The sequence below is a fragment of the Pseudomonas sp. CBZ-4 genome, from assembly GCF_000346755.1.
GTDB lineage: Bacteria > Pseudomonadota > Gammaproteobacteria > Pseudomonadales > Pseudomonadaceae > Aquipseudomonas.
Genome location: NZ_ANNV01000033.1, coordinates 1 through 46,274, shown reverse-complemented (window position 1 = coordinate 46,274; position 46,274 = coordinate 1). Strand labels below are relative to the sequence as shown.

Below are 46,274 nucleotides of genomic sequence, written 5' to 3'. Positions count from 1 at the left end.
TGCATCGCAGGCAAGCCAGCTCCCACACAAGCCAGCTCCCACATAAAGCGGCTCCCACTAGGTTGTAGAGTTGAAGAATCAGCGCACGCCTTCAGCCCTCAATGCCGCCGGGGTGTAGTCCGCCGCCTTGGCATTGAAGCCAAACACGAAGCTGCTCTTCTCCTCGTTCTTCATGCCCAGCGCGATGTAGCGCCCGGCGATGATGTCGTACAGGGTTTCCACGGTGTACGCCGGGGTCTGGTGGTTGTAGTAGAACTGCGCATGCCCTTCCGCCACCCGCCACAGTTGGCCACGGCCGTCGTAGTGATCCACCAGCGCCACTTGCCAGCTGTCTTCGTCGATGTACATGTGGCGCTTGGCGTAGATGTGCCGCTCGCTCGGCTTGACCGTGCCGACCACTTCCCACACGCGGTGCAGTTCGTAGCGGGTCAGGTCCTGGTTGATGTGGCCGGCCTTGATGATGTCGTCGTACTTGAGGGTCGGCTGGTCCAGCTTGTAGCTGTTGTAGGGGATGTACATCTCCTTCTTGCCCACCAGTTTCCAGTCGTAGCGGTCGGGGGCGCCGGAGAACATGTCGAAGTTGTCGGACGTACGCAGGCCGTCGGACGCAGTGCCCGGCCCGTCATACGCCACTTGCGGCGCACGGCGTACGCGGCGTTGGCCAGCGTTGTAGATCCACGCCAGGCGCGGTTCCTTCACCTGGTCGAGGGTTTCGTGCACCAGCAGCACGTTGCCCGCCAGCCGCGCCGGCGCGGTCACCGATTGCTTGAAGAAGGTCAGCACGTTGGCCGCCTTGGCCGGGTCCATGTCGGGGATCAGTTGCGGCACCGCCACTTCTTCTTCGAAGCGGATCGGCGTGTAGCTGCCGTTGGTCTGCGGCGTGGCCTGGGTAATGATGCGGCGCAGGTTACCGCCGTGGTAACGGGTGATGTGGTTCCACAGCACTTCCACGCCATTTTTTGGAATCGGGAAGGCGTAGTAGCGGTTGCCGGTGAAGTTTTCCAGGCCGTTGCCGTCGTTGATCGGCTTGACGTTCAGCGCACTGCGCTTGATCGACTCATAGATATCCGCCGGCAAGTTGACCGTGCGATGGGTGGTGTACACCGGGATCTTGTAGGTCTCGGGGTAGCGCTTGAACATCGCCACCTGGCCTTCGGACAGCTTGTCCTTGTACTTGTCGACGGTAGCAGCGGTGATCACGAACAGCGGTTTTTCATTGGCGAACGGGTCGGCGAGGAAGCCTTTGCTGTCCACCGCGCCGGCATTTGCAGGAATGCCGCCAGTCCAGGCCGGGATCGACCCGTCGGCATTGCCGGCTTTTTCGGCGCCCACCGGGGTCAAGCTGGTGCCGAGCTTGGCGGCTTCTTCGGGCGATACGGCGGCCATGACATGGGCCGCCAGCAAACTCAGAGCCAATACAGCAAGTGTCTTACGCATGGAGTCTTGTCCTTCTTTTAGCCAGATCAGAAGTTCACGCCGAAGCTGAGGGCGAGGAAGTCACGGTCGGTGAGGGTGTTGTAGTCGCCGCCGAAAAAGTCGGTGTAGCTCAGGCTGGCGGTGTAGGTGCTGCGGTAGTCCGCATCCACGCCGACGCTGATGGCCTTGGCGCCCTTGTTGAACAGGCCGTTGGGGCCGTAGCCGGCGACGTCGTGGGACCACGACAGGTTGGGCTTGAGGTTCACCCCGAAAATCGCGTTGTTGTAGTCAAGGATCGCCCGGGCGCGGTAGCCCCAGGAGTTGGCCGTGACAAAACCGTCGGTGTCGCCCTGGAACCCGTAGGCGCCGTAGACCGAGTCGCGGCCGTAACGCAGCTTGGATTTGTCTTCCAGCCCGGCGACGTGGACGAAGGCCGCTTCACCCACCAACGTCAGGCGTTCGGCGCCCAGCACCTGGTCGAAGAATTGGGTCATGGTGCTTTGGATCTGGGTGATTTCCTTGCGGCGGTAGCCTTTGTTGTCGTCGCCGAAGTTACTGCGGATCGGTGAAGCCAGTTGGCCGGCAACCGGGTTGATCAGGGCCAGGGTCAGGTCGGTGGTGTTGAGCTGCACCGGCGCATTCGGGCGGTAGCTGATTTCGCCGGTCCACGCGGTGCCGGTGGGCAGGGTGGTGGAGAAACTGGCACCGAACAGGCGGATGTTTTCCGGGTAGTCGAGGTAGTACTGGCCACGGCCGAGCATCAGGCTCTGGACCAGCCCTGAGCCGGTGCCGGGCGCGATGCCGTTGGCTGCGCCGGAGATGGCGCCGAGCCTGGCCAGCGTGGTGGTGTTGGTGATGGTGCCCACGGTCGGCGTGCGGCTGTGGTAGTTCATGAAGTACAGGCCGTACTCGGTGTCATCCCCCAGCCAGCGCAAGGCCGCGCCGAACTGGCCGCCGTCACGGGCTTCACGGTCCCGGGCGCGCTGCACGATCACCCCTTCACGCGTCACTTGAAAACCCTGCCCGAACGCGGCGGCCACCGGTTGCAACGGCGCAATTGCCGGGTTGCCCACGGTGTAGTTGCCGTTGCAATCATGGGCCGCGACATCGCCACCAAAGAAGGTGCCGCAGTTATCCAGCACGGTGTTCTGCCAGTTCAACTGGTAGAAGCCTTCCACCGTCAGTTGGTTGGTCAGGCTCTGGGAGCCGAACAGCATGTTCACCGGGATCAGCCCTTCCTTGATCTCCGCGCCGGGGCGGCGGAAAGCCGACACGTCGATGGGGTTGATGCTGTTGATGGAGTTGCCGATAAAGGTGCTCTCGCCCCAACTGACCACCTGCTTGCCCAGGCGCACGTTGCCCGGTTGGTCGCCAATGGAATAGTTGTGATAGACGAAGGCATCCAGCAGTTGATAGCCGGACGAGCGCGCGCCTTCGTCGCGGTGGTGGTTGCTGATCTGCTTGAATTCGCGGTCTTCGTCTTGCAGCTCGAAGTCGTACCAGTATTTGCCGCGCACAAACAGGCCGCTGTCGCCGTACTTGAGCTCCAGGTCGTGCAGGCCCTTGAAGATCTTGGAGAAGGTTTCGCCCCTCTTGAAGTTCAGCCGCCCGTCATCCCCGGTAGACGCTTGCCCGGTGCCGCCATTGACGGTGCCCACCAGCTTTTTATCGGCATCGCGCATGCCCCAACTCGCGCCGACCGACAGCGAGGAGTCGAATTGCCCTTCGATCTCATCGCCAATGTTGAACGAAACAGCCTGCGCCTGCGCACAGCAACCCAGTGCAACCGCAGCGGCCAGCGCCTGAGGCGTGAAGATGGCGCGCATTGTTGTTTTTGTCATGCGTCTTCCCCGGTGAGTGACAGAAGGCCTCACCCTACTGCCGCGCATCAGGAGCGATAAGCGCACCAAGGAGGGATTCGTGTTGTCGCTCGAAAGGATGAGCGGCCGTGCGGGCAGCGGGTTTGGGCGGGGGTATGGATCGAATGGATGGTGGCTTATCAGGCCAATGGATGGCGCACCTGGCGACTGTTGCCGTATCGGTAACAGTCCTTGTCCTGAAGCGCTATTACTCATTTTGTTACAACCGACTATTCTTAGCGCGCTTTCAGGGCAAACAGCCCGCTTCCGCAACCGGAAGAACAGCCAGACTCAGCTGGATTGATGCCTGTTTTCAATCTGTTACCCGTGTTCACTGACGTGGATTTGTTGCTCCTTGATCCAACGTCTTACTTCGGCCGCTGCCTATGCAGCGGCCTTTTTTATGCCCGCAATAAAACGGGGCGCCGTCAGCGCCCCGCAGTATTCAATGTTTTTACAGCAACGATCAGAGGCTGTACTTCTGCAAGTTGGCCATCATTTCCTTCAGGGCCTCGATGTTGTCCTTGGGGTGAGCAGCGCCTTCGAAGTCGCAGATCTGTTGCCAGTGCGCGGCCACGTCGTCGGGCGAGAAGCCCGCTTCCGGGTCGAACCCCACACCCAGGCTGCGCTCCCAGCGGGTCTTGCCGATCCAGCCGCCGCCCACTTCGAACAGGCCGGCGGTTTCCTCGCACGCCTCGCTGCCCAGGTACACCACCAGCGGGCTGACCAGCTCCGGCTTGAGGCGCTCGAACACCTGCGGCGGGATCAGGCCTTCGGTCATGCGCGTGCCGCCAGTCGGGGCGATGGCGTTGACCAGGATATTGTTCTTGCGCCCTTCCAGCGCCAGGGTGCGGGTCAGGCCATACAGGCCGAGCTTGGCCATGCCGTAGTTGGACTGGCCGAAGTTGCCGTAGATGCCCGAGGTGGAGGCGGTGAAGATCACCCGGCCATAACCTTGCTCGCGCATGTGCGGCCAGGCGGCGCGGGTGACTTTGTAGGCGCCTTCGACATGCACCCGGTAAACCAGGTCCCAGTCGCTGTCGTCCATTTTGTGGAAGGTCTTGTCGCGCAGGATGCCGGCGTTGTTGACCACCACGTCGATACGGCCGAACACGTCCAGCGCGTGCTGCACGATCTTGTCACCGTCGGTGACAGAGTCATGGTTGGCTTCGGCAATACCGCCAGCGGCGCGGATTTCCGCGACCACGCGGTCGGCCGCCGAGGCATTGGCGCCTTCGCCCTGGGTCGAGCCGCCCAGGTCATTGACCAACACCTTGGCGCCGTGCCGGGCGAACAGCAGCGCATGGGCCCGGCCCAACCCGCCGCCGGCACCGGTGACGATCACGACCTTATCCTGGAACTGCACTGACTCACTCATACCGAACTCCGCTGGCGACAATGGGAATGGGTTGAGTGTCAGGCACGGGGCGTTTGGTCACAATAAAGTCAGCCAGGGCTGAATGGTGCGCGATAAGGCTGGGGGATGATGGCTAATGAGTCGAAGCGCTCACTGTGGCGCGGGCTTGTGTGGGAGCCAGCTCCCACACACGCCCGCTCCCACAGTTGAGCTGTGTGCGCTCAGGAATAGGCCATGTAGGGCATCGGCCCGGCGATCCGCTCGCGAAACGCCAGGTAGTGCTTGAGCACCTGCACCGGCGCTTCGATCTGCGGGTAGTGGCCAATGTTCGCCAGCAACACCGTATCGGCCTCGGGCACCAGTTGCTGGTAACGCTCCACCATATGCGCACCGGAAATCGGATCAGCCTCCCCGTCGATCACCCGCAACGGCACATCCCCGCGCTGCATCGCCTCCACCCAACGGTCACGCAAGCGGCGACGCTGGGGGATATAGGCGATCAGCTTGTGCAGGATCCGCGTGCCATCGTTGCAGTTGAGCAGGCTCCAGAAATCATCCAGGGCGCTTTCGCTGGGGCGCGTCGCCGGGCCGAATATCTGGCGGAAGCTGTCGGACAAGGCATTGCGCCCAAAGGCGCGGCCGATCATCCAACCCAACGGGCTGAGCAGGAGTTTCTGCACCAGCGCCGGCCGATGGGTTTCGGGGAACAGGCCGCCGTTGAGAAACACGCAACTGGCCATCTGGAAGCGGCCTTCGTAATGCCGCGCGAGCAATTCCTGGGCGACGCTGTCGCCGTAGTCATGGGCCAGCACATGCACCGGCTGATCCACACTCAAGTGCTCCAGCAACGCCTGTTGCACATCGGCCTGCTCCAGCAGGCAATAGTCGTGGTCGACGGGTTTGTCCGAGTCGCCAAACCCGAGCATGTCGCAGGCAATCACCAGATTGCGCTGGGCCAGGGGCTGCCACAGGTAATGCCAGTCCCAGCTGGCCGTGGGGAAGCCATGGATCAGCAGTAGCGGCTCGCCCTGCCCCGCCACCCAATAACGGAGGGTACGGCCACGGAAGACAAAACTCTGGCTGCGCTTGCGCCAGGCGCTGAGCGGGATCTCGGCGAGTGGCATCAGGTTTTATACCCAGGATCGATGCTGTCCAACTTGCGCAGCAACGCCGGCCAAGCCAGCGCGCCCCCCATCCCTTGTGCACTCTTGGTGACGGCCGCCACCATCGCCTTGGCCCCGGCCAGGATCTGCGGGCCGATCGGGATCAACTCGGCGCCGCCGTTTTGCGCCAGCACCTGGATGTCACAGGCACGCTGGAAGGTGAACATCATCAAGAAGGTGTCGGCGATGGTGCTGCCGCAGGTCAGCAGGCCGTGGTTGTGCAGCATCAGGAAATTGTTGTCACCCAGGTCGGCCTGCAAACGCGCCTTTTCTTCGTGGTTCAGCGCCACGCCTTCGTAGGCGTGATAGGCCAGGCTCGCCAGCACGAAGATCGATTGCTGGCTGATCGGCAGCACGCCCTGTTTCTGCGCCGCTACCGCGACACCGGCGGCGGTGTGGGTATGCAGCACACAGCTTACGTCATGGCGCACTTCATGGATCGCGCTGTGGATGGTGTAGCCCGCCGGGTTGATCTCGTAGGGGCTGTCCATCAGCTTGTTGCCGGCCTGATCGACCTTGACCAGGCTCGACGCGGTGATCTCGTGAAACATCAGCCCGTACGGATTGATCAGGAAATCATCGGTGCCCGGCACCTTGGCCGAGATGTGGGTGAAGATCAGGTCATCCCAGCCATGCAACGCCACCAGGCGATAGCAGGCTGCCAGGTCGACACGGGCTTGCCATTCGGCAGCGCTGACCTGGTCTTGGACATTTTGCGGCGATAGAACGGGGGCTAGGCTCACGGCAACGACCTCCTTGGCGCACTTTCTTATTGTTTTTTTGAGTGAAGGGCCAGTCTAGCCAGACCTCATGACGGAAGGAGTCGCCTTCGCAGCCAGCTTGGTGACCGAACGAGTCAGCCAAGAGAATAGTTCAAATCCGTGCACGCAGCGTCAGAGAAGCGCCGCCAATAAAGGCGCGGCGCCTCGACAGGCGGGGGGCTGCGCGAGTCTCCGATCAGCCGCGCAGTGCAGTGACCAGTTCAGCCAGCCACGGCTCGGCGTCGGCTTCCGGGGTGACGCTTTCGCTGGCGTCCAGGCGCAGCATCGGCAGGACTTCGCGCACGCCCAACTCGCCGAACAGTTCACGCAGTTGCTCGCCACCGCCGCAGAAGGTGTCGCCGTAGCTGGCGTCGCCCAGGCCGATCACCGCGCCTGGCAGGCCGCGCCAGGCGGCGGGCAATTGATCGCGGATGCTCGAATACAGCGGTTGCAGGTTGTCGGGCAACTCACCCATGCCGGTGGTCGATGTCACCGCCAGGAACGCGTCGGGAGCGAAGCCCTGCACGTCTGCCAGGGTGGCGCGCGGGTTGTGCCAGGCTTCAAAACCGGCGGCGTTGAGGATACCGGCGGCATGGCGGGCGACTTCTTCAGCGGTGCCGTAGACCGAGCCGGAAAGGATGGCGACTTTCATCAATCTGATCCTGTAGTTGAGTGAAAGCGTGGGATATTAGCAGCTGACACAAATTTTTCAGTGAGCCACGTGCAACATTCAAGCGTTGCCATACACTCCAATCGCCAAAAACAAGCCATGGACCGCTCAATGATTAACGCCAAACTGATGCAACTGGTCGTCAACGCCTCCAACGACGGCATCGTCGTCGCCGAACGGGAAGGCAAGGACAAGCCGCTGATCTACGTCAACCCGGCATTCGAACGGCTGACCGGCTACACCCTGGACGACATCCTGTATCAGGACTGCCGATTCCTGCAGTCGGGTGACCGCGATCAACCGGGGCTGATGGCCATTCGTGAGGCGCTGGACAGCGGCGGTGCGTGCCGTGAGATCCTGCGCAACTACCGCAAGGATGGCACACACTTCTTTAACGAACTGTCGCTTTCGACGGTGTACAACGCGGCCGACAAGCAGACCTACTTTGTCGGTGTGCAAAAAGACGTCACCCTCCAGGTCCAGGCCCAGCAACGCGTGGCCCAGTTGGAACGGGAATTGGCCGAGGTCAAGGCCGAGCTGGCCGCCCTCAAAGCGACGAGCGGATCTAACAAAATTTAGAAAACGGGGTCAGTAGAGAGGATAATGGCATTTTAACACCCTCCCCATTGAGCAAGATCAATGCACCGCGACGCGCTTCTGACCCAGGATGAGCTGGACTTCATTCAGAACATGCAGCACAACCCCCAGCTCAACCTGCGGGATGCTTCGTCGAGCCTGACGGTCAACGGCGGTGCGCAGATCCGCGATTTGCTGACCCGACTGGCCGCCCACGACCATGTCACCATCCAGGCGCAGTTCGATAACCAGCAACTCACCTTCCCCCTGCATCTAGTGGAAGATGAGTTTCATGCAGTGCATCTGCGTCTGGGGGTGCCGAGCATTTTCGAAGACGGCCCGATGATCCGCCCATGGCGCCTGGCGCTCGAAACGCCAGTAGCACTGGAGAACATCAAGGGCACACCCGGTGCTTTGTGGGTACACGAAGTGTCGTTCAAGGGGGTGTTGGTGGAGATCCGTGGCCGGGTCAAGGCGCCCAAGACCTTTGCCCTGTGGTTCAGCCCTTCCGGCTACGAACGCATTGCGCTACGCGGCACGCTGGAGCGGGAAACGGCGCGCGGCCTGTTCGCCTATCGCCTGAACCAGAGTGATGCGGATGAAATCGAGCGCCTGCGCCAATTCATCCTGCACCAGCACCGCCTGGTCCACCCGCACGTGCACGCCTGATCTCAGGTATCCAGCCGACCACTGAGAAAATGTTGCAGGCGGCGCTGCATCAAGCGTCCTTCATTGCCCAGGCAACCGACGGAAGAACCGGCCAGATCGTCCTCGGCCAGGTCAGACGCCGCCCCCGCCAGGAACAATGGGCAATCCAGGGTCAGCGCCAAGCGGTTGAGGCGACCGGCCAAATCCTGGCCATGGGAATGGTTGGAATACACGATCAGCGCCTGGGGCCGGGTCTTTTCACACACCAGCATCAACTCATCCACAGGCTGGCCCATGGCGATCACCTTCACCGCCAGGTCATCGCGACCGATCAACAGCGCCGCCACCAGCAGTTCCAATTTACGGCACTCGCCGGGCATGGCCGCCAGCAACACGCGCGGGGCCGATGACGCACAGCCGACATTCAGGCGCTGCCAGGCCTGCACCCGCAAAAAGGCATCGAAGAACAACCATTCGCTGGCCTGGCCAAAGCGGCCCTGATGACGAAGCAGATCGTGCCAGAGGGGCATCAGGATGTCCTGGAATGCCACGCTGAGGGGGTAGGTCGCAAAGATCTGCCCGTACAGGTGCTCCAGACGCCGGTCGTCAAAGGCACTCACGGCCTGCCTCAACCTTGCTTGCCATTGCGGCCACTCGGTCTCCTCGACCATGTCGCGCTCGCCACGAACGGCGTGCGCCTGCTGGTCGTCGCGGGCCAGGATCTTGCCGACCTTGCTGACGGCAACGCCCCGTTCGATCCAGTCGAGGATGCGATTGACCGTCTCGATATCGGCCTTGGAATAGAGGCGATGCCCGCTTTCGGTGCGAGTGGGCTGGATCAGGCCGTAGCGCCGCTCCCAGGCACGCAAGGTGACCGGGTTTATGCCTGTCAATCTCGACACTTCACGAATCGGAAACAGCTCATCGGGATCAGTCGCATCCAGATGCAAAATGCTATCAAGCGGAGCAGTAATCACGGGCATTTGAGACCAAAAAACCAATGGCAATTGGGGTCGCCATTTAACGCCTTAAGACCTGTCTTTTTCAAGTTCCCCAAGCTTCGGACCAATGCCACTGGCGTATTTTTGCAAAACAGGAATAATCCTTGCCTGTTTTTACATAGCGGCACTACCCCGCCGCCATGTTCGTGCGCCGCCTACCCGGCCCAGCGCACCCGTATATTTGGAGATACACAATGTCTACCTCACCCGTCACCCTGATGGTTGCGCGCCGCGTGGCCAAAGGTCGCTACGAAGAGTTGATGGCCTGGCTGCGCGAAGGCGAGCAATTGGCCACGGACTTTCCCGGTTACCTGGGTTCAGGCGTGCTTGCGCCGCCGCCCAATGATGACGAATTCCAGATTATCTTCCGCTTTGCCGACGAAAAAACCCTGCATGCCTGGGAGTTTTCCGCGTCCCGCAGTGCCTGGCTGGGCCGTGGCAGCGAGCTGTTCGCCGACCCGTCCGAGCATCGTGTGAGTGGCATTGATGGCTGGTTTGGCGCCATCGGCGCACGACCGCCGCGCTGGAAGCAGGCCGTGGCGATCTGGCTGGCATTTTTCCCGGTGTCGTTGATCTTCAACTTTGCGCTGGGCCCATTGCTCGCCGAGTTGGAGTTGGTCCCGCGTGTGCTGGTCAGCACCCTGGCCCTGACGCCGCTGATGGTTTACCTGTTCATTCCGCTGTCGACCCACCTGCTGGCCAACTGGCTGCATCCCGTGCCCGCACCGCGCAAGGCCAGCGAAGCCGCCGCGTGAGTACAGGGGGCCGCAGCGCTGGTATGATTTGAGCCTGCCAGCGAATCGAGCCCCCCAATGACTGCAACACACGCCCCGATCCTGATCACCGGCGCCGGCCAGCGTGTCGGCCTGCATTGCGCCCAGCGTCTGCTGGACGACGGCCACGCGGTGATTTTCAGCTACCGCAGCGAACGCCCTGGCGTGCAGGCCCTGCGCGAGCGCGGGGCGATCGGTGTGTTTGCCGATTTCTCCAGCGAAGCCGGCGTCATGGCATTTATCGCCGAACTGAACAGCCATACCCAAAGCCTGCGCGCGATCATCCACAACGCCTCGGCCTGGGTCGCGGAAACACCCGGCGACGAAAGCCGCGCCTTTACCGACATGTTCAGCGTGCACATGCTTGCGCCCTACCTGATCAACCTGCATTGTTCACCCTTGCTGCAACGCTCCACGCCAGCCGACATCGTGCATATCAGCGATGACGTGGTGCGCAAGGGCAGCCGCCAGCACATTGCCTATTGCGCCACCAAGGCCGGGCTCGACAGCCTCACGCTGTCGTTCGCCGCGCAGTTCGCGCCGCTGATCAAGGTCAACGGCATCGCCCCGGCGATGGTGATGTTCAACGACGGCGACGACGCGGCCTACCGTGCCAAGGTGCTGGCCAAGTCCGCACTGGGCACCGAACCCGGGCCCGAGGTGATCTACCAGAGCGTGCGTTACCTGCTGGACAACCCCTATGTCACCGGTACCACCCTGACCGTCAACGGCGGGCGGCATATCAAGTAAGCCGTTTGTGAGGATGTTGTATGACCTTGTCCCTGCCCCAACACTACCGCGAGATCCTCAAGAGCCTGGGCGAAGACCCGGAGCGTGAAGGTTTGCTCGACACCCCCAAGCGCGCGGCCAAGGCGATGCAGTACCTGTGCCACGGCTACGAACAGAACCTGGATGACATCGTCAACGGCGCACTGTTCACCTCCGACAATGACGAGATGGTGATCCTCAAGGACATCGAGTTGTACTCGCTGTGCGAGCACCACCTGCTGCCCTTTATCGGCAAGGCCCATGTGGCCTATATTCCGACCGGCAAGGTGCTCGGCCTGTCGAAGCTGGCGCGCATCGTCGATATGTATGCGCGGCGCCTGCAGATCCAGGAAAACCTCACGCGGCAAATCGCCGACGCCATCCAGCAAGTGACCCAGGCCGCCGGCGTGGCGGTGGTGATCGAAGCCAGGCACATGTGCATGATGATGCGCGGCGTGGAGAAACAGAATTCAACCATGAACACCTCGGTGATGCTCGGCGCGTTCCGCGAGTCGAACACCACGCGCATGGAGTTCCTGCAACTGATCGGACGGAGCAAGTAGCAATGCCACAACTTCAACCAGGCATGGCGCGCATCCGGGTCAAGGACCTGTGCCTGCGCACCTACATCGGCATCAACGAGGACGAGATCCTCAACAAGCAGGATGTGCTGATCAACCTGACCATCCTGTATGCCGCCCAGGAAGCCGTGCGCGACAATGACATCGACCACGCGCTGAACTACCGCACCATCACCAAGGCCATCATTGCCCACGTCGAAGGCAACCGCTTTGCCTTGCTGGAGCGTCTGACCCAGGAGCTGCTGGACCTGGTGATGAGCAATGAATCGGTGCTGTACGCCGAAGTCGAAGTGGACAAGCCCCATGCGCTGCGCTTTGCCGAATCGGTGTCGATTACCCTGGCGGCCAGCCGCTAACCCCTGAGATTTGCGTGAGCCCTATGAACGACCAACAACGCCTCGAACTCGAAGCCGCCGCTTTCCGCCGGCTGGTGGCCCACCTGGACAGCCGCAAGGATGTGCAGAACATCGACCTGATGAACCTCTCCGGTTTCTGCCGCAACTGCTTGTCCAAGTGGTACAAGGCCGAGGCCGATGAGCGCCAGATCGAGCTGAGCCTCGATGACGCCCGTGAAGTGGTGTACGGCATGCCGTACGCCGAGTGGAAAGCCCAATACCAGAAAGAAGCCAGCGCCGACCAACAGGCGGCGTTCGCCAAAGGAAAAACCCATGACTGATTTGAATACCCTGCGCGCCAGCCTTAACAGTGGCGAACATGTTTTTGCCGATACCTTGGCTTTTGTTGCCGCAGGTTATGACTACCAACCACAAGCCTTTACCAATGGCGAGGTGGAAAACGCCGCCGGGCAGAACGAGGGCTCGTGCAAGACCCTGGGCCTGGCTGTGCTGGAAGGCTTGAGCGATCAGGAAGCGCTGCTGGCATTTGGTGAGCATTACCGTTCGGTGGTGGCCACGCCTGAGGGCAGCGACCACGGCAACATTCGGGCGTTGATCGCCCATGGCCTGGCCGGCGTGAAGTTCACCGCACAACCCCTGACTCGCCGCTGATCCAACAGCGGAACACGATCAATGTGGGAGCCGGGCTTGCCCGCGATGGCGGTGGTGGCGGATACACCGCTATCGCAGGCAAGCCAGCTCCCACAGGGATTGGGTCAACACCTGAAGAACTGGGTGTTGCTTGAATCGCGAACATAAAAAAACCGGCCTCTCAGCCGGTTTTTTTATGTTGCAGCGCGCCTCAGTCGTCGAGGTAACGCTCGGCATCCAATGCCGCCATGCAACCAGCGCCGGCCGAGGTGATGGCCTGACGGTACACGTGGTCAGCCACGTCACCGGCGGCAAAGATACCTTCAATGCTGGTGGCAGTGGCGTTGCCTTCACGGCCGCCCTGCACGATCAGATAACCGTCTTTCAATTCCAGCTGGCCTTCGAACAGCGAGGTATTCGGCGTGTGGCCGATGGCGATGAATACGCCGTCGACTGTCAGCTCGTCGAAGCTGCCGTCGTTGTTTTTCAGGCGGGCACCGGTCACGCCCATGTTGTCGCCCAGGACTTCGTCCAGGGTGGCGTTGAGCTTGAGGATGATCTTGCCTTCAGCCACACGGGCGTGCAGCTTGTCGATCAGGATCTTCTCGGCGCGGAAGGTCTCGCGGCGGTGAACCAGGGTCACGGTGCTGGCGATGTTGGCCAGGTACAGCGCTTCTTCCACGGCGGTGTTGCCGCCACCGACCACGGCGACCGGTTTGTTGCGGTAGAAGAAACCGTCGCAGGTCGCGCAGGCGGAAACGCCTTTGCCCATGAACGCTTCTTCCGACGGCAGGCCCAGGTAACGGGCGCTGGCGCCGGTGGCGATAATCAGCGCGTCACAGGTGTAGACGCCGCTGTCGCCGGTCAGGCTGTAAGGCTTTTTCGAGAAATCGACTTTATTGATATGGTCGAAGACGATCTCGGTTTCAAAGCGCTCGGCGTGTTCTTTCATGCGCTCCATCAGCACCGGGCCGGTCAGGCCGTGCACGTCGCCGGGCCAGTTGTCGACTTCGGTGGTGGTGGTCAACTGGCCGCCCGCCTGCATGCCGGTGATCAGCAGCGGCTTGAGGTTGGCCCGGGCAGCGTAGACGGCAGCGCTGTAACCGGCAGGGCCGGAACCGAGAATAATCACTCGCGAATGACGGGTATCAGACATGACTCACTCCTATCGACCACCCGGACAACAAGGTGGCTGGAATAAAAAAGGACCGCGAAGCACTTGGGGAAGGCTTGAACTCGCACGTCCTGAAAAATAATGGGTGCAGCGTATAGAGGGGGGCAAGATTAAGGAAATACGGAATAACAATCCAGCTCATAGGCGGTCTCTATGCAGTTGGCGTGGTTGATCGACGCCTTTGTTACCGCTGATGTCGCCGCTTTCGCCCAGGTTACAAAGCCGGTAAGGTCGGCGCGTTCGTCCCTTTGCTCGGAGTTGTCCATGCCTGCCCCCGCTCTTTCCGGCCCGCAATACCTGCGTGAAGGCCTCAAACTGGTGCTCAGCCCTGGCCTGCGCCTGTTTGTCTTGCTGCCGCTGGCGATCAACCTGGTGCTGTTCGTCGGCCTGATCTATTTCGCCGGCCATCAGTTCAGCCTGTGGGTCGATCACTTGATGCCGACGCTGCCAAGCTGGCTGAGTTTTCTGAATTACCTGCTGTGGCCGTTGTTTGTGGTGCTGGTGGTACTGATGGTGTTTTTCACCTTCACCATGCTGGCCAATATCATCGCCGCGCCGTTCAACGGTTTTCTCTCGGAGAAAGTCGAAGTGGTGGTGCGCGGCACCGATGACTTCCCGGCGTTCAGCTGGGGCGAACTGATCGCCATGGTGCCACGCACCTTGGCCCGGGAAATGCGCAAGCTGGGTTACTTCCTGCCGCGGGCCATCGGCCTGTTTATCCTGTCGTTCATTCCAGTGGTCAACCTGATCGCCGCGCCGCTGTGGCTGCTGTTCGGGGTATGGATGATGGCGATCCAATACATTGACTATCCGGCGGACAACCACAAGCTGGGCTGGAACGAAATGCTCGCCTGGCTGCGCCAGAAACGCTGGCAGAGCATGAGCTTCGGCGGGATTGTCTACCTGGTGCTGCTGGTGCCGGTGGTCAACCTGCTGATGATGCCGGCAGCGGTGGCCGGGGCCACGCTGTTCTGGGTGCGTGAGCAGGGTGCCGAGACGATGGCCAAGTCATAAATCCATCATCCCAATGACACAATGACGACACGGCCCACAGTGACACTGTGGGTCATGACGACAGCCTCGCTTCACATCACCCTGATTACCGAAACCTTCCCGCCTGAGATCAACGGGGTGGCCAATACCCTTGGCCGCCTGTGCGACGGTTTGCGCGCGCGCGGCCATCAAGTCGAGCTGGTGCGCCCGCGCCAGGGCAGCGACCAGAGTCGCACCAGCGATAACGAATTGCTGCTGTGCCGTGGCTGGCCATTACCGGGCTACCCGGGCCTGCAGTGGGGCCAGTCGTCGATGCACAAGTTGCTCAGGCGTTGGACGCGCCAACGCCCGGACGTGCTGTACATCGCCACGGAAGGGCCGCTGGGCTTATCGGCCTTGCGCGCGGCACGGCGCCTGGGGATCAGCGTGGTCAGCGGTTTTCACACCAATTTCCAGCAGTATTCGAACCAATACGGCTTGAGCCTGCTGAGCCGAGTGGTCACCCACTACCTGCGCTGGTTCCATAACCGTTCGACCCTGACCCTGGTACCCAGCGCCAGCCAACGCCTGGAGCTGGAGCGCCGGCATTTCGAGCGCTTGGGGATGCTGTCGCGCGGGGTGGACAGCCAGCTGTTCCACCCGGCCAGGCGTGACAATGCACTGCGAGAGAACTGGGGCCTGGGCAATGACGATATTGCCGTGCTGCATGTAGGGCGCCTCGCCCAGGAAAAGAACCTCGGCGTGCTCAAGCGCTGCTTTGACTCCCTGCGCAGCACTTACCCACAGCGGCGGCTGAAACTGATCATCGTCGGCGATGGCCCGCAACGCCCGCTGCTGGAGCGTGAACTGCCCGACGCGGTGTTCTGCGGCACCCAGCGCGGCGAAGAGCTGGCGCGGCATTATGCGTCGGGTGACCTGTTCCTGTTTCCCAGCCTGACCGAAACCTTCGGCAATGTGGTGCTGGAGGCCATGGCTTCGGGGTTGGGCGTGGTGGCGTATGACCAGGCGGCCGCGACCCAGCATATCCGCCACGGCTACAACGGCGTGCTGGCGATGCCCGGGGATGAGGAGGCGTTTTGCGATGCGGCCAACTGGCTGCTGGAAGAGCAAGAGAATTTGCGCAGGGCACGGCTCAATGCTCGCCAGCACGCCAGCCGTCAGGGCTGGCCGGCGATTATCGAGCAATTCGAGAACCAGTTACGGGGTGTGTGCAAGGAACATTTGGCTGCACCAACAGTGCCTTACGCTCGTTGAATGGTCAGCAGATAACGTGAGTCGGTTCGCCCTCCTGCCAGCCTAGCCCGCGCGCAATGGCCCAGACACTAGGAGTTTTCCCGAGGCGCCGTCTGAATCGGCATGCCACAACGGGATATTTCAGGAACGTCGCGCCAACTATCACCACCTACATGACACCTGCCGTACGAGGGGTGTCCTCCCGATGGAGCCCCCCCAGAAAAGGCAGGTCACTTATGACGAAACATTAATAGAGCGCACTATGTCCACACTGATAAACGGATCAATGGCACTACAACTCCTACCTCATCACACGCCAACTCAGCGGCCGGCAGATGCTTACACATCCACAAGCCCGCAGATCGATCACGGCCGAGACCGCCCGCAGCCCCATCGCCCAGATACCAGTTGGCAGCCTGCGCAACCCCAACGCCCGGACAACAGCTGGCACCGCCCGCAACCCTACCGCCCGGATAACAGCTGGCAACCTGCGCAAACCCAGCGCCCGGACAACAGCTGGCACCGCCCGCAACCCAACCGCCCGGATAACAGCTGGCAACCTGCGCAACCCCAACGCCCGGACAACAGCTGGCACCGTCCGCAACCCTACCGCCCGGATAACACTTGGCAACCTGCGCAACCCCAGCGCCCGGACAACAGCTGGCACCGTCCGCAACCCTACCGCCCGGACAACGGCTGGCACCCTGCACAACCCCAACAACCGGACACCAATTGCCACCGTCCGCAACCCTACCGCCCGGAAAACGACTGGAACCCTGCACAACCCCAACGCCCGGACTACCAGACCACCGCTTACGACGAATATCAGCCACAGCCCCAGGATCGTCCGTACATACTGAACCGGACCTTTCCCTATCAGCCCTTTACATCGAACAGGCGGATGAACTCCCTCACGCCTAACCCATCTTGACCGACAACAAACCACACGCCTTGGAATCAGTGACGATCTGAAACCAGACGGGGGCTGGGTATCCCTACCCAGCCCCCGTCAGATAGCGGGAATAGCGTTCAGCATCCACTTCAAACCAGCGTCATCAACGCCTCACGACTGAACGGCAAGATATCCCCCTCGCGTCCTTCACGTACCTTGACCGCCCAATCCGGGTCCACCAGCAGCGCACGGCCCACAGCAACGAGGTCGAATTCATCGTTGTTCAGGCGCTCCAGCAGCTTCTCCAGGCTGGCCGGTTGCGCGACCTTGTCGGTATTGACCATAAATTGCAGGAACTCGCCATCCAGGCCGACGCTGCCCACCGTGATGGTCGGCTTGTCGGTGAGCTGGCGCGTCCAGCCGGCCAGGTTGAGGTCGGACCCTTCGAATTCCGGCTCCCAGAAACGCCGTGTAGAACAGTGGAAAATATCCACACCGGCGTCAGACAGTGGCTTGAGGAACTCACCCAATGCCTCGGGGGTTTGCACCAGGCGCGCGGTGTAATCCTGTTGTTTCCACTGGGAGAAACGGAAAATGATCGGGAAGTCCGGGCCTACGGCGGCGCGGGTAGCCTGGATCAGTTCTATGGCAAAACGCGAGCGGTTGGCCAGGCTGCCACCGTACTCGTCGGTGCGCTGGTTGCTGCCTTCCCAGAAGAACTGGTCCACCAGGTAGCCGTGGGCACCGTGGATCTCTACGCCGTCCATGCCGATGCTCTGGGCATCCTTGGCGGCCTGGGCGAAGGCGTTGATCACGTCCTTGATGTCCTGGATGGTCATGCCGTGGACGACCACGTTGCCGTCCTTGAGTTTTTCCGTCGGGCCATAGGCCGGCACGCTGGCATCAGGCTCGGTACCGATACGGCGCACGCTGCCGACATGCCACAACTGCGGGACGATCTTGCCGCCTTCTGCGTGCACGGCGTCGACCACTTTCTTCCAGCCGGCCAGGGCCGCTTCGCCGTAGAAGTGCGGGACGTTGGGGTAACCGTTGGAGGCCTGATGGCCGACCACGGTGCCTTCGGTGATGATCAGCCCCACACCGGCGGCGGCGCGGCGACGGTAGTACTCGATCACCTTGGAGTTGGGCACGCCGCCCGGCGAGAACGAGCGGGTCATCGGCGCCATGACCACACTGGTGGACAGTTGCAGAGCACCGAGCTGGAAGGGTTTGAACAGGGCTTGGACAGGCATGGGTGTACTCCACGTAAGGCGGGTTTATGACGTGGATAATATTGGCCACGCACAGGCTTGAATATCACTATTGATTTGGGTGATTAAGGGATAAAAGCTAGGATGGACAACTGGGCGAGGGAGCTTGCTCCCGCTGGGCTGCGTAGCGGCCCCAAAATCTTGGGAGCGCTTCGCACTCCAGCGGGAGCAAGCTCCCTCGCCACCGGTGATGGGTTCAGCTCAGGGCTTTTTCGATGGCCTGGACGATGGTGGGATCGTCCGGTGCCGTGCGTGGAGAGAAGCGCGCCAGCACGCGCCCATCTTTACCCAGCAGGAATTTTTCGAAGTTCCAGGTGATATCCCCAGGAAACTCGGCACCCTCCCCCGCCAGCAGCCGATACAGCTGGTGACGATCCGGCCCGTTGACGTCGAGCTTGCTGCCCAACGGGAACGTCACGCCGTAGTTGAGGCTGCAGAACTCGCGGATTTCCTCTTCGCTGCCCGGCTCCTGCCCCGCAAACTGATTGCACGGCAGGCCAAGCACGGTGAAACCCTGGTCCTTGTATTGCTGGTAGAGGTTTTCCAGCGCCGCGTATTGCGGGGTCAAGCCACACTTGGAGGCCACGTTGACCACCAGCACCACCTGGCCCTTGAAGGGCGCCAGTGGCAGCTCTTGTCCGTCCAAAGCTTTGAGTTTCAGGTCGTGGAAAGCACTCATGACGAACTCCAGATATCCCATGTTCTTGGCAAAGCGGCTCGTCGAGATTACAACCCGCAAGCCTGCAATCATAGACGCCGATTACAAAACCCGCCTGCGGGTTACTGAGCGGTCGGCCACGGCAAAATCGGAATCGCGGTCACGGCGTTCTGCGGGCTGCCTTCGATCAGGCGGTCGCTGTACACCAGGTAAACCAGGGTATTGCGCTTCTTGTCGAGGAAGCGCACCACCTGCATGGTCTTGAACACCAGCGAGGTGCGTTCCTTGAACACTTCGTCGCCGTCCTTGAGCTCGCCCTTGAAGCGGATCGGGCCGACCTGGCGGCAGGCGATCGAGGCTTCGGCGCGGTCTTCGGCCAGGCCCAGGCCGCCTTTGACGCCGCCGGTCTTGGCGCGCGACAGGTAGCACGTCACGCCATCGACCTTGGGGTCGTCAAAGGCTTCGACGACGATCCGGTCGTTGGGGCCGACGAACTTGAACACGGTCGACACCTGGCCGATTTCTTCGGCCGAGGCCAGCAGTGGCATGGCCAGCAGCAGGCCGAGCAATCCCTTCATTACGCGCATCGTGTATTCCTTTGGTTAGACCAGTATCAGGTTGTCGCGGTGAACCAGCTCCGGTTCCGCCATGTAACCCAATAGTCCGACAATCGCATCAGAAGATTGTCCAATGATTTTCTGCGCTTCCAGGGCGCTGTAGTTGGCCAGGCCACGGGCGATCTCACGACCGTCCGGCGCGACGCACACCACCATCTCGCCACGGCGGAAGCTGCCTTGCACCAACTTGACGCCCACCGGCAGCAAGCTCTTGTTGCCTTGGGACAGCGCCGATACCGCGCCCTCGTCCAGCACCAGGGTGCCACGGGTTTGCAGGTGCCCGGCCAGCCACTGCTTGCGCGCCGCCAGCATGCCGCGTTCCGGCGACAGCAGCGTACCGATGCGCTCGCCCGCCTTGAGCCGGTCCAGCACGCGCTCGATGCGCCCGCCGACGATGATGGTGTGGGCGCCGGAACGCGCGGCCAGGCGCGCAGCGCGCAACTTGGTCTGCATGCCGCCACGACCGAGGGCACCGCCGACGCTGCCGGCCACGGCGTCCAGCGCCGGGTCATCGGCGCGCGCCTCGTAGATCAGCTGGGCGTCTGGGTTGTTGCGCGGGTCGGCGTCGAACATGCCGTCGCGGTCGGTGAGGATCACCAACAGGTCGGCTTCCACCAGGTTGGCGACGAGGGCGGCCAGGGTGTCGTTGTCGCCGAAGCGGATTTCGTCGGTGACCACGGTGTCGTTTTCGTTGATCACCGGGATGACTTTCAGCTCCACCAGCGCGCGCAAGGTACTGCGGGCGTTGAGGTAGCGCTTGCGGTCGGACAGGTCGTCGTGGGTCAGCAGGATCTGCGCCGTGTGGCGGCCATGCTCGGCAAAGCTGGATTCCCAGGCTTGCACCAGGCCCATCTGGCCGATGGCGGCGGCGGCTTGCAGTTCGTGCATCGCGCTGGGTCGCGCGGTCCAGCCGAGGCGGCTCATCCCGGCGGCAACGGCCCCGGACGAGACCAACACCAACTCGACGCCAGCCTCATGCAAGGCCACCATCTGCTCGACCCAGACGCTCATGGCTGCGCGATCGAGCCCCTTGCCATCCGCCGTCAGCAGCGCACTTCCGATCTTTACGACCCAGCGCTGCGCACCTGTCACTTTGCTCCGCATCATCTTCAACCTTAGATTGAGGGCTGCGCGACCCAGCGCGGCCCATAACGTTAAACCCGGATACTAAAACGCCGCTCTAAAGGGAGCGGCGTTCAAGTTTATCGCAACGGATCAGTCGCGCACGTAAATGATTTCCGGACCGTCTTCATCATCCACGTCTTCTTCGTCCCAATCATCGTCGCCGATGTCATGGACCGACTTCACGCCACTGCGGCGCAGGGCACGCTGGTCATCCAGGGCCTGCAACTGGGCGCGGGCTTCGTCTTCGATCTGCTGATCGAGTTCAGCCAGCTCGGCCTTGAACACAGGGTCGGCCGCCAGGCGGTCGGCGCGGTCTTCGAGGTAGCGCATGATGTCGCGGGTCAGGCGCTCGGTGCCTTCTTTGGCGATGGCCGAGATCACGTAGACCGGACCTTCCCACTCCAGGCGATCGACGATTTCCTTGACGCGCTCTTCGTGCTCTTCTTCGAGGATCTGGTCGCACTTGTTCAGGACCAACCAGCGATCACGCTCGGCCAGGGCCGGGCTGAACTTGGTCAGCTCGCTGACGATCACTTCGGCGGCATCCGGTGCGCTGGTGTCATCCAGCGGCGCCATGTCCACGAGGTGCAGCAGCAAACGGGTGCGGGACAAGTGCTTGAGGAAGCGAATGCCCAGGCCAGCGCCGTCGGAAGCACCTTCGATCAGGCCGGGAATGTCGGCGACCACGAAGCTTTTCCAGCGATCCACGCTGACCACGCCCAGGTTTGGCACCAGGGTGGTGAACGGGTAATCGGCGACTTTCGGCTTGGCGGCCGACACCGAGCGGATGAAGGTACTTTTACCGGCGTTCGGCAAGCCCAGCAGGCCCACGTCAGCCAGTACTTTCATTTCCAGCTTGAGGTCACGCTGCTCGCCCGGCTTGCCTGGCGTGGTCTGGCGTGGCGCACGGTTGGTACTGGACTTGAATCGGGTGTTACCCAGACCGTGCCAGCCGCCCTGCACAACCATCAGTTTCTGGCCGGCCTTGGTCAGGTCGCCAATCACTTCCTGGGTAGCGGAGTCGATAATGGTGGTGCCGACCGGTACACGCAGTACCAGGTCTTCGCCTTTTTTACCGGTGCAGTCGGTGCTGCCGCCGTTGGAACCACGCTCGGCATCGAAGTGCCGGGTGTAACGATAGTCGACCAGGGTGTTGAGGTTTTCGTCGGCCATCATGTAGATGGAACCGCCGTCACCGCCGTCACCGCCGTTTGGGCCACCGTTTTCGATGAACTTTTCGCGACGGAAACTCATGCAACCGTTACCGCCGTCGCCTGCTTTTACTCGGATGGAAACTTCATCAACGAACTTCATAACAAAACGCCTCTCGCCGCACGGACGAGCTTAAGAAACCAAGACATAAGACTCTTGCAAAAATGAGCGCAGCGACCTCAATCAGCGACCGCATATCCAGCGCTTGAGCTCATTACAAACAGCTTTGCAAGAGACTCACTCCACAAACGAAAAAGCCCCGTCGCAAGACAGGGCTTTTCCAGCGATCTCGCAATTAAGCTGCGACAACGCTCACGTAACGGCGGTTGAACGCGCCTTTTACTTCAAACTTGATCACGCCTTCGATTTTCGCGAAGAGGGTGTGATCTTTACCCATGCCTACACCGTAACCGGCGTGGAATTGGGTGCCGCGCTGACGCACGATGATGTTGCCCGGAATGATTTTCTGGCCGCCATACATCTTGACGCCAAGGCGTTTGGCTTCTGAATCGCGACCGTTACGGGTACTACCACCAGCTTTTTTGTGTGCCATGAGTCAATTCTCCTAGTGAGGAATTAGGCTGAAATTAAGCCTGAATACCGGTGATTTTGATCTCGGTGTACCACTGGCGGTGGCCCATACGCTTCATGTGGTGCTTACGACGACGGAACTTGATGATGCGGACTTTATCGTGACGACCTTGGGAGATCACTTCAGCCACAACGGTAGCGCCAGCAACAACTGGAGCGCCGATGTTCACGTCATCGCCATTGGCGACCAACAGAACGCGATCAAAAGTAACGGATTCGCCGGTAGCGATTTCCAGTTTTTCGATCTTCAGGTATTCACCTGGGGCGACCTTGTATTGCTTGCCACCAGTAACAATTACTGCGTACGACATGGTATTTCTCCGATAATCCTGCTCACCCAGCTCTTTATAAGAAGAGGTATTGGCTGGCATGGCTGCATGGGATGGACGTCCCGAATGCAATTGCGTAAGGCAGGTGCTGCCCAGGAAGTTCAGGGTGCGCGATTGTACGCAAGGTAAATGGCTGTTGCAAGTGGCCGCCCATCGCGCCTTGACACCCGGGGGTGAGGGTCCTAGCATGCCGCGCAACCCTTCTGGAGCGACTGTCGCTGATGCAACCCCAAGCCTTCTACCGCGCGGTCGCGGACGATTTTAGCGCCGTCGATGGCATCATCAAGAAGCAGCTGACTTCTAAAGTGCCGCTGGTCTCCAAAATTGGCGACTACATTACGTCGGCCGGCGGCAAACGTCTGCGTCCTTTATTAGTGTTGCTGTGTGGCAAGGCCCTGGGCCGCGAAGGCGATGACCTGCGCCTGCTGGCCGCCACCATCGAATTCCTGCACACCGCCACCCTGCTGCATGACGACGTGGTCGACATGTCCGGCATGCGCCGTGGCCGTGAGACCGCCAACGCCATGTGGGGCAACGCCCCGAGCGTATTGGTGGGCGACTTCCTGTATTCGCGCTCGTTCGAGATGATGGTCGAACTGGGCTCGATGCCGGTGATGAAGATTCTGTCCCAGGCCACGCGCATCATCGCCGAAGGCGAAGTGTTGCAGCTGTCCAAGGTGCGCGACGCCAGCACCACCGAAGAAACCTACATGGAAGTGATTCGCGGCAAAACCGCGATGCTCTTCGAAGCCTCCACCCACAGCGCCGCCGCACTGTGTGGCGCGACCGCCGAACAGGCCGAAGCCCTACGCACCTTTGGCGACCACCTGGGCGTGGCGTTCCAATTGGTCGACGACCTGCTCGACTACCGTGGCGACGCCGAAACCCTGGGCAAGAACGTCGGTGACGACCTGGCCGAGGGCAAGCCAACCCTGCCGCTGATCTACACCATGCGCGAAGGCACGCCGGAACAGGCGGCCCTGGTGCGCAAGGCGATCCAGAAAGGCGGGATCGAAGACCTGGAAAGCATCCGCGAAGCCGTGGAAGCCTCGGGCTCGCTGGACTACACCGCGCAGTTGGCACGTGACTACGTGGCCCGTGCGATCAAATGCCTGGAAGCCCTGCCGGCCAGCGAATACCGGGATGCCCTGGTTGAGCTGAGCGAGTTTGCGGTCGCGCGTACCCACTGATTGCACACTGATCAATGTGGGAGCCAGCTCCCACATTAGACCCAGTCAAGCTCCACCCACCGCTAAAACCCTATATAATGTGCGACTTTTAGCCATCCCTGACTCTCAAGGAGCTTTAGTGAGCACGTTGCCACCCTGCCCGAAATGCAATTCCGAATACACCTACGAAGACGGCGCCCAGCTGATCTGCCCGGAATGCGCCCATGAGTGGTCCGCCAATGGCGAGACCGAAGCAGCCGGCGATGAAACCGTGAAGAAAGACTCTGTGGGCAACGTCCTGCAGGACGGCGACACCATCACCGTGATCAAGGACCTCAAGGTCAAGGGTACCTCCCTGGTGGTCAAGGTCGGCACCAAGGTCAAGAACATCCGCCTGTGCGACGGCGACCACGATATCGATTGCAAGATCGACGGTATCGGCCCGATGAAACTCAAGTCCGAGTTCGTGCGCAAGGTCTGAACCTGCTGCTTCCATCCCGCGCCCGCCGCGGGATGGCGTTTTGCCCTCCCGTTTGACTCCGCGCAATATCCACACAGAAAAAACCACAAACCGCCAATAGGCACTTGCTATTCTACGAATAAGAATTATTCTCATTGAAACTTATCAAGGAGAACCACCATGACTTATTTGATCGATGCCTGGCTCGACCGCCCGCACCCTTACCTGCGCATCCTGCACCGGGAAACCGGTGAAGTCTGTGCGGTGCTGGAAGAAGAAGCGCTCAACGAGCTGCAAGACCAGGGCGACCTGGACGTGAATGGCTTGAGTTCGAGTGAACCGGGGGTGTTGAAGGAGGTGGTGCGCAATCTGTTTCTGTTCTGTTATGCCCGAGCGTTGCGCCCGGCCACGGAGCTGCATGGCAAGTTTCATCCATGAAAATACCCGCAAAGCCTGAATGCACCGGCTTTATGGGGGAACCGGGCTTGCCCGCGATGCAGACGACTCGGTCAACCCTGCTACCGAGGTGATGCTATCGCAGGCAAGCCAGCTCCCACATAAAGCCAATGCTACCGGGTCTTACAGAACGTCGAGCAGCTCGACGTCGAACACCAGAACGCTGTGCGGCGGGATGCTGCCAACGCCTTGAGCGCCGTAAGCCAGTTCGCTCGGCACGTACAGACGCCATTTGCTGCCGGCATTCATCAGTTGCAGGGCTTCGGTCCAGCCAGCGATCACGCCGCCAACCGGGAATTCTGCAGGCTGGCCACGCTCGTAGGAGCTGTCGAACACAGTGCCGTCGATCAGGGTGCCGTGGTAGTGAGTGCGCACTTGATCTTCACGGGTTGGCTTGGCGCCATCACCGGCAGTCAGCACTTCAAATTGCAGGCCCGAAGCCAGGGTGGTGATGCCATCACGCTTGGCGTTTTCAGCCAGGAAAGCCAGGCCTTCGCCCGCTGCAGCTTCTGCCTTGGCAGCGGCTTCGGCTTGCATGATTTCACGGATAACCTTGAAGCTGGCAGCCATTTGCTCTTGGTCAACACGGCTTGGCTTGCCGGCGAAGGCGTCAGTCAGGCCGGCCAGGATTGCGTCCAGGCTCACGCCCGGCGGCGGGTTGTCGCGCAGTTGGTCGCCCAGTTGACGGCCGATGCCGTAGCTGACGCGGGTTTCATCGGTGGACAGATTGACTTCGGACATGAAGGTGCTCCGCTGTAGGACGACACACAAAAAAGCCGCACGAAGGCCGCACTTTTCCTGTCGCCCAAAACTAAAAGGGCCAGCAGACTAGCACACAACACCCGGCCTTGATGAGCGCCCCGGCGCACCTATCTACAACCAGACACGTGCCCCCCCACCCTGCCCATTCATCGGGCAGATCCGCTGTTTGCGCCTAACGGCGAAAAAGCCATTTCAGATTCACGTCGCGCCGCCGATACCCACCTACATACTTTGGCTGGCTCAAACAACAATACCGTCCAGCAAACAGATATCACCTTTGCGGAGCATTCGATGAATAGCTGGTTCGGCAACATTAGCGTCAATCTCAAACTGGGCCTGGGCTTTGGCCTGGTGCTGGTCCTCACCTCGATCCTGGCCCTTACCGGCTGGACCAGCCTGAGCGGTCTGATTGACCGCAGCAATTGGATGAGCGACATCACCCAGCTCAACGCTTCGCTGACCAAGCTGCGCATCGTGCGCCTGCAATACATGCTGGCCAACGGCGACGAAACCGTGGCACAAAACGTCCAGACCAGCCTGGATGCCTTCGCCGCCCAGCAGCAGAAACTGCTGGACAGCTTCAAGAGCCCGGAAAACCTCAAGCTGCTCAACGAGCAGAAAGCCGTCATCACCGCCTACCAGCAGTCCCTGAACAAAATGCGCGAGGCCTACCGTAACGGCAACGCCGCACGTCAGGTCATGGGCGACAAGGCCGACATCGCCAATGCCCAGATCAATGCACTCGACACCAGCGTGCAGCAAATGGCCGACAGCCCGGAGCGCTTCACCCAGTTCCAGGCCGTGACCCAGGCCAAGGAAGACTTCCAGCTGGCTCGTTACGAAGTACGCGGCTACACCAATAACGTCAACGCCGACACCGAAGCCCGCGCCGCCGCACAGATCGAAAAAGCCCTCGGTGGCCTGAAAAAACTCAGCGCAGTTTTTGGCGCCGACCAGCAAACCGCGCTGACCGCGCTGGAAACCGCCCTCGGCGCCTACCGCACGGCGGTACAAAGCTACAAGGCCGCCAACGCCAACATCGTCAGCGCCCGTGCCGAAATGACCACCCAAGGCGCCGATATCGTCACCATCAGCGACAAGCTCTACGACATCCAGCTGGACCGCCGCGACGCCGAAAGCGCCCAGGCCCGCAGCCTGCAATTGATCAGCACGTTGCTGGCGCTGCTGGTCGGCATCATCGCGGCCCTGGTCATCACCCGCCAGATCACCCGCCCACTGCAAGAAACCCTGGCCGTGGTGGAACGCATTGCTTCCGGCGATTTGAGCCACAACATCCAGGTCACCCGTCGTGATGAACTGGGCGTGCTGCAACAAGGCATCCAGCGCATGGGCACGACCCTGCGCGAATTGATCAGCGGGATCCGTGACGGTGTGACGCAAATCGCCAGCGCCGCCGAAGAGTTGTCGGCCGTGACCGAGCAGACCAGCGCCGGGGTGAACAGCCAGAAGATCGAAACCGATCAGGTCGCCACCGCCATGCACGAGATGACCGCCACCGTGCAGGAAGTCGCGCGCAACGCCGAACAGGCCTCCCAAGCCGCTTCCGACGCCGATGGCCAAGCCCGCGAAGGCGACAAGGTGGTGGCCGAAGCCATCGCCCAGATCGAACGCCTCGCCGCTGAAGTGGCACGCTCCACCGACGCCATGGCGCACCTGCAACAAGAGAGCAACAAGATCGGCAGCGTGATGGACGTGATCAAGGCCGTGGCCGAGCAGACCAACCTGTTGGCGCTCAACGCGGCCATTGAAGCCGCACGTGCCGGTGAGGCCGGTCGCGGCTTTGCCGTGGTCGCCGACGAAGTGCGTGGCCTGGCCCAGCGCACACAGAAATCCACCGAGGAAATCGAAGGCCTGGTGGCCGGCCTGCAAAATGGCACCCAGCAAGTGGCCACGGTGATGAACAACAGCCGCAGCCTCACGGACAGCAGCGTCGAGCTGACGCGCAAGGCCGGTGTGTCCCTGGAAAACATCACCCGCACGGTGTCGAATATCCAGTCGATGAACCAGCAGATCGCCGCCGCAGCCGAGCAGCAGAGTGCCGTGGCGGAAGAGATCAGCCGCAGTATCGTGAATGTGCGGGATGTGTCGGAGCAGACGGCTACGGCGAGTGACGAGACCGCCAAGTCGAGTGTTGAATTGGCGCGTTTGGGCAGCCAGTTGCAGCAGATGGTCAGTCACTTCCGGGTGTAAGCAACATCATTGTGGCGAGGGAGCTTGCTCCCGCTGGGTCGCGCAGCGGCCCCAACAATCTTGGGAGCGCTTCGCACTCCAGCGGGAGCAAGCTCCCTCGCCACAGGCAAACTTAGACATACTCGGCCCTCCGTGAGTTGGGCCTTACCTCCAGCGCACTTACCGGAACATGTGGGCCTTCGGACGCAGGTCAATGGTCCTGTGAGGTGACTGGGTTTATGGGCCTTCCGCATGAATCCGGCACGGGGTGCAAAACCCGTGGCGGTCGGTCCAAATATCTGCGCGCTAACCCAGCCAATCTCCATCACGACGAACACGGAACGAGGGCGATACTAACTCAGCCCTCCAAGCCAAGGTGTGACAAGCAACGCCAGATTATCCTTAAAGTTGTTGCCGTTTTTTACATGCATATTTACCAAGTTAGCTTGGCTTGTAGAAATGAAAACCGCCCATCGTCAAGGCTTGCTTAGCACCTTCGAGCAGCAGTAATATCGCCAACAGGTCAGTGGTCCTGTGAAACAGCAACCCAACCGCAAACTGGGATTGCAATAAAAAACCGCCTTAACGAAGGCGGTTTTTTATTGCCTGCGATTTACTCCTCAGCCCTCACCTTCTTCAACAAACACCAGCCGATTCCCAAACGGGTCCTTGATGCTCATCTCCCGCGAGCCCCAAGGCGTCTGTTCAACCTCAGGCTTGGCATAACGGTAATCCTTGCCCAGCAACTGCTGCTGGTAACCGTCCACCCCTTGCGCCTGAATCCGCACCGCCGCCCCCGGCGACGCATCGCCATGATGCTCGGACAAATGCAGCACGCACTCACCCAACGACACCTGCAAATACAGCGGGAAATTCGCCTCGAAGCGATGCTGCCAATCCACCGTGAACCCCAGGAAGTCGACGTAAAATTCCAGCGCCTTGGCCTCGTCGAAAATCCGCAAGATGGGGGTGACTTTTCCTAAGTGCATGGCAACCGCTCCGTGTATGAAAAGCACCCACTATAGAGACGAAAACCCCTTGCGCAAATCCCCGCTACGCGCCAGGAACCGACCCGGCCGTTGGCCATTGGCCTGGCCGTCGCAGTAGCTCAACACACCATTGATCCACACCCCGTCGATCCCTTCCGCCGCGCGCTGCGGATCCTTGAAGTCGGCCACGTCACGCACACGCATGGGATCAAACAACACCAGGTCGGCCCAATGCCCCTCGCGAATCTCACCCCGCTCGGCCAAGCCAAACCGCGCCGCCGACAACCCGGTCATCTTGTGCACCGCCGTGTGCAACGGGAACAAGCCCACATCCCGGCTGAAATGCCCCAACACCCGTGGGAACGCGCCCCACAAGCGCGGGTGGGGGAACGGATCTTCCGGCAACCCATCCGAGCCCACCATCGACAGCGGATGCGCGAGGATACGTCGCACATCCGCCTCATCCATCCCGTAGTACACCGCCCCCGCCGGTTGCAGGCGACGCGCCGCGTCCATCAGCGAAACGTCCCACTCGGCGGCGATGTCCTGCAAGTCGCGCCCGCCCAGTTCAGGGTGCGGTGTTGACCAGGTAATGGTGATACGAAACGCATCGGTGACCTGCTTGAGGTCCAGGGTCGAAGAGCTGGCCGCATAGGGATAACAATCACACCCCACCGGGTGGGTTTTCGCCGCCAATTCCAACGCCGCCAACAGCTGCGGACTACGCCCCCAGTTACCCGCTCCGGCACATTTAAGGTGGGAAATGATCACCGGCACCTTGGCATGCCGGCCGATCAGGAACGCTTCATCCATGGCCTCCAGCACCGGTTCGAATTCACTGCGCAAATGGGTGGTGTACACCGCACCGAACGCCGTCAGTTCTTCAGTGAGTTGCAGCACCTCATCGGTCTCGGCATTGAACGCGCTGGCGTACGCCAGCCCTGTAGATAACCCGAGCGCGCCGGCTTCGAGGCTTTCTTGCAGCTGCACGCGCATGGCGGCGATTTCATCCGGCGTGGCCGTGCGGTGCAGGTCGTCCATGTGGTTGCTGCGCAGCGCCGTATGGCCGATCAGGGCGGCGACGTTGACCGCCGGATGGGCGCGTTCGACGGCCGCTCGATAGTCGCTGAAACGCGGATAAACAAACGCCGAAGCGCTGCCGAGCAAATTCATCGGGTCCGGCGGATCACTGCGCAAACTCACCGGCGAGGCGCTAATGCCGCAATTGCCGACAATCACCGTGGTCACGCCCTGGCTCAGCTTGGGCAGCATCTGCGGTTGGCGGATCACCACCGTGTCATCGTGGGTGTGCACGTCGATAAAACCCGGCGCCAACACGCGGCCGCTGGCGTCGACCTCATGCTCGGCCGTCGCTGCCGAGAGGTCGCCGATCGCCGCGATGCGCCCCGCACGCAGCCCCACATCGGCGAGGTAGCCGGGGGTGTTGCTGCCATCAATGATCAGCGCCTGGCGAATCAACGTGTCGTACTTCATTTCAGTCTCCAAGCGGCAGGCTGTCAGGGCCGCCGCGGTAATCGTCGAGGGCCAGCTTGATCCGGCGCAGGCGTTCCCGGTTGTCGTCCGGCATGGCCAGCGCCAGCTCGGTGGCGAGCAGGTCGATGGCCAGCAGCATGCCGTAGCGCGCCGCCGTGGGTTTGTAGATAAAACTGGTTTCGGCCGGTTGCAGCGGCAGCAGCACGTCGGCCAACTGCGCCAGGGGTGAATCGGCCAGGGTGATGGCGATGATGCGCGCGTCGTAGTTGCGCGCCAGCGCCACCACGTCGAGCAACTCGGGGGTGCGGCCGGTCAGGGAGCACACGATCAACACATGCGCCGCGCCCAGGGTTGCCGCCGTGACGCGCATCATCACCGGGTCATGGCAGGCCGCTATCGGATAGCCCAGGCGCACCAGGCGCACCTGCAACTCATCGCTGCACAGGCTCGACGGGCCGCCCATGCCAAACGCGTGGATCATCCGCGCCTGGCCCAGCAGGTTCACGGCATCGACAAACCCCGCCTGATTGAAGCCGGACAGGTGCTGACGCAACGTCGCCTCGATATCGCCGAGAATCTGCCGATGAAACGCCGACTGTTCCGGCTTGCCCGCCGGGTCGAGGAAGCGGCTGCCGACGCCACTGGCCTGCGCCAGTTGCAGGCGCAGGTCGCGTAAATCGCGGCAGCCAACACTGCGGGCAAACCGCGACAGCGTGGCGGTGCTGACCTCGGCCCGCTGGGACAACTCTTCCAGGCTGGCCGACGCGGCAAAACCCACGTCATCGAGCATCAGCTTGGCGATACGGCCTTCGCCAGCGCTGAAGGAATCCTGGCGGGCGCGGATCTGGTAGAGGATGTCCATGGGGTCTCCGGGTTACAGAATGCAGGACAGACCATAGGTAAGACCGAACGCCACCACTGAAATCAGGGTTTCCAGCACGGTCCAGGTCTTGAAGGTCTGGATCACCGTCATATTGAAGTATTCCTTGATCAGCCAGAAGCCGCCGTCGTTGACGTGGGAAAAGATCACCGAGCCCGCACCAGTGGCCAGCACCAACAGTTCCGGGTGGGGATAACCCAGGCCCATGGCCACTGGCGCGACCACGCCGGAGGCGGTGGTCATGGCCACCGTCGCCGAACCCGTGGCGATACGCATCAGTGCGGCGAACAGCCAGCCCATCACCAACGGCGACAGCTGGAAGGCGTGGGCCAGGCCGAGGATTTCGTTGGTGACGCCGGCATCCACCAGAATCCGGTTCAAGCCACCGCCCGCGCCCACCAGCAAGGTGATGCTGGCGGTCGGCGCCAGGCATTCGTTGGTGAACTTGAGGATCGACTCGCGATTGAAGCCCTGGGCGATGCCCAAGGTCCAGAAACTCACCAAGGTCGCCAGCAGCAGCGCGATCACCGAGTTGCCGATAAACAACAGGAACTGGTTGAAACCGCTGCCCGGCGTGGAAAGCACGTTGGCCCAACCGCCGATCATCATCAGCACCACCGGCAACAGGATGGTGCCCATGGTCAGCGCAAAGCTCGGCAGGCGGGTGCGCGGTTCGCGCTCGATGAACTGGCGTTCCAGCGGGTTTTCCGCCGGCAGGTGAATGCGCGGCACGATGAATTTGGCGTACACCGGGCCGGCGATGATCGCCGTCGGGATGCCGATCAAAATCGCATACAGCACGGTCTGCCCCACCGACGCGTTATACGCCAGCACCGCCATCATCGCCGCCGGGTGTGGCGGCACCAGCGCATGCACCACCGACAAGCCGGCCACCATGGGCAAGCCGACCATCAGGATCGACACGCCCACCCGCCGCGCCACGGTAAAGGCGATCGGCACCAGCAACACAAAACCGACCTCGAAAAACAGCGGCAAGCCCACCAGGAACGCGATGCATACCATCGCCCAGTGCGCGTTGCGCTCGCCAAAGCGGTTGATCAGGGTGCGCGCCACCTGCTCGGCGCCGCCGGACTCGGCCATCATCTTGCCGAGCATGGTGCCCAACGCGACGACCAGGGCGATATGCCCCAGGGTCTTGCCGACGCCCGCTTCGTAGGAGCCCATGATGGTGTCTGCCGGCATCCCGGCCACCAGCGCCAGGCCGATGGACACCAGGGTGATGACGATAAACGGGTTGAGCCGGTAACGTGCAATCAGCACGATCAAAGCAATGATGGCGATGGCAGCGTATGCCAACAGCCCGAAGCCCAGTGATGCGGCCATGCGGTACTCCTCGGAAAGGGTCACGTCGAATTGGTTGTGAAACTCATAAATCATTACCGAGGCGTATTTTCAATTTTAATGAAAGTAATTTTCGCCCACAGACACGCGCTGTCGCGTTGGGATATGCCCGACGGCCACTGATGAAAATTCGGGGGGTGTTCTTACATGAAGATCAGAGGATGGCGGAAACTCAAGCGGCGCCATCCAGTCATAGAATGCGCAACCACCCAACAGCCAGGAAACCGCCCATGATTCGCACATCCCTCGCCGCCAGCGCCCTACTGCTCGCCCTGTGCGGCAGCGCCTCGGCCGCCGATAACGCGGCGCTGAAAAAATGCATGGACGGCGCCAACACCACCGCCGACATGGTCAATTGCAACGCCCGGGAAACCAAGGTGCAGGACAAGCGCCTGAACACGGCCTACAAGACCGCCCTCGCCGCTCAGGAAGGGGCGCGCAAGCAGCAACTGCAAGACGTGCAGCGCCTGTGGATAAAGTACCGCGATGCCAACTGCGCCTTTGCCGGCAGCGCCACCGGCGGCAGCATCGATCAGGTCAACGGCTCCGGCTGCGTGCTGGACATGACCCAGACCCGCGCCCAGGAGCTGGAAGACCTGGTCGGGCCATGAAACTATTTGTGGCGAGGGAGCTTGCTCCCGCTGGAGTGCGAAGCGCTCCCAAGACTTGGGGCCGCTACGCAGCCCAGCGGGAGCAAGCTCCCTCGCCACAAGTAGTCCAATCCAGCTCACCACTCAATCAGTCGGGGTGAACCTTGGCGCGCTTGAGCAGCTTCTTGCAGCGCTCCGACAAGTGCAGCACCCGCAGGTGCTTGCCGGCCTTGGCGTAGCGCTCGCGCAGGGTCATCAGCGCGGCAATCGCCGAGTAATCGACAAAGCTCAGGTGACGGCAATCCAGCGTCACCTGGGCCGGGTCGTTGGCCGGGTCGAACTGGTTCAGGAACGGCGTGGTCGAGGCAAAGAACAACGTGCCATGCAGGCGATAGAGCTTGCTGCCATCGGCCTCCAGATGCGCATCGGAATACAGCTCCCGCGCCTGCTGCCAGGCGAAGTTCAGCGCCGCAATCACAATCCCGCACAACACCGCCGTGGCCAGGTCGGTGAATACCGTGATCACCGTCACCGCGATAATCACCAGCACATCGTTGAACGGCACCTTGTTGATCACCCGCAAGGAAGCCCAGGCGAAGGTCTGCTGGGACACCACGAACATCACCCCGACCAGCGCCGCCAGCGGAATCCGCTCGATAAACGGCGACAGAAACAAGATAAACAACAGGATCATCACCCCGGCAAACACCCCGGAGAACCGCCCGCGCCCACCGGAACTGAGGTTGATCACGGTTTGCCCGATCATCGCGCAACCGCCCATGCCGCCAAATACGCCGGAGACCATGTTCGCCGCGCCCAGGGCCACGCTTTCGCGGTCGGGGTAGCCACGGGTCTCGGTGATTTCGTCGGTGAGGTTGAGGGTGAGCAGGGTTTCCAGCAGGCCGACCATGGCCATCAGGAACGCGTACGGCGCGATGATGCCGAGGGTTTCCAGGGTCCAGGGGATCTGCGGCAGGGCAAAGGTGGGGAGGCCGCCGGCGATGTGGGCCATGTCGCCCAACGTGCGGGTCGGCAGGCCGAGCAGGTACACCGCGAGGCCGACGCCGAGGATCGCCACCAGCGCCGGCGGCACCGCGCGGGTGATGCGCGGCAACAGGTAGACAATGGCCATGGTCACCAGCACCAGGCCGATCATCACGTACAACGGCGTGCCGCTGAGCCAGTGCTCACCGCTCTTGAAATGCTCCAGTTGCGCCAGCGCAATGATGATCGCCAAGCCATTCACAAACCCCAGCATCACCGGGTGCGGCACCATGCGCACCAGCTTGCCCAGGCGCAACAGGCCGAACGCGATCATGATCAACCCGCCCAGCAGCACCGTGGCCAGCAGGTATTCGACGCCGTGTTGCACCACCAACGCGACGATCACCACCGCCATCGAGCCCGCCGCACCCGAGACCATGCCGGGCCGACCACCGAACAGCGCGGTGAGGGTGCAGATGATAAAGGCGCCGTAGAGCCCCATCAGCGGGTTGAGGTGGGCCACCAGGGCAAAGGCGATGCATTCGGGCAGCAGCGCAAAAGACGTGGTGAGGCCGGCCAGGGCATCGGCGCGCAGACGGGTGAGGTTCATGAGGTACCAGGGTAATGCGGGGGATAAGGCGGGGGATGGTACGGAATTGAGCGGGGTGGGGCTAGTCTGGAGACCGAGTGGCCTTCATCGCAGGCAAGCCAGCTCCCACACTTGAATGTGTTCACAAATCAAAATGTGGGAGCTGGCTTTTGTGGGAGCTGGCTTGCCTGCGATGAAGACGACTGGGTCTCAAGCGAACATCAAACCATCTCGCGACGAATCCACTCGACTACAGATGTCCGCTGCGGCACCCACCCCAACACCTCCCGCGCCCGCTGCCCACGCACCCGGCTATTGGAACCCAAACCATAGTTGGCCATTTCATACCCCCACTCAGCCTCAGCCTCGGCCAACGGCCAATCCTGCGGTTGACCCAGGTTCAAGGCTTCGGCAATCGCCGTGGTCATGTCGATAAACGACGCCTCGCTGCTTTCGACAAAGTAGAACGTGCCCGGCACATTCCTGGTCAGCGCCAGCAAATACAACGCCACCACATCTTCAATATGCACGTTGGACCAGATGTTCTGCCCCGTCCCCACATGGCGCACCACCCCACTCTTGCGCGCCTGCTTGAGCAAGCGCGGCAATTGCACGCTGTCGCGCTTCACGCCCAGGCTGTGGCCGTAGATCAGGGTGTTGCAGATCACCGCCGAATTCACGCCGTCGTGGGCGGCGGCCAGGATCAGGTTGTCGATGGCGACGCGGGCGGCTTTATCCACCGTTGGTTCCGGCAAGTTGTCTTCGAAGTAGATGACCTCGCTGGCTTTGCCGCCCGACGCATCACCGACGATGCTCGAACCGCTGGTGTGCAGGAACGGTTTGTTCGACCCTTTCAGCGCCGCCAGCAAGGTTTCCACTGCTGCGCGATGGTCGCTGCTCGCGGCGTTGATCACCGCGTCAGCCTTCTGCGCCTGCTCGGTCAATACAGCCGCGTCGTCCAGGCTGCCGATCACCGGGGTGATGCCCAAGGCGGTCATTTCCGCCGCCTGCTCGGCGCTGCGCACCAGGCCGGTGACGGTGTGGCCAGCCTTGACCAGGCCAGTGGCGATGGAGCCACCGATAAAACCTGCGGCGCCGGTAACGAATACGTTCATGGAGCGTTCTCCTGACTGAGTAAGTGATGAGCCCAGTATCAAGGGCCGATCCTTGACGAATAAGCCCCTGCCGCCCAATTCACTCTTGCGCGGCGGTCACGAATCAGCAGGCATACCGCGCCAGTTTGGCCTGGATAAAGTCGAGGAAGCACTGGATACGCAGCGCCAACTGCGAGTTACGGTAATACACCGCGTGGATCGGCTGGCGATAACCGCTGTTGAACGCCTCCAGCACCGGCACCAGGCGCCCGGCGTCGATGTCGGCGCTGGTCATGAAGTTCGACAGGCAGCAAATGCCCTGCCCTTCCAGCGCCAACTGGCGCACGGTTTCGCCGCTGGAGGCAGAAACGCTCGGCTGGATCAGCCAGCGGTCGCCTTCCACATGGCGCAGCGGCCAATGGTTGAGGGTTTCGGTCTGGGTGAAGCCGAGCAGGGTGTGATCGGCCAGCTCGGCCACCGTGGTCGGCGCGCCGAATTGCGCGAGGTAGTCGGGGCTGGCAAGGATATGCAGCGGCGTACAGCCGAGGGAACGGGCATGCAGGGTGGAGTCGGCCAACACACCGATACGGATCGCAATGTCGGTGCTCTGTTCCAGCAGGTCGATGATCAAGTCATCGCTGTTCAGCTCCAGCTGGATGTCCGGGTACAAACGGCGAAATTCGGCGATGTACGGCACGATCCCATGCAGCATGAACGGCACCGCCGCGTTGATACGCAGGCGCCCGGCCGGGTTTTTCTGGCGCGACGACAGGCGTTCTTCCAGCTCATCCATCTGCGCCAGGATCACCTTGGCCTGCTCGAAGAAGTACTTGCCCTCTTCGGTCAGGTCCATGCGCCGCGTGGTGCGGTTGATCAGCGTGGTGTCAAGCTTGGCCTCCAGGCGCGACAGCGTGCGGCTGACCGCCGACGGCGTCTGCCCGACCTGCTCCGCCGCCGCGGAAATCGAGCCGCACTCAATCACGCTGACAAAGATTTGTAGCTCGTCGGATCGGGCTTTCACGGGCGGTCCTCGTTATCGGTTCGCCGCAGCTTACACCGAGAGGTTGAACACCTGCGCCAAGTGCTGCTCGTAGCGCGCCACATCGGCGTCGATGGCCGGGCGTTTCATCACGTCCACACAGAGGAAGGTCGGCAAGGCGGTCATGCCGAGGAATTCGTTGGCCTTGTGGAACGGGAAGTACACGGCGTCCACGCCCTTGGCTTCGAAGAAGTCGCTCGGGTCGTCGAAGGCTTGCTGCGGTGCGTTCCAGGTCAGCGACAGCATGTACTGCTTGCCCTGGATCAGGCCGCCGCTGCCGTATTTCTGCGACGCATCGGAGCGGGTGCGGCCATCGCTGGCGTACAGGCTGCCGTGGCCTTCGGTGAAGACTTCGTCGATGTACTTCTTCACGATCCACGGCGCGCCCATCCACCAGCCGGGCATTTGGTAGATGATCACGTCGGCCCAGAGGAACTTGGCGACCTCTTCAGCCACGTCGTAGCCGGCGTCGATATGGGTGACCTTGACGTCGATACCGCCACGGTCCAGCACGGCCAGGGCGGTGTCATGCAGGGTGGTGTTGTAGCGGCCATCGGAGTGGGCGAACTGTTTGCCGCCGTTGAGCAGGAGTACTTTTTTCATGGGAGGGTGTCCAGAGGTTGAAAATGTCTGGACGCAGACTAACGACCTCGGCCCCTCGGAATAAGCGGCCGCGCCGCAAAATACATTTGACTGAAATGCACGAATCCCTTGTCGATTGTTAACCACTGATCAGCAGATGAGCGCCCAACAGCGCCATGCCGATGAAAAATATCCGCTTGAACAGCTGCGCACTGATGCGCTGACGCACCACCTGGCCGAGCCACATGCCCAACAAGGCCGGGAACAGCGCCAGCAGTGAGGCGTTGATCTCACCGCCGCCCAACGTACCGCGCCAGGCCAACCCGGCGGCCAGCGCCAAGGTCGAGACGGTGAATGACAACCCCAGCGCCTGCACCAACTGATCGCGATTCAAGCCCAGCGCTTGCAGATACGGCACCGCCGGAATCACAAACACGCCAGTGGCCGAGGTAATGACGCCGGTGATCACGCCACACAGCGGGCCCAGCCAACGTTCGTTTGCGGGCTCGACCCTGAACGTGGGCAAGAACAGACCACTCAACGCATACACCAGCAATGCCCCGCCCAATGCGTGAACGACCCAACCGCCGCCGTCCATCCCCAACCACAGGGTGCCAAGCCCGGTGCCGAGCGAGATCAGCAACAGCATCGGCCACAGGCGTTTGAGCAAGGCGCCCAAGTGCCCGCCGAATGCCAATTGCCAGAGGTTGGTGACCGTCGAGGGAATGATCAGCAGCGCCGCAGCCTGCGCCGGCAGCATAGCCAGACCGAGCAGGCCCATGGCGACGGTGGGCAGGCCCAGGCCGATCACGCCCTTGACCGTGCCGGCCAGCAGGAAGGTGGCGAACACCAGCAGGGTCAGCGCGGGGCCGATGTCTTGGTAGAACGCGAGGAAGGTATTCATGGGGCGATTGTGCGGGGTTGGGGCGGGGTTGGGAATTCGCCATATACTGAGGCAGCCTCTTGTTTTGTGTGAGGCTGAGATCGCTATCGCAGGCAAGCCAGCTCCCACCTTTGAAAGTATTCACAAATCAAAATGTGGGAGCGGGCTTGCCCGCGATGAGGCCAGCCCAATCACCCGAGAACCCCAAGCCATGCACTTTGACCTGATCGACCTGCGCCTCTACCTGCACATCCTCGACACCGGCAACATCACCGCCGGCGCCGCCCGCAGCCATTTATCCCTGGCCGCCTCGAGCGCGCGCATCCGCGCCATGGAAGCCTCGCTGGGCATCGAATTCCTCGAACGCGGTCGCCGGGGCGTCACCCCGACACCCGCCGGCATTGCCCTCGCCCGTCACGCCCGCCTGCTGCTGCAACAGGCCGAACACCTGCAACAAGACCTCGCGGAATACGCCAACGGCAGCAAAGGCCAGGTGCGCCTGCTGTGCAACACCACGGCCCTCAGCGAATACCTGCCAGAATTGCTCGCAGACTTTCTGCGCGAACACCCCAACCTCGATATCGACCTGCAAGAGCTGCCCAGCCTGCGCATCACCCAGGCGTTGCGCCAGGGCACGGCGGACCTCGGGATTATTTCCGACGCCGTCGACACCCACGGTTTGCAGACCCAGCCCTTTCGCGACGACCCGCTGGTGTTGATCATGCCGCTGGACCATCCCCTGGCCACGGGCAGCGTGAGTTTTATCGACAGCCTGCAACACGACTACGTCGGCCTGGCCGCCAGCAGCGCCCTGGCGGTGTACCTGGAGGAACAGGCGCTGCACGCCGGGTTTCGCCTGCAAACACGGATTCGCGCCGAAGGGTTTGACGGGGTGATCCGCATGGTCGCCGGCGGCGTCGGCCTGGGCATCGTGCCCCAGGCCGCCCTGCAGCGTTGGCCGGCGGCGCAGCGTTTCAAGGCCCAGCCGCTCAATGAGGCCTGGGCCCGTCGCCGCTTGCTGTTAGCCGCACGCTCGTTCGAACAATTGCCCGGTTACGCCAGAGCCTTGTCTGCCGCCTTGGCCCGGCCCTTGCGGAAGAACCCGTAATACACCGCCGACAGAATCAGCAGGAACGGCACGCCAAACACCAGGGTCATCTTGAACGCCTCGGTGAAGTACGTGGTGATCATCACCGCGCCCATCAGCACCAGGCCCAGCAGCGTGCTGTAGGGAAACAGGCGCAGCTGGAACGACAGCTTCGGCCCGCCATGGCGCTTGCGATAGCGGCGGAAGAACAGGTGCGTGAGAAAGATCATGAACCAGGTGAAGATCGCGCCAAACATCGAGATGGCCATCATCAGGGTGAACGAGCTTTCCGGGTACACCACGTTGAGCAGGGTCGCCAGGGCAATGCCCGAGCTGGACAGCAACAGCGCGTTCAACGGGATGCCGCTCTTGCTCAACGCGCCCATGGATTTGGGTGCGAAGCCAGCGCGGGACAGGCTGAACATCATGCGCGTGGTGATATACAGCTGGCTGTTCATCGCCGACAGCGCTGCGATCAGGATCACGAAGTTCATCACCCCTGTGGCACCGGGAATGCCGATGGTCTGCATCACCGTGACGAACGGGCTCTGGGTCTGCCCGGCCTGGTTCCACGGCACGATGGCGAGCATCAGCGCCAGGGTCAGCAGGTAAAACACCACCAGCCGCACGATGGTGGCGCGGAAGGCTTTTTTCACCGCTTGCTCCGGGTCGGCGGCTTCACCGGCCGCCACGGCGATCATCTCCACGCTCAGGTAGCTGAAGATCGACACGATCACCGCCATCCACATGCCGCTCAGGCCATGGGGGAAAAAGCCGTCGTGGGCCGTGTAGTTCTGCACGCCGTATTCCGGGTTGCCGGAACCGAACACCACATACACCGCGAGGATGATGAAGCCGACGATGGCGCTGATCTTGATCGTCGAGAACCAGTATTCGAAGTTGCCGAAGGTCTTCACGCTGATGGCGTTGAGCACGATCAGCACGCTGGAAAACGACACGATCCACACCCACTCCGGCACGTTGGCGAACCAGTACTTCATGTACATCGCCACCGCCGTGACCTCGGCGCCCACCGCCAGCACAATCGCCGCCCAGTAGGCGTAGCGCACCAGGAACCCGGCCAGCGGGCTGATATAGAACTCGGCATACGCGCCAAAGGAGCCGGAGGTGGAATGGGCCACCGTCATCTCCGCCAGGCAGCCCATCAGCAGCAAGGTGATCAACGCGCCGATGGCGTAGCTCACCAGTACGCTGGGCCCGGCGTAGCCGATGGCGTAGGCGCTGCCCATGAACAGCCCGGTGCCAATGGCGCCGCCGATGGCGATCATGCTCATCTGGCCGGAAGTGAGCTGGCGCCTGAGGCCCAGTTCGCGTTGGGTGATTTCTGCAAAGCCGGTGTCTGGCGTGGTCACGTGGTGTGCCCCTTTATTATTGTGATTGTTGTTGCTGGCGCTGAACCCTGTGGGAGCTGGCTTGCCTGCGATAGCGGTGGTGAATGTTCCACCGCTATCGCAGGCAAGCCAGCTCCCACAGTTTGATCGGTGTTGTGTCAGGTCACGCTATTGCGGACTTTGAATTGTGGCTGGTCCCAGGTGCGCTGATCGAGGATGTCACCGAGGATTTCCACGGCATCGAATACCTCGGTAAAGCTGGTGTACAACGGCGTAAACCCAAACCGCATGATGCGCGGCTCGCGGTAGTCACCGATCACGCCCCGGGCTATCAGCGCCTGGATCACCGCGTACCCTTCGGGATGTTCAAAACTCACATGACTGCCGCGCTTGGCGTGTTCACGCGGGGTGATCAGCGCCAGGTCATGGGCGGCGCAACGCGCTTCGACCAACGCGATAAACAAGTCGGTCAACGCCAGGGATTTGCGGCGCAAGCTGGCCATATCGGTCTGCGCAAAAATCTCCAGGCCGCATTCCACCATGGCCAGCGAGGTGATCGGCTGGGTGCCGCACAGGTAACGGGCAATCCCGGCGCTCGGCGCATAGGTCGACTCCATGGCGAACTGGCGCGTGTGCCCAAACCAGCCCGACAACGGCTGGCGCACCAGGTCCACCAGCGCCGGGTTGACCCACACAAACGCCTGGGAGCCGGGGCCGCCATTGAGGTATTTGTAGGTGCAACCAATCGCGTAATCCGCCTCGGCCTGGTGCAGGTCGATGGGCACCGCGCCCGCCGAATGCGCCAAGTCCCAGATACTCAGCGCACCGCATTCGTGGCTCAACGCGGTGAGCGCCTGCATGTCGTACATGTAGCCGGTCTTGTAGTTGACGTGGGTGAGCATCACCACCGCCACGTCGGCGTCGATGGCGTGCGGCAACTCGTCCGGGCTGTTGACCAGCCGCAGGGAATAACCCTGTTGCAGCAGCTCGGCCAGGCCTTCGGCGATGTACAAGTCGGTGGGAAAGTTGCTCGCTTCGCTGACGATCACCTTGCGCTGCGGTTGACGCTGGCGTTGCACGCTCAACGCGGCGCTGAGCACCTTGAACAGGTTGATCGAAGTGGTATCGGTGATCACCACTTCGCCATCGCGCGCGCCGATCAACGGGGCCAGGCGATTACCCAGGCGTTGGGACAGATCTGCCCAGCCGGCGCTGTTCCAACTGCGGATCAAGCCATTGCCCCACTCCTCGCTGATCACCTGTTGCGCCCGTGCCAACGCCGCTACCGGGCGGGCGCCGAGGGAGTTGCCGTCGAGGTAGATCACCCCCTCCGGCAAGGCGAACTGCTGGCGCAGCGGCGCCAGCAGGTCTTGATCGTCGAGGGTTTGGCAATGGCTTCGGGTGGTCATGGTCTGTCCTGGTTTTTATAAGTGAAGATGGACCAAATAATGAACGAAGATTTAGAGAATTTTCGTGCAAAGTGGCGGGCAACAAGCTAATTAAGCTGTAGGAAATTCGAATTAAACCTCTAAACACGCGGATTTATTCTAAGCATGATTCTCGACGCCACCGACCTGCGCCTCCTGCATTTCCTGCAACAGGATGGGCGTATCAGCAACCAGGAACTGGCAGAGAAAGTCGCGCTGTCACCGTCCGCGTGCCTGCGCCGTTTGCGCCTGCTGGAAAGCGAGGGGATCATCAGCGGCTACCGCGCCGTGCTGAATGCCGAGCAGTTGGGCATCGAGTTGGAAGCCATCGTCCACCTGTCCCTGCGCCAGGATGTGGAGGATTGGCATGAGACGTTTATCAAGAAGGTGCAAGGCTGGCCGGAAGTGGCCAGTGCCTATGTGATCACCGGCGCGAGCAACTATGTGCTGCGGGTGCAGGCGCGCAACCTCAAGCACTTTTCGGACTTTATCGTGAACCACCTGAACCGCACGGCGGGGGTGATGGATATCCGTTCGGAGATTGTGTTGCAGAAGATCAAGGATCGGGATGAGGTGTTGGATCTGGTGATCCGCAAATAGTCGCAACACCACAAAAAAACCTGCAAAAACTGGACCCGGTGGGAGCTGGCTTGCCTGCGATAGCGGTGGTGAATGTTACATAGCTATCGCAGGCAAGCCAGCTCCCACAGGGTCCAGTTCCGACATTTTGGACCGTGTTATTCAGTCTTCCAGGGCACGCACGCGCTGCATGCGTTTCTGCTCTACCGGCGCAGCCGACGACTGCAACTCAAAGTCAAAATCAATCTGCGCAAACCGCCCTTCTACCCCAAACTCCCGCGCCAGTTGCTGATCGTCACTGAAACGAATCTCGGCAATCAACTCATCCCGCGTCGCATAGGCAAAGTCATCATGCAGGTACGGATCATCCGACAGGTTGATCTGCGTGGTCAGGTGCCGATGCCCCGGCGCCGAGATAAAGAAGTGAATATGCGCCGGCCGCTGCCCGTGGCGGCCCAGTTGATCGAGCAACTGCTGGGTCGGCCCGGTCGGCGGGCAACCGTAGCCCGACGGCACAATGCTGCGGAACCGGTAGTTGCCCTGGGCATCGGTCTCGATGCGGCGGCGCAGGTTGAACGCGGACTGGGAAGGGTCAAACCACGAGTAAGTCCCACCCGAATTGGCCTGCCACACATCGACAATCGCCCCGGCCAACGGCTTGCCGTCGGTGTCGCGCACCTGGCCGCGCATAAACAGCGGCGCCGCCGCGTCGGTGCCATCGTCCAGCCGCGCCTCGAACTTGGAGAGCGGCGCGCCGGCCACGTACAGCGGGCCTTCGATGGTGCGCGGCGTGCCGCCGGATTTGCCGGCTTCTTCGTCCGCGGCGTCCATCAGCAAGTCCAGGTAGTGCTCCAGGCCCAGCCCGGCAGCGAGCAAACCGGCTTCCTGGTGCTTACCCAACTCGTTGAGGTAGTTGACCGCCTTCCAGAACTCTTCCGGGGTCACTTCCAGGTCTTCGATGATGTTCACCGTGTCCCGCAGGATTCGGTAGATCAACGCCTTGGTGCGCGGGTTGCCGCCGTCGTTGAGGTTGCCGCTGGCTTCTTCGAGAAACTGTTGGGCGTGGGCAGTCTGGGAAATTCGGATGGACATGGTGCAATCCTCATCTTGTAATTATTAGTGTTGAAAACAGGCTTAACGGTCGTCCTCATGGATCGACGAAGGGTGCCGGCACAGCGCGTTCACTTCGATGGCCATGTAGGGGTAAAGCGGCAGTTGCATCAGCAGGTCGTGCAGTTCTTGCACGCTGTCGACATCGAACACGCTGTAGTTGGCGTAGAGCCCGGCGATGCGCCACAGGTGGCGCCATTTGCCCTCGTGTTGCAGGCGCTGGGCCAAGGCTTTTTCTTCAGCCTTGAGGGCGGCTGCACGCTCGGGGTGCATGTCCAGCGGCAGGTTCACGGTCATTTTTACGTGGAACAACATGGCAGGCGCCTCTTAGTGTTTGTCACGACGGAAGAACGCCAGGCGCTCTTCATCAATGGCCAGGCCCAGGCCCGGGGCGGTGGAGACATGCAGGTGGAAATCGCGGTACACCAGCGGCTCGGCGAGGATGTCTTCGGTCAGCAGCAGCGGGCCGAACAGCTCGGTGTCCCACGCCAGTTTGTTCAACGTCAGGAACGCATGGGCCGAGGCCAGGGTGCCGATGCCGCCTTCGAGCATGGTGCCGCCGTACAGGCCGATGCCGGCCGCTTCGGCAATCGCGGCGGTGCGCAACACGGCGCGCGGGCCGCCGTTCTTGGCGATCTTGAGGGCGAACACCGAAGCCGCGCCTTCGCGGGCCAGGTTGAAGGCGTCTTCCACGCACTCGATGGACTCATCCGCCATGATCGGCGCCGGGCTCGACAGGTTGAGCCGGGCCATGCCGCCCCGGTTGTTGCGCGAAATCGGCTGTTCGATCAGGTCGATACCGTTGTCGCCCAACACCTTGCAGGCACGCAGGGCGACCGCTTCATCCCAGGCCTGATTGACGTCCACGCGCACACTGGCGCGGTCGCCCAGGGCTTTTTTGATCGCGATCACATGGGCCAGATCCTGGCTGACTTCACCAGCACCGATCTTCAGTTTGAAGATGCGGTGACGGCGCAAGTCGAGCATCTTCTCAGCCTCGGCGATGTCCTTTTCGGTGTTACCGCTGGCCAGCGTCCAGGCCACCGGCAGCGCATCGCGCACGCGGCCGCCGAGCAGTTCGCTGACCGGCAGGTTCAGGCGTTTGCCCAAGGCGTCGAGCAAGGCGCTTTCGATGCCGGACTTGGCAAAGGTGTTGCCTCGGATGCTGCGCTCCAGGCGCAACATGGCGGCGTTGATATTGCTCGCATCCTGGCCGATCAACAGCGGGGCGAAGTGGCGGTCGATGTTGACCTTGATGCTGTCCGGGCTTTCGTTGCCATAGCTCAAGCCGCCGATGGTGGTGGCTTCGCCGATGCCTTCGAGGCCATCGGCGCAGCGCAGGCGGATGATCACCAGCGTCTGGTTTTGCAGGGTGTGCATCGCCAGCTTGTGCGGGCGGATGGTAGGCAGATCGACAATAATCGTCTCGATCGACTCGATGGCGCAAATCGGCATGGCAATACCCGCTGGGTTCTTTATAGATTTGCGTCGATTCTGTCCCGCATTTTTCCTGGGTTCCAATATAGAATTGGTCTCAAACAATACTCTCAAGGTATGAATGGAGCTGACATGGAACTGCGTCACCTGCGCTATTTCCAGGTGCTGGGCGAAACCCTCAACTTCACCCGCGCCGCCGAACGCCTGCACATCGCCCAACCGCCGCTGAGCCGGCAGATCCAGCAATTGGAAGAGGAACTGGGCGTGATCCTGCTGGAGCGCGGCCGCCCGCTGCGGCTGACCGAGGCCGGGCGGTTTTTCTATGAACACGCCAACGTGTTGCTCGAACAGCTGAACAAGGTCTGCGACAACACCCGCCGCATTGGCCAGGGCGAGAAGACCTGGCTGGGCATCGGTTTCGCACCCTCGACGCTGTACGGCGTGCTGCCGGAGTTGATCCGCCGCCTGCGCAACCACGAGGCGCTGGAGCTGGAGCTGGGGCTGTCGGAGATGACCACCTTGCAGCAGGTCGAAGCACTCAAGGCCGGGCGCATCGATGTGGGCTTCGGGCGGATTCGCATCGACGACCCGGCCATCGTCCAGCGCGTGTTGGTGGAAGACCGCCTGGTGGCTGTGCTCCCCGCCGGTCACCCGTTGCTCGCCGCGCCCGCCACGCTGGCGCAGTTGGCCGCCGAGCCGTTTGTGCTCTACCCCGGCAACCCGCGCCCCAGCTATGCCGACCACGTGATTGCCTTGTTTGACGCCCATGGCTTGAGCCTCCAGGTGGCGCAGTGGACCAACGAGTTGCAGACCGCCATCGGCCTGGTCGGCGCCGGGATGGGCGTGACGCTGGTGCCGGCGTCGGTGCAGGTGCTGCACCGGGCGGATATTGGCTATACGCCGGTGGTGGAGGCCACGGCGACGTCGCCGATTATCCTCAGCCGACGGGTGAATGATCAGTCGCTGGGGCTGAGGCATTGTTTGCAGTTGGTAGAGGAGCTGATCTGAGCTTTCAAAAACACCCCAAATCCAATGTGGGACCTGGCTTGTGTGGGAGCTGGCTTGCCTGCGATGGCGGCGGGTCAGAAACACATATGCAAGCTGA

Annotated in this window: 50 protein-coding genes; 19 read left to right on the top strand and 31 right to left on the bottom strand. The window is 61.6% G+C overall.

Annotated elements, in window-relative coordinates:
• Nucleotides 1–78: 78 nt before the first annotated feature.
• The 6 genes from B348_RS0104960 to B348_RS0104935 all read right to left on the bottom strand — a co-directional run bounded on the left by B348_RS0104960 (nt 79) and on the right by B348_RS0104935 (nt 7,208).
• Nucleotides 79–1,437, bottom strand: coding sequence for a DUF1329 domain-containing protein (locus B348_RS0104960; protein ID WP_026136567.1), 1,359 nt, complete (start codon nt 1,435–1,437; stop codon nt 79–81).
• A 26-nt stretch (nt 1,438–1,463) separates the two neighbouring features.
• On the bottom strand, nt 1,464–3,257 hold the full coding sequence (locus B348_RS0104955; protein WP_026136566.1) for a DUF1302 domain-containing protein: 1,794 nt from the start codon (nt 3,255–3,257) through the stop codon (nt 1,464–1,466).
• 484 nt (nt 3,258–3,741) lie between these two features.
• Complete coding sequence (locus tag B348_RS0104950; RefSeq protein ID WP_017735044.1) at nt 3,742–4,653, bottom strand: SDR family oxidoreductase; 912 nt, start codon at nt 4,651–4,653, stop codon at nt 3,742–3,744.
• A 200-nt stretch (nt 4,654–4,853) separates the two neighbouring features.
• Nucleotides 4,854–5,756: an alpha/beta fold hydrolase gene (locus B348_RS0104945; RefSeq protein ID WP_017735043.1), complete on the bottom strand. Its 903-nt coding sequence runs from the start codon at nt 5,754–5,756 to the stop codon at nt 4,854–4,856.
• Nucleotides 5,756–6,538: a class II aldolase/adducin family protein gene (locus B348_RS0104940; RefSeq protein ID WP_017735042.1), complete on the bottom strand. Its 783-nt coding sequence runs from the start codon at nt 6,536–6,538 to the stop codon at nt 5,756–5,758. The genes B348_RS0104945 and B348_RS0104940 overlap by 1 nt, the downstream gene beginning before the upstream one ends.
• A 214-nt stretch (nt 6,539–6,752) precedes the next feature.
• Nucleotides 6,753–7,208, bottom strand: a complete 456-nt coding sequence (locus B348_RS0104935; protein ID WP_017735041.1) for a flavodoxin — start codon at nt 7,206–7,208, stop codon at nt 6,753–6,755.
• Between the two features lie 129 nt (nt 7,209–7,337).
• Between B348_RS0104935 and B348_RS0104930 the strand changes: the two genes are divergently transcribed.
• A complete protein-coding gene (locus tag B348_RS0104930; RefSeq protein ID WP_017735040.1) occupies nt 7,338–7,805 on the top strand; it encodes a PAS domain-containing protein in 468 nt (155 codons plus the stop codon).
• 60 nt (nt 7,806–7,865) lie between these two features.
• On the top strand, nt 7,866–8,471 hold the full coding sequence (locus B348_RS0104925) for a hypothetical protein (RefSeq protein ID WP_017735039.1): 606 nt from the start codon (nt 7,866–7,868) through the stop codon (nt 8,469–8,471).
• A gap of 2 nt (nt 8,472–8,473) precedes the next feature.
• Here B348_RS0104925 and B348_RS0104920 read toward each other — a convergent pair whose 3' ends face one another.
• Complete coding sequence (locus B348_RS0104920) at nt 8,474–9,433, bottom strand: MerR family transcriptional regulator (RefSeq protein WP_032864699.1); 960 nt, start codon at nt 9,431–9,433, stop codon at nt 8,474–8,476.
• Between the two features lie 212 nt (nt 9,434–9,645).
• On the opposite strand from B348_RS0104920, the gene B348_RS0104915 reads away from it, so the two are divergent.
• The 6 genes from B348_RS0104915 to B348_RS0104890 are packed head-to-tail and all read left to right on the top strand — an operon-like array spanning nt 9,646 to nt 12,580.
• Nucleotides 9,646–10,206, top strand: a complete 561-nt coding sequence (locus B348_RS0104915) for an antibiotic biosynthesis monooxygenase (protein WP_017735037.1) — start codon at nt 9,646–9,648, stop codon at nt 10,204–10,206.
• 57 nt (nt 10,207–10,263) lie between these two features.
• Nucleotides 10,264–10,974 carry a dihydromonapterin reductase gene (gene folM, locus B348_RS0104910; RefSeq protein WP_017735036.1) on the top strand — a complete coding sequence of 237 codons (711 nt, stop codon included), beginning with the start codon at nt 10,264–10,266 and terminating at the stop codon, nt 10,972–10,974.
• A gap of 20 nt (nt 10,975–10,994) precedes the next feature.
• Nucleotides 10,995–11,555, top strand: coding sequence for a GTP cyclohydrolase I FolE (gene folE, locus B348_RS0104905; RefSeq protein ID WP_017735035.1), 561 nt, complete (start codon nt 10,995–10,997; stop codon nt 11,553–11,555).
• A gap of 2 nt (nt 11,556–11,557) precedes the next feature.
• Nucleotides 11,558–11,929, top strand: coding sequence for a dihydroneopterin triphosphate 2'-epimerase (gene folX, locus B348_RS0104900; RefSeq protein WP_003176029.1), 372 nt, complete (start codon nt 11,558–11,560; stop codon nt 11,927–11,929).
• Nucleotides 11,930–11,952: 23 nt separating this feature from the next.
• Complete coding sequence (locus B348_RS0104895) at nt 11,953–12,249, top strand: DUF1244 domain-containing protein (RefSeq protein ID WP_010206472.1); 297 nt, start codon at nt 11,953–11,955, stop codon at nt 12,247–12,249.
• Complete coding sequence (locus B348_RS0104890; RefSeq protein WP_017735033.1) at nt 12,242–12,580, top strand: HopJ type III effector protein; 339 nt, start codon at nt 12,242–12,244, stop codon at nt 12,578–12,580. The genes B348_RS0104895 and B348_RS0104890 overlap by 8 nt, the downstream gene beginning before the upstream one ends.
• Before the next feature lie 190 nt (nt 12,581–12,770).
• Here the strand turns inward: B348_RS0104890 and trxB are convergent, their stop codons facing one another.
• Both trxB and B348_RS1000000131710 read right to left on the bottom strand, forming a co-directional pair.
• Complete coding sequence (trxB, locus tag B348_RS0104885; protein WP_017735032.1) at nt 12,771–13,715, bottom strand: thioredoxin-disulfide reductase; 945 nt, start codon at nt 13,713–13,715, stop codon at nt 12,771–12,773.
• A 128-nt stretch (nt 13,716–13,843) separates the two neighbouring features.
• The gene (locus B348_RS1000000131710; protein WP_017735031.1) at nt 13,844–13,999 is read right to left on the bottom strand and encodes a hypothetical protein; all 156 of its coding nucleotides are present in this window, start codon (nt 13,997–13,999) and stop codon (nt 13,844–13,846) included.
• Between B348_RS1000000131710 and cysZ the strand changes: the two genes are divergently transcribed.
• From cysZ to B348_RS1000000131490, 3 genes are all read left to right on the top strand, one after another.
• Nucleotides 13,998–14,747, top strand: coding sequence for a sulfate transporter CysZ (cysZ, locus tag B348_RS0104875; protein ID WP_017735030.1), 750 nt, complete (start codon nt 13,998–14,000; stop codon nt 14,745–14,747). The two genes, B348_RS1000000131710 and cysZ, sit on opposite strands and share 2 nt — an antisense overlap.
• Before the next feature lie 54 nt (nt 14,748–14,801).
• Complete coding sequence (locus B348_RS0104870) at nt 14,802–15,980, top strand: glycosyltransferase family 1 protein (protein WP_017735029.1); 1,179 nt, start codon at nt 14,802–14,804, stop codon at nt 15,978–15,980.
• A gap of 265 nt (nt 15,981–16,245) precedes the next feature.
• Nucleotides 16,246–16,890, top strand: coding sequence for a hypothetical protein (locus tag B348_RS1000000131490; protein ID WP_157356473.1), 645 nt, complete (start codon nt 16,246–16,248; stop codon nt 16,888–16,890).
• 110 nt (nt 16,891–17,000) lie between these two features.
• Here the strand turns inward: B348_RS1000000131490 and B348_RS0104865 are convergent, their stop codons facing one another.
• The 7 genes from B348_RS0104865 to rplU all read right to left on the bottom strand — a co-directional run bounded on the left by B348_RS0104865 (nt 17,001) and on the right by rplU (nt 22,636).
• Nucleotides 17,001–18,104 (bottom strand): NADH:flavin oxidoreductase, encoded by a 1,104-nt coding sequence (locus tag B348_RS0104865; protein ID WP_017735028.1) that lies wholly within the window; start codon nt 18,102–18,104, stop codon nt 17,001–17,003.
• Nucleotides 18,105–18,318: 214 nt separating this feature from the next.
• A complete protein-coding gene (locus tag B348_RS0104860; RefSeq protein ID WP_017735027.1) occupies nt 18,319–18,801 on the bottom strand; it encodes a glutathione peroxidase in 483 nt (160 codons plus the stop codon).
• Nucleotides 18,802–18,902: 101 nt separating this feature from the next.
• Entirely contained in the window at nt 18,903–19,367 is a 465-nt protein-coding gene (locus tag B348_RS0104855; RefSeq protein ID WP_015885841.1) for a CreA family protein, read from the bottom strand.
• Nucleotides 19,368–19,382: 15 nt separating this feature from the next.
• Complete coding sequence (proB, locus tag B348_RS0104850) at nt 19,383–20,501, bottom strand: glutamate 5-kinase (protein ID WP_017735025.1); 1,119 nt, start codon at nt 20,499–20,501, stop codon at nt 19,383–19,385.
• Between the two features lie 111 nt (nt 20,502–20,612).
• Entirely contained in the window at nt 20,613–21,836 is a 1,224-nt protein-coding gene (gene cgtA / locus B348_RS0104845; protein ID WP_017735024.1) for an Obg family GTPase CgtA, read from the bottom strand.
• 193 nt (nt 21,837–22,029) lie between these two features.
• Complete coding sequence (gene rpmA / locus B348_RS0104840; RefSeq protein ID WP_003176049.1) at nt 22,030–22,287, bottom strand: 50S ribosomal protein L27; 258 nt, start codon at nt 22,285–22,287, stop codon at nt 22,030–22,032.
• Between the two features lie 34 nt (nt 22,288–22,321).
• Nucleotides 22,322–22,636, bottom strand: a complete 315-nt coding sequence (gene rplU, locus B348_RS0104835) for a 50S ribosomal protein L21 (protein WP_003176051.1) — start codon at nt 22,634–22,636, stop codon at nt 22,322–22,324.
• Between the two features lie 239 nt (nt 22,637–22,875).
• On the opposite strand from rplU, the gene B348_RS0104830 reads away from it, so the two are divergent.
• The 3 genes from B348_RS0104830 (at nt 22,876) to B348_RS0104820 (ending at nt 24,721) form a co-directional block, all read left to right on the top strand.
• Nucleotides 22,876–23,844 (top strand): polyprenyl synthetase family protein, encoded by a 969-nt coding sequence (locus B348_RS0104830; protein WP_017735023.1) that lies wholly within the window; start codon nt 22,876–22,878, stop codon nt 23,842–23,844.
• Nucleotides 23,845–23,962: 118 nt separating this feature from the next.
• Entirely contained in the window at nt 23,963–24,304 is a 342-nt protein-coding gene (locus tag B348_RS0104825; RefSeq protein WP_017735022.1) for a zinc ribbon domain-containing protein YjdM, read from the top strand.
• Between the two features lie 159 nt (nt 24,305–24,463).
• On the top strand, nt 24,464–24,721 hold the full coding sequence (locus tag B348_RS0104820; protein ID WP_017735021.1) for a hypothetical protein: 258 nt from the start codon (nt 24,464–24,466) through the stop codon (nt 24,719–24,721).
• A 141-nt stretch (nt 24,722–24,862) separates the two neighbouring features.
• Here the strand turns inward: B348_RS0104820 and B348_RS0104815 are convergent, their stop codons facing one another.
• Nucleotides 24,863–25,480: an FKBP-type peptidyl-prolyl cis-trans isomerase gene (locus tag B348_RS0104815; protein ID WP_017477811.1), complete on the bottom strand. Its 618-nt coding sequence runs from the start codon at nt 25,478–25,480 to the stop codon at nt 24,863–24,865.
• A 312-nt stretch (nt 25,481–25,792) separates the two neighbouring features.
• Here B348_RS0104815 and B348_RS0104810 point away from each other — a divergent pair, with 312 nt between their 5' ends.
• Nucleotides 25,793–27,712 (top strand): methyl-accepting chemotaxis protein, encoded by a 1,920-nt coding sequence (locus B348_RS0104810; protein ID WP_017735020.1) that lies wholly within the window; start codon nt 25,793–25,795, stop codon nt 27,710–27,712.
• A gap of 599 nt (nt 27,713–28,311) precedes the next feature.
• Here the strand turns inward: B348_RS0104810 and B348_RS0104800 are convergent.
• The 4 genes from B348_RS0104800 to B348_RS0104785 are packed head-to-tail and all read right to left on the bottom strand — an operon-like array spanning nt 28,312 to nt 32,398.
• Nucleotides 28,312–28,680, bottom strand: a complete 369-nt coding sequence (locus tag B348_RS0104800; protein WP_017735018.1) for a glyoxalase superfamily protein — start codon at nt 28,678–28,680, stop codon at nt 28,312–28,314.
• Between the two features lie 30 nt (nt 28,681–28,710).
• Complete coding sequence (locus B348_RS0104795) at nt 28,711–30,174, bottom strand: amidohydrolase family protein (RefSeq protein ID WP_017735017.1); 1,464 nt, start codon at nt 30,172–30,174, stop codon at nt 28,711–28,713.
• A 1-nt stretch (nt 30,175) separates the two neighbouring features.
• The gene (locus tag B348_RS0104790) at nt 30,176–31,036 is read right to left on the bottom strand and encodes a MurR/RpiR family transcriptional regulator (RefSeq protein WP_017735016.1); all 861 of its coding nucleotides are present in this window, start codon (nt 31,034–31,036) and stop codon (nt 30,176–30,178) included.
• Between the two features lie 12 nt (nt 31,037–31,048).
• The gene (locus B348_RS0104785; RefSeq protein WP_256204094.1) at nt 31,049–32,398 is read right to left on the bottom strand and encodes a gluconate:H+ symporter; all 1,350 of its coding nucleotides are present in this window, start codon (nt 32,396–32,398) and stop codon (nt 31,049–31,051) included.
• Nucleotides 32,399–32,646: 248 nt separating this feature from the next.
• Between B348_RS0104785 and B348_RS0104780 the strand changes: the two genes are divergently transcribed.
• Nucleotides 32,647–33,027 (top strand): lysozyme inhibitor LprI family protein, encoded by a 381-nt coding sequence (locus tag B348_RS0104780; protein WP_017735014.1) that lies wholly within the window; start codon nt 32,647–32,649, stop codon nt 33,025–33,027.
• Nucleotides 33,028–33,154: 127 nt separating this feature from the next.
• Here the strand turns inward: B348_RS0104780 and B348_RS0104775 are convergent, their stop codons facing one another.
• The 5 genes from B348_RS0104775 to B348_RS0104755 all read right to left on the bottom strand — a co-directional run bounded on the left by B348_RS0104775 (nt 33,155) and on the right by B348_RS0104755 (nt 38,198).
• Complete coding sequence (locus B348_RS0104775) at nt 33,155–34,600, bottom strand: SulP family inorganic anion transporter (protein ID WP_017735013.1); 1,446 nt, start codon at nt 34,598–34,600, stop codon at nt 33,155–33,157.
• Nucleotides 34,601–34,800: 200 nt separating this feature from the next.
• Nucleotides 34,801–35,694: an NAD-dependent epimerase/dehydratase family protein gene (locus tag B348_RS0104770; protein WP_017735012.1), complete on the bottom strand. Its 894-nt coding sequence runs from the start codon at nt 35,692–35,694 to the stop codon at nt 34,801–34,803.
• 103 nt (nt 35,695–35,797) lie between these two features.
• Nucleotides 35,798–36,694 carry a LysR family transcriptional regulator gene (locus B348_RS0104765; RefSeq protein WP_017735011.1) on the bottom strand — a complete coding sequence of 299 codons (897 nt, stop codon included), beginning with the start codon at nt 36,692–36,694 and terminating at the stop codon, nt 35,798–35,800.
• A 30-nt stretch (nt 36,695–36,724) separates the two neighbouring features.
• Nucleotides 36,725–37,315 (bottom strand): NAD(P)H-dependent oxidoreductase, encoded by a 591-nt coding sequence (locus B348_RS0104760; protein ID WP_017735010.1) that lies wholly within the window; start codon nt 37,313–37,315, stop codon nt 36,725–36,727.
• A gap of 118 nt (nt 37,316–37,433) precedes the next feature.
• Entirely contained in the window at nt 37,434–38,198 is a 765-nt protein-coding gene (locus B348_RS0104755; protein ID WP_017735009.1) for a sulfite exporter TauE/SafE family protein, read from the bottom strand.
• Between the two features lie 190 nt (nt 38,199–38,388).
• On the opposite strand from B348_RS0104755, the gene B348_RS0104750 reads away from it, so the two are divergent.
• Entirely contained in the window at nt 38,389–39,285 is an 897-nt protein-coding gene (locus B348_RS0104750; RefSeq protein WP_017735008.1) for a LysR substrate-binding domain-containing protein, read from the top strand.
• Here the strand turns inward: B348_RS0104750 and B348_RS0104745 are convergent.
• A complete protein-coding gene (locus tag B348_RS0104745) occupies nt 39,231–40,637 on the bottom strand; it encodes an amino acid permease (RefSeq protein ID WP_017735007.1) in 1,407 nt (468 codons plus the stop codon). The genes B348_RS0104750 and B348_RS0104745 overlap by 55 nt on opposite strands.
• 137 nt (nt 40,638–40,774) lie before the next feature.
• Nucleotides 40,775–42,025: a kynureninase gene (gene kynU, locus B348_RS0104740; RefSeq protein WP_017735006.1), complete on the bottom strand. Its 1,251-nt coding sequence runs from the start codon at nt 42,023–42,025 to the stop codon at nt 40,775–40,777.
• Nucleotides 42,026–42,169: 144 nt separating this feature from the next.
• On the opposite strand from kynU, the gene B348_RS0104735 reads away from it, so the two are divergent.
• On the top strand, nt 42,170–42,643 hold the full coding sequence (locus B348_RS0104735) for an Lrp/AsnC family transcriptional regulator (protein ID WP_016974903.1): 474 nt from the start codon (nt 42,170–42,172) through the stop codon (nt 42,641–42,643).
• Between the two features lie 141 nt (nt 42,644–42,784).
• Here the strand turns inward: B348_RS0104735 and catA are convergent, their stop codons facing one another.
• The 3 genes from catA to B348_RS0104720 are packed head-to-tail and all read right to left on the bottom strand — an operon-like array spanning nt 42,785 to nt 45,187.
• A complete protein-coding gene (gene catA, locus B348_RS0104730) occupies nt 42,785–43,714 on the bottom strand; it encodes a catechol 1,2-dioxygenase (RefSeq protein ID WP_017735005.1) in 930 nt (309 codons plus the stop codon).
• A 42-nt stretch (nt 43,715–43,756) separates the two neighbouring features.
• On the bottom strand, nt 43,757–44,047 hold the full coding sequence (catC, locus tag B348_RS0104725; RefSeq protein ID WP_017735004.1) for a muconolactone Delta-isomerase: 291 nt from the start codon (nt 44,045–44,047) through the stop codon (nt 43,757–43,759).
• 12 nt (nt 44,048–44,059) lie between these two features.
• A complete protein-coding gene (locus tag B348_RS0104720) occupies nt 44,060–45,187 on the bottom strand; it encodes a muconate cycloisomerase family protein (RefSeq protein WP_017735003.1) in 1,128 nt (375 codons plus the stop codon).
• A gap of 114 nt (nt 45,188–45,301) precedes the next feature.
• On the opposite strand from B348_RS0104720, the gene B348_RS0104715 reads away from it, so the two are divergent.
• Nucleotides 45,302–46,177 (top strand): LysR family transcriptional regulator, encoded by an 876-nt coding sequence (locus B348_RS0104715; protein WP_017735002.1) that lies wholly within the window; start codon nt 45,302–45,304, stop codon nt 46,175–46,177.
• Nucleotides 46,178–46,274: the final 97 nt, after the last annotated feature.

What these genes read in the sequence shown, in the direction of transcription:
- B348_RS0104960 (WP_026136567.1), bottom strand. Translation starts at nt 1,437, where the DNA reads ATGCGTAAGACACTTGCTGTATTGGCTCTGAGTTTGCTGGCGGCCCAT.
- B348_RS0104955 (WP_026136566.1), bottom strand. Translation starts at nt 3,257, where the DNA reads ATGACAAAAACAACAATGCGCGCCATCTTCACGCCTCAGGCGCTGGCC.
- B348_RS0104950 (WP_017735044.1), bottom strand. Translation starts at nt 4,653, where the DNA reads ATGAGTGAGTCAGTGCAGTTCCAGGATAAGGTCGTGATCGTCACCGGT.
- B348_RS0104945 (WP_017735043.1), bottom strand. Translation starts at nt 5,756, where the DNA reads ATGCCACTCGCCGAGATCCCGCTCAGCGCCTGGCGCAAGCGCAGCCAG.
- B348_RS0104935 (WP_017735041.1), bottom strand. Translation starts at nt 7,208, where the DNA reads ATGAAAGTCGCCATCCTTTCCGGCTCGGTCTACGGCACCGCTGAAGAA.
- B348_RS0104930 (WP_017735040.1), top strand. Translation starts at nt 7,338, where the DNA reads ATGATTAACGCCAAACTGATGCAACTGGTCGTCAACGCCTCCAACGAC.
- B348_RS0104925 (WP_017735039.1), top strand. Translation starts at nt 7,866, where the DNA reads ATGCACCGCGACGCGCTTCTGACCCAGGATGAGCTGGACTTCATTCAG.
- B348_RS0104920 (WP_032864699.1), bottom strand. Translation starts at nt 9,433, where the DNA reads ATGCCCGTGATTACTGCTCCGCTTGATAGCATTTTGCATCTGGATGCG.
- B348_RS0104915 (WP_017735037.1), top strand. Translation starts at nt 9,646, where the DNA reads ATGTCTACCTCACCCGTCACCCTGATGGTTGCGCGCCGCGTGGCCAAA.
- folM (WP_017735036.1), top strand. Translation starts at nt 10,264, where the DNA reads ATGACTGCAACACACGCCCCGATCCTGATCACCGGCGCCGGCCAGCGT.
- folE (WP_017735035.1), top strand. Translation starts at nt 10,995, where the DNA reads ATGACCTTGTCCCTGCCCCAACACTACCGCGAGATCCTCAAGAGCCTG.
- folX (WP_003176029.1), top strand. Translation starts at nt 11,558, where the DNA reads ATGCCACAACTTCAACCAGGCATGGCGCGCATCCGGGTCAAGGACCTG.
- B348_RS0104895 (WP_010206472.1), top strand. Translation starts at nt 11,953, where the DNA reads ATGAACGACCAACAACGCCTCGAACTCGAAGCCGCCGCTTTCCGCCGG.
- B348_RS0104890 (WP_017735033.1), top strand. Translation starts at nt 12,242, where the DNA reads ATGACTGATTTGAATACCCTGCGCGCCAGCCTTAACAGTGGCGAACAT.
- trxB (WP_017735032.1), bottom strand. Translation starts at nt 13,715, where the DNA reads ATGTCTGATACCCGTCATTCGCGAGTGATTATTCTCGGTTCCGGCCCT.
- cysZ (WP_017735030.1), top strand. Translation starts at nt 13,998, where the DNA reads ATGCCTGCCCCCGCTCTTTCCGGCCCGCAATACCTGCGTGAAGGCCTC.
- B348_RS1000000131710 (WP_017735031.1), bottom strand. Translation starts at nt 13,999, where the DNA reads ATGGACAACTCCGAGCAAAGGGACGAACGCGCCGACCTTACCGGCTTT.
- B348_RS0104870 (WP_017735029.1), top strand. Translation starts at nt 14,802, where the DNA reads ATGACGACAGCCTCGCTTCACATCACCCTGATTACCGAAACCTTCCCG.
- B348_RS1000000131490 (WP_157356473.1), top strand. Translation starts at nt 16,246, where the DNA reads ATGGCACTACAACTCCTACCTCATCACACGCCAACTCAGCGGCCGGCA.
- B348_RS0104865 (WP_017735028.1), bottom strand. Translation starts at nt 18,104, where the DNA reads ATGCCTGTCCAAGCCCTGTTCAAACCCTTCCAGCTCGGTGCTCTGCAA.
- B348_RS0104860 (WP_017735027.1), bottom strand. Translation starts at nt 18,801, where the DNA reads ATGAGTGCTTTCCACGACCTGAAACTCAAAGCTTTGGACGGACAAGAG.
- B348_RS0104855 (WP_015885841.1), bottom strand. Translation starts at nt 19,367, where the DNA reads ATGCGCGTAATGAAGGGATTGCTCGGCCTGCTGCTGGCCATGCCACTG.
- proB (WP_017735025.1), bottom strand. Translation starts at nt 20,501, where the DNA reads ATGCGGAGCAAAGTGACAGGTGCGCAGCGCTGGGTCGTAAAGATCGGA.
- cgtA (WP_017735024.1), bottom strand. Translation starts at nt 21,836, where the DNA reads ATGAAGTTCGTTGATGAAGTTTCCATCCGAGTAAAAGCAGGCGACGGC.
- rpmA (WP_003176049.1), bottom strand. Translation starts at nt 22,287, where the DNA reads ATGGCACACAAAAAAGCTGGTGGTAGTACCCGTAACGGTCGCGATTCA.
- rplU (WP_003176051.1), bottom strand. Translation starts at nt 22,636, where the DNA reads ATGTCGTACGCAGTAATTGTTACTGGTGGCAAGCAATACAAGGTCGCC.
- B348_RS0104830 (WP_017735023.1), top strand. Translation starts at nt 22,876, where the DNA reads ATGCAACCCCAAGCCTTCTACCGCGCGGTCGCGGACGATTTTAGCGCC.
- B348_RS0104820 (WP_017735021.1), top strand. Translation starts at nt 24,464, where the DNA reads ATGACTTATTTGATCGATGCCTGGCTCGACCGCCCGCACCCTTACCTG.
- B348_RS0104815 (WP_017477811.1), bottom strand. Translation starts at nt 25,480, where the DNA reads ATGTCCGAAGTCAATCTGTCCACCGATGAAACCCGCGTCAGCTACGGC.
- B348_RS0104810 (WP_017735020.1), top strand. Translation starts at nt 25,793, where the DNA reads ATGAATAGCTGGTTCGGCAACATTAGCGTCAATCTCAAACTGGGCCTG.
- B348_RS0104800 (WP_017735018.1), bottom strand. Translation starts at nt 28,680, where the DNA reads ATGCACTTAGGAAAAGTCACCCCCATCTTGCGGATTTTCGACGAGGCC.
- B348_RS0104795 (WP_017735017.1), bottom strand. Translation starts at nt 30,174, where the DNA reads ATGAAGTACGACACGTTGATTCGCCAGGCGCTGATCATTGATGGCAGC.
- B348_RS0104790 (WP_017735016.1), bottom strand. Translation starts at nt 31,036, where the DNA reads ATGGACATCCTCTACCAGATCCGCGCCCGCCAGGATTCCTTCAGCGCT.
- B348_RS0104785 (WP_256204094.1), bottom strand. Translation starts at nt 32,398, where the DNA reads ATGGCCGCATCACTGGGCTTCGGGCTGTTGGCATACGCTGCCATCGCC.
- B348_RS0104780 (WP_017735014.1), top strand. Translation starts at nt 32,647, where the DNA reads ATGATTCGCACATCCCTCGCCGCCAGCGCCCTACTGCTCGCCCTGTGC.
- B348_RS0104775 (WP_017735013.1), bottom strand. Translation starts at nt 34,600, where the DNA reads ATGAACCTCACCCGTCTGCGCGCCGATGCCCTGGCCGGCCTCACCACG.
- B348_RS0104770 (WP_017735012.1), bottom strand. Translation starts at nt 35,694, where the DNA reads ATGAACGTATTCGTTACCGGCGCCGCAGGTTTTATCGGTGGCTCCATC.
- B348_RS0104760 (WP_017735010.1), bottom strand. Translation starts at nt 37,315, where the DNA reads ATGAAAAAAGTACTCCTGCTCAACGGCGGCAAACAGTTCGCCCACTCC.
- B348_RS0104755 (WP_017735009.1), bottom strand. Translation starts at nt 38,198, where the DNA reads ATGAATACCTTCCTCGCGTTCTACCAAGACATCGGCCCCGCGCTGACC.
- B348_RS0104750 (WP_017735008.1), top strand. Translation starts at nt 38,389, where the DNA reads ATGCACTTTGACCTGATCGACCTGCGCCTCTACCTGCACATCCTCGAC.
- kynU (WP_017735006.1), bottom strand. Translation starts at nt 42,025, where the DNA reads ATGACCACCCGAAGCCATTGCCAAACCCTCGACGATCAAGACCTGCTG.
- B348_RS0104735 (WP_016974903.1), top strand. Translation starts at nt 42,170, where the DNA reads ATGATTCTCGACGCCACCGACCTGCGCCTCCTGCATTTCCTGCAACAG.
- catA (WP_017735005.1), bottom strand. Translation starts at nt 43,714, where the DNA reads ATGTCCATCCGAATTTCCCAGACTGCCCACGCCCAACAGTTTCTCGAA.
- catC (WP_017735004.1), bottom strand. Translation starts at nt 44,047, where the DNA reads ATGTTGTTCCACGTAAAAATGACCGTGAACCTGCCGCTGGACATGCAC.
- B348_RS0104720 (WP_017735003.1), bottom strand. Translation starts at nt 45,187, where the DNA reads ATGCCGATTTGCGCCATCGAGTCGATCGAGACGATTATTGTCGATCTG.
- B348_RS0104715 (WP_017735002.1), top strand. Translation starts at nt 45,302, where the DNA reads ATGGAACTGCGTCACCTGCGCTATTTCCAGGTGCTGGGCGAAACCCTC.